Source organism: Pseudomonas sp. LPH60 (genome assembly GCF_030718165.1).
Classification (GTDB): domain Bacteria; phylum Pseudomonadota; class Gammaproteobacteria; order Pseudomonadales; family Pseudomonadaceae; genus Aquipseudomonas; species Aquipseudomonas danubii.
Genome location: NZ_JAVAJH010000007.1, coordinates 1 through 55,444 on the forward strand (window position 1 = coordinate 1; position 55,444 = coordinate 55,444).

At 64.7% G+C, this 55,444-nt stretch carries 52 protein-coding genes and 2 pseudogenes (1 of these 54 cut by a window edge); 24 read left to right on the forward strand and 30 right to left on the reverse strand.

Features of this window, described 5'->3' with window-relative positions; genetic code table 11:
• Window positions 1-191 precede the first annotated feature (191 nt).
• Window positions 192-710, reverse strand: coding sequence for an Hcp family type VI secretion system effector (locus Q8O96_RS23325; RefSeq protein ID WP_025129830.1), 519 nt, complete (start codon window positions 708-710; stop codon window positions 192-194).
• 499 nt (window positions 711-1,209) lie between these two features.
• On the opposite strand from Q8O96_RS23325, the gene Q8O96_RS23330 reads away from it, so the two are divergent.
• From Q8O96_RS23330 to Q8O96_RS23345, 4 genes are all read left to right on the forward strand, one after another.
• A complete protein-coding gene (locus tag Q8O96_RS23330) occupies window positions 1,210-1,596 on the forward strand; it encodes a DUF2946 domain-containing protein (protein WP_102864601.1) in 387 nt (128 codons plus the stop codon).
• Window positions 1,597-1,711: 115 nt separating this feature from the next.
• A complete protein-coding gene (locus Q8O96_RS23335) occupies window positions 1,712-3,880 on the forward strand; it encodes a TonB-dependent siderophore receptor (protein WP_102864961.1) in 2,169 nt (722 codons plus the stop codon).
• 53 nt (window positions 3,881-3,933) lie between these two features.
• Window positions 3,934-5,418 (forward strand): PepSY domain-containing protein, encoded by a 1,485-nt coding sequence (locus Q8O96_RS23340; RefSeq protein WP_250330021.1) that lies wholly within the window; start codon window positions 3,934-3,936, stop codon window positions 5,416-5,418.
• Between the two features lie 147 nt (window positions 5,419-5,565).
• Window positions 5,566-6,096 (forward strand): DUF3087 domain-containing protein, encoded by a 531-nt coding sequence (locus tag Q8O96_RS23345; RefSeq protein WP_102864603.1) that lies wholly within the window; start codon window positions 5,566-5,568, stop codon window positions 6,094-6,096.
• A gap of 27 nt (window positions 6,097-6,123) precedes the next feature.
• Here the strand turns inward: Q8O96_RS23345 and Q8O96_RS23350 are convergent, their stop codons facing one another.
• On the reverse strand, window positions 6,124-8,754 hold the full coding sequence (locus Q8O96_RS23350) for a hypothetical protein (RefSeq protein WP_305949499.1): 2,631 nt from the start codon (window positions 8,752-8,754) through the stop codon (window positions 6,124-6,126).
• A gap of 297 nt (window positions 8,755-9,051) precedes the next feature.
• On the opposite strand from Q8O96_RS23350, the gene Q8O96_RS23355 reads away from it, so the two are divergent.
• A complete protein-coding gene (locus Q8O96_RS23355; protein ID WP_102864605.1) occupies window positions 9,052-9,834 on the forward strand; it encodes a sulfite exporter TauE/SafE family protein in 783 nt (260 codons plus the stop codon).
• A gap of 121 nt (window positions 9,835-9,955) precedes the next feature.
• Window positions 9,956-12,403, forward strand: coding sequence for a PAS domain-containing sensor histidine kinase (locus Q8O96_RS23360; protein ID WP_115582423.1), 2,448 nt, complete (start codon window positions 9,956-9,958; stop codon window positions 12,401-12,403).
• Between the two features lie 16 nt (window positions 12,404-12,419).
• Here Q8O96_RS23360 and pcsA read toward each other — a convergent pair whose 3' ends face one another.
• Both pcsA and ampC read right to left on the reverse strand, forming a co-directional pair.
• Complete coding sequence (gene pcsA, locus Q8O96_RS23365) at window positions 12,420-13,142, reverse strand: phosphatidylcholine synthase (protein WP_102864606.1); 723 nt, start codon at window positions 13,140-13,142, stop codon at window positions 12,420-12,422.
• Window positions 13,143-13,462: 320 nt separating this feature from the next.
• Window positions 13,463-14,635: a class C beta-lactamase gene (gene ampC, locus Q8O96_RS23370; protein ID WP_115580549.1), complete on the reverse strand. Its 1,173-nt coding sequence runs from the start codon at window positions 14,633-14,635 to the stop codon at window positions 13,463-13,465.
• Between the two features lie 227 nt (window positions 14,636-14,862).
• On the opposite strand from ampC, the gene Q8O96_RS23375 reads away from it, so the two are divergent.
• The 3 genes from Q8O96_RS23375 (at window position 14,863) to Q8O96_RS23385 (ending at window position 17,355) form a co-directional block, all read left to right on the forward strand.
• Window positions 14,863-15,750 (forward strand): LysR substrate-binding domain-containing protein, encoded by an 888-nt coding sequence (locus Q8O96_RS23375; RefSeq protein ID WP_115580548.1) that lies wholly within the window; start codon window positions 14,863-14,865, stop codon window positions 15,748-15,750.
• Between the two features lie 148 nt (window positions 15,751-15,898).
• Window positions 15,899-16,717, forward strand: a complete 819-nt coding sequence (locus Q8O96_RS23380; RefSeq protein WP_305949500.1) for a helix-turn-helix domain-containing protein — start codon at window positions 15,899-15,901, stop codon at window positions 16,715-16,717.
• A 221-nt stretch (window positions 16,718-16,938) separates the two neighbouring features.
• On the forward strand, window positions 16,939-17,355 hold the full coding sequence (locus Q8O96_RS23385; RefSeq protein WP_305949501.1) for a hypothetical protein: 417 nt from the start codon (window positions 16,939-16,941) through the stop codon (window positions 17,353-17,355).
• Between the two features lie 17 nt (window positions 17,356-17,372).
• Here the strand turns inward: Q8O96_RS23385 and Q8O96_RS23390 are convergent, their stop codons facing one another.
• The 3 genes from Q8O96_RS23390 to Q8O96_RS23400 all read right to left on the reverse strand — a co-directional run bounded on the left by Q8O96_RS23390 (window position 17,373) and on the right by Q8O96_RS23400 (window position 18,966).
• A complete protein-coding gene (locus tag Q8O96_RS23390) occupies window positions 17,373-17,819 on the reverse strand; it encodes a GNAT family acetyltransferase (protein WP_305949502.1) in 447 nt (148 codons plus the stop codon).
• A gap of 57 nt (window positions 17,820-17,876) precedes the next feature.
• Complete coding sequence (locus tag Q8O96_RS23395; protein ID WP_060840237.1) at window positions 17,877-18,320, reverse strand: hypothetical protein; 444 nt, start codon at window positions 18,318-18,320, stop codon at window positions 17,877-17,879.
• Between the two features lie 70 nt (window positions 18,321-18,390).
• Window positions 18,391-18,966, reverse strand: coding sequence for a helix-turn-helix domain-containing protein (locus Q8O96_RS23400; RefSeq protein ID WP_102864612.1), 576 nt, complete (start codon window positions 18,964-18,966; stop codon window positions 18,391-18,393).
• A 125-nt stretch (window positions 18,967-19,091) separates the two neighbouring features.
• Between Q8O96_RS23400 and Q8O96_RS23405 the strand changes: the two genes are divergently transcribed.
• Window positions 19,092-19,244 (forward strand): hypothetical protein, encoded by a 153-nt coding sequence (locus tag Q8O96_RS23405; RefSeq protein WP_162884076.1) that lies wholly within the window; start codon window positions 19,092-19,094, stop codon window positions 19,242-19,244.
• A gap of 68 nt (window positions 19,245-19,312) precedes the next feature.
• Here the strand turns inward: Q8O96_RS23405 and Q8O96_RS23410 are convergent, their stop codons facing one another.
• Window positions 19,313-20,464: an MFS transporter gene (locus Q8O96_RS23410; protein ID WP_207166267.1), complete on the reverse strand. Its 1,152-nt coding sequence runs from the start codon at window positions 20,462-20,464 to the stop codon at window positions 19,313-19,315.
• Between the two features lie 232 nt (window positions 20,465-20,696).
• On the opposite strand from Q8O96_RS23410, the gene Q8O96_RS23415 reads away from it, so the two are divergent.
• Window positions 20,697-21,167, forward strand: a complete 471-nt coding sequence (locus Q8O96_RS23415) for an Lrp/AsnC family transcriptional regulator (RefSeq protein WP_305949503.1) — start codon at window positions 20,697-20,699, stop codon at window positions 21,165-21,167.
• Between the two features lie 3 nt (window positions 21,168-21,170).
• Here Q8O96_RS23415 and Q8O96_RS23420 read toward each other — a convergent pair whose 3' ends face one another.
• Window positions 21,171-22,061, reverse strand: a complete 891-nt coding sequence (locus Q8O96_RS23420; RefSeq protein WP_102864615.1) for a LysR family transcriptional regulator — start codon at window positions 22,059-22,061, stop codon at window positions 21,171-21,173.
• Between the two features lie 98 nt (window positions 22,062-22,159).
• On the opposite strand from Q8O96_RS23420, the gene Q8O96_RS23425 reads away from it, so the two are divergent.
• The 3 genes from Q8O96_RS23425 to Q8O96_RS23435 all read left to right on the forward strand — a co-directional run bounded on the left by Q8O96_RS23425 (window position 22,160) and on the right by Q8O96_RS23435 (window position 25,046).
• A complete protein-coding gene (locus tag Q8O96_RS23425; RefSeq protein ID WP_102864616.1) occupies window positions 22,160-23,158 on the forward strand; it encodes a cyclase family protein in 999 nt (332 codons plus the stop codon).
• Between the two features lie 120 nt (window positions 23,159-23,278).
• Complete coding sequence (locus tag Q8O96_RS23430) at window positions 23,279-24,274, forward strand: diaminopimelate epimerase (RefSeq protein WP_305949504.1); 996 nt, start codon at window positions 23,279-23,281, stop codon at window positions 24,272-24,274.
• A 112-nt stretch (window positions 24,275-24,386) separates the two neighbouring features.
• The gene (locus Q8O96_RS23435) at window positions 24,387-25,046 is read left to right on the forward strand and encodes a hypothetical protein (protein ID WP_305949505.1); all 660 of its coding nucleotides are present in this window, start codon (window positions 24,387-24,389) and stop codon (window positions 25,044-25,046) included.
• Window positions 25,047-25,058: 12 nt separating this feature from the next.
• On the opposite strand, the gene codA is transcribed toward Q8O96_RS23435, so the two are convergent.
• The 13 genes from codA to Q8O96_RS23500 all read right to left on the reverse strand — a co-directional run bounded on the left by codA (window position 25,059) and on the right by Q8O96_RS23500 (window position 38,083).
• Window positions 25,059-26,315, reverse strand: a complete 1,257-nt coding sequence (gene codA / locus Q8O96_RS23440) for a cytosine deaminase (RefSeq protein ID WP_102864619.1) — start codon at window positions 26,313-26,315, stop codon at window positions 25,059-25,061.
• 170 nt (window positions 26,316-26,485) lie between these two features.
• Window positions 26,486-27,757: a cytosine permease gene (gene codB, locus Q8O96_RS23445; protein ID WP_305949506.1), complete on the reverse strand. Its 1,272-nt coding sequence runs from the start codon at window positions 27,755-27,757 to the stop codon at window positions 26,486-26,488.
• A gap of 180 nt (window positions 27,758-27,937) precedes the next feature.
• Window positions 27,938-28,561 carry an NUDIX hydrolase gene (locus tag Q8O96_RS23450; RefSeq protein WP_129405806.1) on the reverse strand — a complete coding sequence of 208 codons (624 nt, stop codon included), beginning with the start codon at window positions 28,559-28,561 and terminating at the stop codon, window positions 27,938-27,940.
• A 101-nt stretch (window positions 28,562-28,662) separates the two neighbouring features.
• On the reverse strand, window positions 28,663-29,634 hold the full coding sequence (locus Q8O96_RS23455) for an oligopeptide/dipeptide ABC transporter ATP-binding protein (protein ID WP_305949507.1): 972 nt from the start codon (window positions 29,632-29,634) through the stop codon (window positions 28,663-28,665).
• On the reverse strand, window positions 29,631-30,626 hold the full coding sequence (locus Q8O96_RS23460; protein WP_305949508.1) for an ABC transporter ATP-binding protein: 996 nt from the start codon (window positions 30,624-30,626) through the stop codon (window positions 29,631-29,633). The genes Q8O96_RS23455 and Q8O96_RS23460 overlap by 4 nt, the downstream gene beginning before the upstream one ends.
• A complete protein-coding gene (gene ddpC, locus Q8O96_RS23465) occupies window positions 30,623-31,522 on the reverse strand; it encodes a D,D-dipeptide ABC transporter permease (RefSeq protein ID WP_102864622.1) in 900 nt (299 codons plus the stop codon). Before ddpC ends, Q8O96_RS23460 begins: the two co-directional genes overlap by 4 nt.
• A gap of 1 nt (window position 31,523) precedes the next feature.
• A complete protein-coding gene (locus tag Q8O96_RS23470; RefSeq protein WP_207166262.1) occupies window positions 31,524-32,540 on the reverse strand; it encodes an ABC transporter permease in 1,017 nt (338 codons plus the stop codon).
• 118 nt (window positions 32,541-32,658) lie between these two features.
• Window positions 32,659-34,236 (reverse strand): ABC transporter substrate-binding protein, encoded by a 1,578-nt coding sequence (locus Q8O96_RS23475; RefSeq protein ID WP_305949509.1) that lies wholly within the window; start codon window positions 34,234-34,236, stop codon window positions 32,659-32,661.
• Between the two features lie 149 nt (window positions 34,237-34,385).
• A complete protein-coding gene (gene ddpX / locus Q8O96_RS23480) occupies window positions 34,386-34,943 on the reverse strand; it encodes a D-alanyl-D-alanine dipeptidase (protein ID WP_305949510.1) in 558 nt (185 codons plus the stop codon).
• Window positions 34,944-34,975: 32 nt separating this feature from the next.
• On the reverse strand, window positions 34,976-35,836 hold the full coding sequence (locus Q8O96_RS23485) for a MurR/RpiR family transcriptional regulator (protein WP_250330036.1): 861 nt from the start codon (window positions 35,834-35,836) through the stop codon (window positions 34,976-34,978).
• Window positions 35,837-35,977: 141 nt separating this feature from the next.
• Window positions 35,978-36,484 (reverse strand): nucleoside 2-deoxyribosyltransferase, encoded by a 507-nt coding sequence (locus Q8O96_RS23490; RefSeq protein ID WP_305949511.1) that lies wholly within the window; start codon window positions 36,482-36,484, stop codon window positions 35,978-35,980.
• 34 nt (window positions 36,485-36,518) lie between these two features.
• Complete coding sequence (gene queD / locus Q8O96_RS23495) at window positions 36,519-36,875, reverse strand: 6-carboxytetrahydropterin synthase QueD (protein ID WP_011062303.1); 357 nt, start codon at window positions 36,873-36,875, stop codon at window positions 36,519-36,521.
• A 128-nt stretch (window positions 36,876-37,003) separates the two neighbouring features.
• The gene (locus Q8O96_RS23500) at window positions 37,004-38,083 is read right to left on the reverse strand and encodes a patatin-like phospholipase family protein (protein ID WP_305949512.1); all 1,080 of its coding nucleotides are present in this window, start codon (window positions 38,081-38,083) and stop codon (window positions 37,004-37,006) included.
• A gap of 161 nt (window positions 38,084-38,244) precedes the next feature.
• Between Q8O96_RS23500 and Q8O96_RS23505 the strand changes: the two genes are divergently transcribed.
• The 4 genes from Q8O96_RS23505 to Q8O96_RS23520 are packed head-to-tail and all read left to right on the forward strand — an operon-like array spanning window position 38,245 to window position 40,857.
• Window positions 38,245-38,565 carry a PepSY domain-containing protein gene (locus Q8O96_RS23505; RefSeq protein ID WP_305949513.1) on the forward strand — a complete coding sequence of 107 codons (321 nt, stop codon included), beginning with the start codon at window positions 38,245-38,247 and terminating at the stop codon, window positions 38,563-38,565.
• Window positions 38,565-38,879, forward strand: coding sequence for a PepSY domain-containing protein (locus Q8O96_RS23510; protein WP_102864629.1), 315 nt, complete (start codon window positions 38,565-38,567; stop codon window positions 38,877-38,879). Before Q8O96_RS23505 ends, Q8O96_RS23510 begins: the two co-directional genes overlap by 1 nt.
• Window positions 38,879-39,547 carry a response regulator transcription factor gene (locus tag Q8O96_RS23515; RefSeq protein ID WP_102864630.1) on the forward strand — a complete coding sequence of 223 codons (669 nt, stop codon included), beginning with the start codon at window positions 38,879-38,881 and terminating at the stop codon, window positions 39,545-39,547. Before Q8O96_RS23510 ends, Q8O96_RS23515 begins: the two co-directional genes overlap by 1 nt.
• Window positions 39,544-40,857 (forward strand): sensor histidine kinase, encoded by a 1,314-nt coding sequence (locus tag Q8O96_RS23520; protein ID WP_102864631.1) that lies wholly within the window; start codon window positions 39,544-39,546, stop codon window positions 40,855-40,857. Before Q8O96_RS23515 ends, Q8O96_RS23520 begins: the two co-directional genes overlap by 4 nt.
• Before the next feature lie 167 nt (window positions 40,858-41,024).
• Here the strand turns inward: Q8O96_RS23520 and Q8O96_RS31350 are convergent, their stop codons facing one another.
• Entirely contained in the window at window positions 41,025-41,780 is a 756-nt protein-coding gene (locus tag Q8O96_RS31350; protein WP_371826206.1) for a methyl-accepting chemotaxis protein, read from the reverse strand.
• A 102-nt stretch (window positions 41,781-41,882) separates the two neighbouring features.
• A pseudogene (locus Q8O96_RS31355) lies at window positions 41,883-43,436 on the reverse strand (HAMP domain-containing protein); the annotation flags it as partial.
• Window positions 43,437-43,518: 82 nt separating this feature from the next.
• On the opposite strand from Q8O96_RS31355, the gene Q8O96_RS23530 reads away from it, so the two are divergent.
• The 3 genes and pseudogenes from Q8O96_RS23530 (at window position 43,519) to Q8O96_RS31365 (ending at window position 46,690) form a co-directional block, all read left to right on the forward strand.
• Window positions 43,519-44,835, forward strand: coding sequence for a Na+/H+ antiporter family protein (locus Q8O96_RS23530; protein ID WP_162884150.1), 1,317 nt, complete (start codon window positions 43,519-43,521; stop codon window positions 44,833-44,835).
• Between the two features lie 265 nt (window positions 44,836-45,100).
• Window positions 45,101-45,832, forward strand: a pseudogene (locus Q8O96_RS31360) (cache domain-containing protein); the annotation flags it as partial.
• Window positions 45,833-45,934: 102 nt separating this feature from the next.
• The gene (locus Q8O96_RS31365) at window positions 45,935-46,690 is read left to right on the forward strand and encodes a methyl-accepting chemotaxis protein (protein ID WP_371826207.1); all 756 of its coding nucleotides are present in this window, start codon (window positions 45,935-45,937) and stop codon (window positions 46,688-46,690) included.
• Between the two features lie 48 nt (window positions 46,691-46,738).
• Here Q8O96_RS31365 and yegQ read toward each other — a convergent pair whose 3' ends face one another.
• Window positions 46,739-48,064, reverse strand: coding sequence for a tRNA 5-hydroxyuridine modification protein YegQ (gene yegQ / locus Q8O96_RS23540; protein WP_102864635.1), 1,326 nt, complete (start codon window positions 48,062-48,064; stop codon window positions 46,739-46,741).
• A 157-nt stretch (window positions 48,065-48,221) separates the two neighbouring features.
• Here yegQ and Q8O96_RS23545 point away from each other — a divergent pair, with 157 nt between their 5' ends.
• Entirely contained in the window at window positions 48,222-49,283 is a 1,062-nt protein-coding gene (locus Q8O96_RS23545; protein ID WP_305949514.1) for an AI-2E family transporter, read from the forward strand.
• Here the strand turns inward: Q8O96_RS23545 and Q8O96_RS23550 are convergent.
• The 3 genes from Q8O96_RS23550 to Q8O96_RS23560 all read right to left on the reverse strand — a co-directional run bounded on the left by Q8O96_RS23550 (window position 49,280) and on the right by Q8O96_RS23560 (window position 50,372).
• Window positions 49,280-49,462 (reverse strand): hypothetical protein, encoded by a 183-nt coding sequence (locus Q8O96_RS23550; RefSeq protein WP_102864637.1) that lies wholly within the window; start codon window positions 49,460-49,462, stop codon window positions 49,280-49,282. The genes Q8O96_RS23545 and Q8O96_RS23550 overlap by 4 nt on opposite strands.
• A gap of 108 nt (window positions 49,463-49,570) precedes the next feature.
• Window positions 49,571-49,765 (reverse strand): hypothetical protein, encoded by a 195-nt coding sequence (locus tag Q8O96_RS23555; protein ID WP_102864963.1) that lies wholly within the window; start codon window positions 49,763-49,765, stop codon window positions 49,571-49,573.
• A 247-nt stretch (window positions 49,766-50,012) separates the two neighbouring features.
• Window positions 50,013-50,372 carry a hypothetical protein gene (locus Q8O96_RS23560; RefSeq protein ID WP_102864638.1) on the reverse strand — a complete coding sequence of 120 codons (360 nt, stop codon included), beginning with the start codon at window positions 50,370-50,372 and terminating at the stop codon, window positions 50,013-50,015.
• Window positions 50,373-50,627: 255 nt separating this feature from the next.
• On the opposite strand from Q8O96_RS23560, the gene Q8O96_RS23565 reads away from it, so the two are divergent.
• Window positions 50,628-51,449, forward strand: coding sequence for a shikimate 5-dehydrogenase (locus Q8O96_RS23565; protein ID WP_250330039.1), 822 nt, complete (start codon window positions 50,628-50,630; stop codon window positions 51,447-51,449).
• 94 nt (window positions 51,450-51,543) lie between these two features.
• On the opposite strand, the gene Q8O96_RS23570 is transcribed toward Q8O96_RS23565, so the two are convergent.
• Both Q8O96_RS23570 and Q8O96_RS23575 read right to left on the reverse strand, forming a co-directional pair.
• Window positions 51,544-52,194 (reverse strand): YceH family protein, encoded by a 651-nt coding sequence (locus tag Q8O96_RS23570; RefSeq protein ID WP_102864640.1) that lies wholly within the window; start codon window positions 52,192-52,194, stop codon window positions 51,544-51,546.
• 221 nt (window positions 52,195-52,415) lie between these two features.
• Window positions 52,416-54,935 (reverse strand): alpha/beta hydrolase fold domain-containing protein, encoded by a 2,520-nt coding sequence (locus tag Q8O96_RS23575; RefSeq protein ID WP_305949515.1) that lies wholly within the window; start codon window positions 54,933-54,935, stop codon window positions 52,416-52,418.
• A gap of 177 nt (window positions 54,936-55,112) precedes the next feature.
• Here Q8O96_RS23575 and Q8O96_RS23580 point away from each other — a divergent pair, with 177 nt between their 5' ends.
• A protein-coding gene (locus Q8O96_RS23580; protein ID WP_305949516.1) for an AraC family transcriptional regulator crosses the window boundary here: on the forward strand, window positions 55,113-55,444 show its 5' portion. 697 nt of this gene lie beyond the right edge of the window; 332 of the gene's 1,029 nt are visible here — the first part of the coding sequence; the start codon lies at window positions 55,113-55,115; its stop codon lies off the right edge, out of view.

Here is a 55,444-nt window from a genome sequence, read left to right on the forward strand (position 1 = left end):
ACATCTCCACTTCGTGAAGTGCTCATCCCCCCTGACAGCACGAGCGATCAGGGAGTGTGCAGTCGGTGCTCGGTTTTCCCGAGACTCGTCCTATCCAACGGATGACCGGTGTGCCTCCTCAGGCGTGCCTGGGAGCGCAAAGCCCATCGGTCGGTGCGGCTGACCGATGGGGTGGCAAGGTGCCGCTGGGTTTAGCCGGCGACCGGGGTACGCCAGTCATCGGAGCCCGAAGTACCGGACACTTCATGGGTCCAGGTGATCTTGCGGTAGGTGAACTCGACGTCCTCCAGGTGGGTGAAGTGCGCGTTCGACGGGTCCTGGCAGTTGTGCATGTAGTCCTTGATGTCGACGATGATCGCGTCTTCCAGGGTGGTGGTGAAGTAATGCTCCTGGGTGCCGGCGGCGGAGGTGCGGAACCACTGGATTTCGATCTTGCTCAGACGCTCACCGGAGGTCAGGGCCGCGAGCAGCAGTGGTGAAGCCTTGTCGAAGACCTTGGTGATCTTCACCGGTTTGTGTACCCGCTGGCCGGTGGGCTGACCGGACTGCGGATCGCGGGGGATGATCACTTCATGGCTGAAGCCCTGGACCATGACTTGATCTTCGTGACCTTCCTGGTAGGTGTTGCCAACGGAGTCAGCGGTGAAGGCACCGGCGGTGATCAGACCTTGTTTGGTACCGGTGACGGACATGTACGCTGGGGTTGCCATTGTTGCTCTCCTTGCTTGGATATACGGAAAACCCGGAGGCCTGAATGGCCGGCCGGGCTCCAGGGACATCTCAAGAGTCATGCCAACTTGCCAATACCCCTTGCCAATCAATCACTTGATGGAAATCCAAGGTTTAACAGGCTGTTTCCAGCCTGAATTCCTATAGAAAGTGCGCAAGAAGTTGCGCAGTACTGCGCAACTTCTTGCGCACTCCTCTGTAGAGCCCTGAGCGTCATGCTTACAGCGATGTGCCCACAGGCTTACTCACATTCGAGTGCGCAACTTCTTGCGCATCAAGGCTAAAAGCCATCACGGGCATGGGCAGCATTGTTCCGCCCAGGCACGGGCTCACCTGGCGACTTTAGTTCTGGTCCGATCCTTCGCTCTTCGCGAGTCGGCTATAAAGCTCGCCACAACCTCACCGCAGGCGGGCCCATGAGATTTGCTCGCCATGCATAGGTGATTTTCCAGTGCGTTTTTCACTGTTAACCTTGCCGCCATGACCCATTCTTCCGCACATCGCCCTCACATTGCCTGGACGCTGTATTTCTGCGTGCTGTTCAACGTGTTCGTCTGCGGTCTGGGTCATGGACAGATGGCTGCACTGGAAATCACCGGCGTGGGTGGGCAGTTCTGTCACGCCCTGGGCGAATCTGCATCAACTCTGGATGACAGCTCCAGCGACAAGACTGGCCCCAGCACCATGGGGGCTTTTGTCTGCCCCCTGTGCTCGGCGGTGAGCCTGGGCCTGGGGCTGCTGTTCTGTCTGGCCTGGCTGCTGCTGGTACGGCACTCGGCGCGGGTCAAGGTCGAGCGGGGCAGCAAGGCGCCGCCGCGTTACTCCTGGCCGTCACTCAATCCTCGGGCTCCCCCACTGAGCGCCTAGCGCTGCTTCGCGATTGCCCTGGCGTCGCGTGTTTTTCATCTCCCGGTACTTAAGTCTGCGGTCGCGATGGCGACGGCGGCCGGGGTGTTTGATGATTTTTTTCGAGTCCGAGTCCATGAAGTTCCTGTATCGCTCCCCCAGTTGTGCGGCGCTGTGCTGTGCCCTGTCGTTCAATGCCCTGGCCGAGGGCACGCTGCAATTGCCGCAGACGCGCATCAGCGCCGATGAAGTGCAAGCCACTGGTCTGCAACTGGATACCCAGACCACCACCGGCTCGCGCCTGGGCCTGACCCCGCGGGAAACCCCGGCGTCGGTCAATGTGGTCAACCGCCAGCAGATTGAGCAGCGCGGCGCCGCCAACACCCAGGACATACTGGCCAGCGTGCCGGGGATGAACGCGGCGTCATCGCCGGGCATTCCGGGTTTCGTTTCCTATCGCGGTTTCTCCGGGCCGCAGATCACTCAGTTGTTCAACGGCATCAGCGTGCAATACGACTCCATCGCCGCCCGTCCCGTGGACAGCTGGATCTACGACCGGGTCGAGGCGGTCGGCGGGCCGTCGAGCTTTCTCTACGGCACTGGCGCGGTGGGCGGTTCCATCAACTACATCACCAAGCTGCCTTCGCGCACCGAGTCGTTCAATGAAGGGCGGGTCAGCTATGGCTCCTTCGACAGCCGAGAAACCTCCTTGGGTTTCAACCATGCGCTGAACGACGGCGCCGGGCCGCGCCACTACGCGCGTTTCGATGTCAGCCACACCACCAGCAACGGTTATGTCGACCGCGAGCAGCGCGATGCCTGGACCACGGCGTTTTCCCTGTTGACGGATTTCAACGACCAGCTGTCCCACACCCTGGCCTACGAGTACCAGAACGAAAGCGTCGACAGCCCTTACTGGGGCACGCCGGCGTTGAGCCCGCTGGGGGGCAAGATGGAGGTGGACAAGAGCCGGCGCTTCGAGAACTACAACGTCAGCGATGGTCGTTATGAACAGCGGGTGCAATGGCTGCGTTCGATCATCGACTATCAGGTCAATGACCGCACTTCCGTGCGCAACACCCTGTACCACTACAACGCCGATCGCGAATACCGCAACCTGGAAAACTACGCCTATAACAGTGACAACAGCCAGGTGGTGCGCTCTGGCATCCTGCTCCAGCGCCACGCCCAGGAACTCAACGGCAACCGTTTCGAACTGCTGCATCACAACAGTCTGTTCGGCCTCGACAGCCAGTGGTCGGCGGGTATCGATTACAGCCACAACGTGATGAGCAACTACCCGCGCTCGGTGTCGGGCTCGCTGCCTGGGGTCGATCCAGACGCTTTCGATCCGGGCAGCTTCTGGGACTTGCCGGGCATGCAGCGCGGCTTCGAGAAGAACCGCCGCAACCAGGTGGATACCTGGGCCCTGTTCCTGGAAAACCGCCTGCAACTGACCGATCGCCTGTCCCTGCTCAGCGGCCTGCGCCACGATCAGATCGACCTGCAAGTGACCAATTACCGCGCCGTCACCGAGGCCAATCCGGCGTTCTTCCAGCGTAAATACCGGCCCACCACCGGGCGCCTGGGGCTGGTCTATGAGTTGACCCCGGCGGCCAACGTCTACGTGCAATACAGCACCGCTGCCGATCCACCGGCAGGCATCCTGACCACCGCCAGCTACGGTCAGGTGCGCGACTTCGACCTCAGTACCGGCAATCAGTGGGAGATCGGCAGCAAGTTCGATTTCCTCGACGGCCGTGGTTCGGCGACCCTGGCCGCCTACCGCATCGAACGCAAGAACCTGTCCACCGCCGATCCGAGCAACCCCGGCAGCAGCCAGCCGGTGGGCCAGCAATCGTCCCGCGGGGTGGAGCTGGCGGGCTCGTTGCGGGTCACGCCCAAGCTGTTGGCCGAAGGCAACTTCGCTTATGTCGACGCCCAGTACGACGAGTTCTATGAAAACGTCGGCGGCCGGCCGGTGTCGCGCAAGGGCAACAGCCCCACCAATACCCCGGACAAGGTAGGCAACCTGTGGCTGAGCTACGACATTGCCCCGTCCTGGCAGGTGGGCGGCGATGCGCGCTACGTGTCGTCGATGTATGCCAATGCGGCCAACACCCGCTATGCGCCGGCCTACACGATCTTCGGCGCCTTTGTCGGCTACCAGCTCAATGCCGATACGCGGATCACCGGCCGGGTGCGCAACCTGACCGATCAGGTCTACGCCCGCACCACGGGGCAAACCCAGCTGTACCTGGGGGCGCCGCGGACCTTCGAGCTGGCGCTGCAAACGCGCTTTTAACCTGAGACAGCGGGGCGCCCGATGGCGCCCCGCGCATTTGCGAGCAGCCTGTGATGAAGCGTTACCTGTACCTCTGGCACCGCTGGCTGGGCATTGTTGCCTGCCTGTTCATGGCCCTGTGGTTTATCTCCGGGGTGGTGATGCTGTATGTCGGCTACCCCAAACTGACCCCCGCCGAACACTGGTCACGCTTGCCTGTGTTGCAACTGGGCGATGCACCCATTGACCTGAAGCAGGTGCTGCACGCTGCCGATCCCGAACTGGCGCCGTCAAGCATTCGCTTGACCACGGTGGCCGGCGCCCCGCGCTATATCCTCGAATACCCAGGACCGCGCAAGGTAGCGATCGAGGCCGATAGCGGCCTGCAAGCGCTGCCCACTGACCGGGTCGAGGCCCTGGCCGCGGCCCGGCAGTTTGCCCCCGGTGTGGCGGTGCGTGATCGCGGGACAGTGAATGGCGACATGTGGAGTCAATCCCGGGCCCTGGACGCCGACCGACCCTTGCTGCGGGTGGCCACCGCCGATGCCGAACGACGTCTGCTGTATGTCTCCGGCACGACGGGCGAGGTGGTGCGCGATGCCACGGCCACCGAGCGTGGCTGGAACTGGATCGGTGCCTGGCTGCACTGGCTGTACCCGCTGCGGGGCATCGGCATCGATGGCGCCTGGGGGCCGATCGTCACTTACCTGTCCCTGGCCGCGACCCTGATGGCCGTGCTCGGCCTGGCGGTGGGCGTGCTGCGCTGGCGCTTCAAACGCACCTATCGCAATGGTTCGCACTCGCCGTACCAGGGCTTTGCCCGCTGGCATCATGTGGGCGGCATGCTGTTCGGCGTGCTGCTGATTACCTGGATCTTCAGCGGCCTGATGTCGATGAACCCGTGGAAAATCTTCAGCAGCTCCCAGCCCCTGTCGGTGGCGGCCTATCAAGGCACACCGCTGCACGCTGCGGCCTTTCCCCTGAGCGCGGCCCAGGCCCTGCAGCGCTTTGCCGATGACGGCCTGCAGACCCGGGAACTGGAGTGGCGGATGATCGGCGGCAAGGGTTATGTGATCGGCTACGACGGTGCCGGCCGCACGCGGATTCTGGCCATGGACGATCAGCAGGTGCTGCGCCAGTTCAACCCCGACACCTTGCGCCAGGCGGCCTGGGCCATTCGCCCCGAGCGGCCGATGGTTGTCCAGCAATTGGCTGCCTACGATTTCTATTACTACGCCCGCGAGCCCCACAGCATGATGGGCCACTTGCAGCAGCGTCTGCCGGTGCTGCGGGTGCGCTTCGACGACCCGGCCCAGACCTGGCTGCACCTGGACCTGCACACCGGCGCCATCGTCGGGCAACTGGACCAGCCGCGCCGCGCCTCGCGCTGGCTGTTCGGCCTGCTGCACAGCTGGGACTGGCTGCCGCTGCTGGCCAACCGCCCCTTGTGGGACCTGTGGATGATCCTGTTCAGCGCCGCAGGCTTGCTGATCAGCGTCAGCGGTGTGGTGCTGGGCTGGCGCCGCCTGGGGCGTTCATTGCGTGGGCGTCGGCGTTGAGGCGGGGGAGGGCGCAATACCGCGACCTGGATCAGGGTTATGCAGTATTTCTGCCCTGCGCCGACGATTTAAGCCACCGCTCCCGGTCCCAGCGGTGATAATGCCCGCCTGCTCAATTCCCTACTGCTTCCGGAGCCCATCGCACCCATGTTCGTCATCACCCCGCAGGACCCTGAACTCTATCGCCGGCAAACCCGCCGCAGCACCCTGATCATCGCCCTGGTGTTCATCGCCCTGGCCATGCTGTTTTCCAGCGCTGCGGTGGCGGTGTTCGGCCAGCCCGGCGGCGATAACCTGGTGTGGAATGCCGGCGGCGTGTTCACCGGGCTGGTGATCAGCGCCGTGCTGTTGCGCACGGTGTTCTGGACCCAGCCGTGGATGGCCTCGGCGGTCTATGGCTGGCGCCTCAAGCGCAGCCTGATGCGGGTGACCAATGTCATGCATCAGGTCACCGCCGGGGTGGCGGCGGGCGATCCGGCGGCCCTCAAGCTGCTGCGCTTCTATCACCTGGGGTTGACCCAGATGCATCAGCTGGACGCCAACTCCAGTGCCCACGGACAGATGCTGGGTGAAGTGGAGCGCCATCTGGCGTTGCTGGCCGAGCAGGGCATCGACCCGCAGCAGGAGCGCCTGGAGGCGCAGTGGCTGGAAGCGGTCAAGGTGCACCAGCCGCGCTGAGGTTCAGGTTGATCCGCTGGCCCTTCCTCAAGGCTGCGGATCATCCAGGTAGCGCCACAAGGCCTCGGCCATTTCGTTGGACTGGCCACTGCGGCCAAACAGCTGCTGGCCGATATGCAGCCCCAGCTGGCGATAACTCTCGAACTGCGCCTCGTCGAAGAACTGATCCACCGTGCTCTGGTTGGGAAAGCCCGGGTTGGCCCGGGCGTAGTTGACGACGTCCGCTGTCAGCCCGGCGATCAGCCGCGGCTTGAGCACCAGGATCCGGCAGTGGGGCGTGGCCGCGATGTCCGCCTGGGTGTCGGGGCTATGGGCGTAGACGTTCAGCAGCAAGGCGCACTTGTGACTGTCGGCGCCCGGTGGCTGGCGAAACTCTTCCAGACTGCCGAACAGCCCCTTGAGTTGGGGATGGGCCAGTACCCCCGGGTCTTCGCGGATTTCCAGGGCCTGGTCGATGCGCGCCAGGCGCACCAGATTGGCCAGGTCGTCGAACTGGTAATCCGGGTCGCAGCCGCTGTCGCAGGTGACGATCAGTTCCACGCCGCGCCCCTCACGCAGCAACTCGTAGGTGGCGGTGTTTTCGAAATGCCCGCCGTCGGACAGGTACTGGTAGTCGCGTCGATGTCCATGAAACCGCGAGGTCAGCTCATAGAACAGGTAGGCCTGGGTGCCGAAGTAGGTCCAGGGCTTCAGGTCACGGGGCTTCCAGTGCTGTTGCCCGGGATCGAGGAAGTGGCTGGGCCACCAGATGCCCAGGCGTATGTTGGCCAGCCCCAGGATCAGCGACATGCCCAGGCTGTTGGCTCGCCCCAGGCCGGTGCTGAAGGCGGCGCCGGAGACGCCGATCCACTGGCCCAGGCTCAGGGGGCTCATGATTTCCGAGGCCGGGCCCTGGCTCAGGTCACGGCGGTAGGGCTTGCCATCGAGGGTGTAGCGTTCCGCCGGACCGTCGCTGGCGACGCTGCCTTCGGTTGAGGGGGCCCAGTTCGGCGCGATGCACAAAGGCTTGCCCTTGCGGTCGCGCTGCACCAGTTGCTCGGCGGGGTCCACCGTCAGGTTCATGGTGACGTTGATCAGGTGCACCGGCCCGGCACTGGGGGTGGCGTAGTACTGCTGCAGCGACAGGTCGTCGCTGGACATCGGCTCGGCCACGCTGAGGTAGGTGCGGCGCTGCTGTGGCGGGCCGTTGAAGCGCCGGCCATTGGACGCGCCGAGGTAGGCGCGGGTCAGCCGGGCGCTGTAGAAGGCCTGGAGCGACGAGGTGTTGAGAAAGCCGATGAAGCGCCCGCTGACGCAGACCAGCAAGGCGGTCACCAGGCTCAGGGCCAGCAGGCGCCAGGCAGCGGCAGCGCTGTAGCTGATGGCGCCAGCGTCATGGGCGACCCATTGCACCAGCAACGCCCAGCACAGGCACAGCAGGCTCATCAGCAGGCATCCGGCAACCAGCGCCAGGACATCCAGGGGCAGTTTGCGCATCCAGCCGGGCAGCGGCTTTTCATCCTTGAGCAGCACCAGGCGGCGCACCAGCCACATCAGCAGCGCCAGCAGCAGGGGCGTGGCCAGGGCCTGATAGTCCAGCAGGTAGCGATACAAGGCTTCGGCACCGGTCACCAGCAGGGCCAGGAAAGCCAGAATGGCCACTGCCGCCATGGCTCGCCCCAGGGCGCGGGTGATCTGCACCCGGTAGTTGCGCACGCAGTTGTTGCAGGTGCTGTCCTTGGCCGGGTCTCGGTGATCCGCCAGCCGGCGGACCAGCCGGTGGGTGATCAGCAGCGCGTTGCTGCCGACCAGGGCGGCCCCAAGGGCCAGGGTGCCCACCACCTGCCATTGGGCCACGTCATAGGCCAGGGCGCCGCCGATCCACAGGCCGGTGACGATCGCCAGCATGAAGCGCAAGGCCGGGTTGCCAAGGTTTGGCGGCTGGTCCAGATCGCCTTGGGGGATCACCAGCCAGTACGCCACGGCGCAAGGCAGGGCGAACAGCAGGGCGGCCATCAGCGGCCACAGCAGCAGGCTGGCCTGACTCAGCACCTGGAACAGGGTCAGCAGGCTGAGCATCAACAGGATCGGCATGCCGATCATGGCGTGCAGCGACAGCCAGTTGCGCCAGGTCATGGCCAGGGCATAGAGCATGTCGCCGGAGCCGGTGGGCGTCAGGTAGCGGCCGTTTTCCCGCAGCCAGGCACCCGGGCCCTGGCCCACGGGCTGCTGGGCGTAGTCGACGCCGGTGCTGATACGTCCCGGCGGCTCGAAGCGCAGCGCCTGGTAGGCATCGCGGGCGGCCTGGCCCACCGGGTCCTGGGGATCGGGCTCGCGCAGGCGTCCGGGAAGGAACAGGCTGGAGAAGAAGCTGCCGATATAGCCGCCGCCACTGACCGTGGACAGGTAGTCGATGCGTGACAGCAGACTGTGCTCGGTGGCGGTTTCAGGCGCGGGCTGGAGTGGGGCCGTGGAGGCCGTCGCCGGTGCCGGCGCCCGGGCCATGGCTTGCAGAACGCCGAGGCAGAAGGTGGCGCTGCGGATGCCGCCCCCGGACAACGCCAGGCCCCAGTTGCCACGCTGCGGCGTGCTGGGTCCGGGGGCTTGCTGGTGCAGGTTCAGGCGTCTGAAACGGATGCGCTGTTGCTCGATCTGGTAGAGGGTCGAGTCGGGTGTCATGGGCCTTCCTTGGAAAACGAAAGGGGCGGGACCTGAGTGAGCTCAGGATCGCTTGCCCCGGCGAGCGCCCAGCAGAATACCGGATGCGCAGGTTGCGGTGTATGTCACCGGCGGTTCAGGGAGGGCTGGATGGGTATGTGGCGGATGCAAGGGCGGCGGGCACTCGATGCGTCTGATGCATGGAAAAAATGGACCTGGTTATAACGTTAGATTTTATTCATATAAATGGACATAAGCTTTAGCCGCTATGCTGCCGCCAGTTTTTTACCTGGCCGTGTGATTTGTAGGGTTTTATTGATGGATGTGGGTAATTTCGGTTTTGTCATCGCAGGCCTGGTAGTGGGATTCATCGTGGGCATGACGGGGGTGGGCGGCGGCTCGCTGATGACCCCGATCCTGCTCTGGTTCGGCATCAACCCGGCCACCGCCGTGGGCACTGACTTGCTGTACGCCGCCATCACCAAGTCCGGTGGGGTGCTGGTGCATCAGAAGAACCGCAATATCGACTGGCGCATCACCGGCTGGCTGACCCTGGGCAGCGTGCCGGCGGTACTGGCGACCCTAGGGTTCTTGAACAACCTGGACTCCGATCCCCAAGCCTTGAACTCGGTGATCAAGCAAGGGCTGGGCTTCGTCCTGCTGCTCACGGCCCTGGCCATCGTCTTCAAGAAGAAGCTCATGGCCTTCGCCCAGCGCCACGGCAGCGACTATCAGCCAAGCCCCCGCGGTCTCAACGGCCTGACCGTGGTCACCGGGCTGATCCTCGGCACCATGGTCGCGCTGACCTCCATCGGCGCCGGCGCCCTGGGCACTGTGGCGCTGTTCATCCTCTATCCGTTCCTGGCCACCAAGCGCCTGGTGGGCACCGAAATCGCCCACGCCGTGCCCCTGACCCTGGTGGCCGGCCTGGGTCATGCCAGCATGGGCAACATGGACTGGCACCTGCTGGGGTTCCTGTTGATGGGCTCACTGCCGGGGATCTGGATCGGCAGCCACATGACCGGGCGGATCTCCGACGAGATCCTGCGCCCATGCCTGGCGGTCATGCTGTTCTCCATCGGCTACAAGCTGGCCTTCTGAGGCCCACAGCCGGGCCATGCTCGCCGTCACCTGCTAACTTCCGTGGATTCCAGGGGTCAGTTATCCTGCGCAGGCCCTTGATGGGCGGCGCAACCCCTTTTCCCCTTGTGTGATGCAGTCCATGACTATTTCCTCTGCTGATGGTGCCGCCCCCCAGACCTGGCGCGGCGGCGAGACCGGTGCCGCCATCCGCCAGTTCGACTGGTCGCAGACTTCGGTGGGCCCTCGGGAGCACTGGCCCAGCCTGCTGCACAGCACCTTGAGCCTGGTGCTCGAATCCCCTGAGAGCCTGTACCTGCTATGGGGGCCGCAGAAGCAGTTCTTCTTCAATGATGCCTATCGTCCGGTACTGGGGCCGCGCCTGGCCCATGCCCTGGGGCAGACCATCGAGACGCTCTGGGCCGATGCCTGGCCGGATGTGCAACCCATGGTCGAGCAGGCGTTCCGCGGCCAGTCCTGCCGTCATGAAGACCTGCCGGTGAACATGCAGCGCTATCCCGGAGAGGAACTGACCTGGTGGTCGTTTTCCATGAGCCCGATATTCGACGAGCGCCAGGAGCAGGTGCTGGGGGTGCTGTGTCACACCGTGGAAACCACCGCGCGGGTGCGCCTGGGGCTGCACGCCCGGCTCACCGAGTCGCGCCTGCGCGAGACCCGCGAGCTCAATACCCGGGTGCTGGCCAGCAGCAATGACTGCATCAAGGTGCTGGACCTCGATGGTCAGTTGTCGTTCATGAGCGAGGGTGGCCTGCGGGTCATGGAGGTCAGCGACTTCAATGCCATTGCCGGCTGCCCCTGGCCGGACTTCTGGCAGGGCCAGGGCAACCTTGACGCCCAGGCCGCCATCGCCGCTGCCCAGGCCGGGGAATCGGCGCGGTTCCAGGGCGCCGCCAACACCCTGGCCGGCAACGCCAAGTGGTGGGATGTGCAGGTCACGCCGATGCTCGATGAGGCCGGTCAGCCGGAGAAGATCCTCTGCATCTCCCGGGACATCACCGCCACCCGCGAGGCCGAGGAGCAGTTGCGCCGCCTCAACGAGTCCCTGGAACAGCGGGTCCAGGCGCGCACCCAGGAGCGCGACCGGATCTGGCAACTGTCCACCGACCTGATGCTGGTGGCGGATTTCAACGGGCGCATCGTTGCCGTGAACCCGGCCTGGACCCGACTGCTGGGCTGGCAGCGGCACGAACTCGAAGGCAGCAGCTTCTACGATTTCATCCACCCCCAGGACAGTGTGGCGGCGGTCAACGCCTGCACCGAACTGGCGCTGGGTCAGAGTTTTTCACGGGTGGAAAACCGCTTTCGGCACAAGGACGGCAGCTATCGCTGGGTGTCCTGGAGTGCCGTGCCCGACCCCCAGCACCTGCATGCCGTGGGGCGTGACATTCAGGCCGAGCGTGAAGCCGCGCAGGCGCTGCGCAAGACCGAAGACATCTTGCGCCAGGCACAGAAGATGGAGGCGGTGGGGCAACTGACGGGTGGGGTCGCCCACGACTTCAATAACCTGCTGACGGTGATCCGCTCGTCCACCGACCTGCTGCGGCGCAACCTCAGCGAGGAGCGCCGGCAGCTGTACATCGATGCGATTTCCGACACCGTGGACCGCGCCAGCAAGCTCACCGCCCAGCTCCTGGCCTATGCCCGCCAGCAGAACCTGCGCCCGGAAACCTTCGACGTCGGCGTCAGCGTGCAACTGCTGGCACAGATGATCAATCCGCTGATCGGCGCCTGCATCGAACTGCGTATCGAACTGCCGCAGCAAGCGTGCTGCATCCATGCCGACGCCGGCCAGTTCGATACCGCGCTGATCAACATGGCGGTCAATGCCCGGGACGCCATGCAGGGCGAGGGCCTGCTGGTGATTGCCGTGGAGCGGGTGGCGCAGATTCCCGCCAGCGCCAGCCAGGGCGCCCAGAACGGCGACTTTGTCGCGGTGTCCCTGACCGACACCGGTGCCGGCATCGACCCGCAGCAGATCGAGCGGATCTTCGAGCCCTTCTTCACCACCAAGGAGGTGGGCAAGGGCACTGGGCTGGGCCTGTCCCAGGTGTTCGGTTTTGCCAAGCAGTCTGGCGGTGGCCTGGTGGTCCACAGTCAGCCGGGGCAGGGCACGCGCTTTACCTTGTACCTGCCGCGCTCTGAAGCTGTGGTCAGCCCGGTAGCGGCCCCTTGCCCGGGGCCGCTGCAGGTGGATGGCCAGGGGGCCACGCTGCTGGTGGTCGAAGACAATCCCGAAGTGGGCGTGCTGCTGGCCCAGGCCTTGAACGAGCTGGGCTACCAGACCGAATGGGCCACCAGCGCTATCGAGGCACTGCGTCGCCTGAGCCAGGAGCCGGGGGTGTTCCAGGCGGTGTTTTCCGATGTGGTGATGCCCGGCATGAGCGGCATCGAGCTGGCCACCCGCATCCGCAGCGATTACCCCGGGCTGCCGGTGATCCTCACCAGCGGCTACAGCCCGGCCCTGGCCCAGGGCCAGACCCGGGAGTTCGTGTTCCTGCAGAAACCCTACTCGGTGGCGGCCCTGGCCCAGGCCTTGAGTGCCGCGATCGGCAACGACCCGCCGCTGTGATGCAGGCCGCCGCCGTCTATGGCTGGTGGCTGCCCTTCATCCACTCCTGGGCCGAGCGCCACAGGCAGATCCCCAGGAAATAGGCTGAAGCCGCCAGCCACAGGCCCATGATCGACGGGCTGTGCAAGGGGTGGCTGAGGATCAGCAGCGCGCCACTGAGCAGCCAGACGAAGGTCACGATGATGTTCAGCCCCATCCACTTGCGTACCCGGAACGGATGCAGGAATTGCACCCGAGTGGCGGTCAGCAGGGCCAGGGCGAAGATGCTCAGCAAGCTCAGCCAGGGGCCGGGCTCGATCAGGTAGAAGCACAGGGCGACCACGTTCCAGGCGGCGGGAAAACCCTGGAAGTAGTTGTCGTGGCTCTTCATGTTGACGTTGCAGAAGCACAGCAGCGACGACAGCAGGATCAGCGAGGTGGCCAGCAGTGCGCTGTACTCCGGCAGAGGAATGTAGCGGTAGATGAACAACGCCGGGATGAACACGTAGGTCAGGTAGTCGATCACCAGGTCGAGCACCGAACCGTCGATGTTGGGCAGCACCGAGCGGGTGTTGACCTTGCGCGCCAGGGAGCCGTCGACGCCATCCACCAGCAGCGCCACCCCCAGCCACAACAGGCAGGCCTTGGGCTGGTTTTCAAACAGTGCCAGGGTGGCGAGCAGGGCGCTGACCACTCCGGTGGCGGTGAAGCCATGGGCGCCCCAGGCTTTGATTCTGGCGATTTGCAGGGTCGATATCACGGGGCGTTTCTCCGGCGGCTGTGGTTCCCGGACGACCAGCGTTGTGCACGCGGCGGTGCTGGTCCAGGTTGCAGTTATCGACCGGAAAGCCTGGCAGAAGGTTCAGCGCCACCCCTGAATCAGGCTCGATGCGGGCCTTGCGGTCCTTGTCGCTATCCAGGAAGGCGGGCGTTGCACAGTTGGCCGAGGTCAACGGTCGAGGGGGATTTCCTGAGTCTAGGCGCCATGGCCGAAGCGACAAGAAAAACGCCACCTGGCGCTGAACACCGGTGGCGTTTTTTATTGGCTGCCCCGGGGGGGCGTGATGCTGTGCTGCTCGGTTACTTCGTTGCCTCCAGGGCACTGAGGAGCGCATGGGCGGCCTTGATCCGTTCCTCGTTGGGGTAGTTCTTGTTGGCCAGCAGGACAATGCCAATCTGTTGGCTCGGGACAAACAGCACGTAGGCGCCGAAGCCGCTGGTGGAACCGGTCTTGTTGTACAAGGCGTCGGCCTTGGGCGGTTGGGCCGGAGTCAGCCACTGCACCGGATGCGGTTCGAGGGCCATTGGCGTCGAGTTGCCTGCCAGCAGCCGTGCCAGGGGCACCGGGTAGGCGTAGCGCTCCCAGCCCAGGCCCTGGGTCATGTCGCCGACCCGGTAATAGCCGCTCTGGGTGCTGGCGATGGCTTTTTGCAGGGTGTCGTCCAACGGCTGCGGTTGCAGGTTATCGGCAACGAACTGCAGCAGGTCCGGGGCACTGGTCTTGACCCCGTAGGCCTCGGCATCCAGGGGGCCGGGGCTGACCCGGATCGGCTTGTTCTGCTTGTCATAGCCCTGGGCGTAGTGGGCCTGCTGGTCCTTGGGCACCTGGAGGTAGCTGTGCTTGAGCCCCAGTTTGGGGAACAGGCTCTTTTCCAGCAGTTGAGCGTACGGTTGGCCCAGGCTGCGGGCAGCGAGGTAGCCGAACAGGCCGATGCTGGGGTTGGAATACAGACGCTGGGTGCCCGGGCTGAAGGTGGGCTTCCAGGTGTTGTAGTAATCCAGGGTCTTGTCCTCGCCCTGGACGTCGTCGGGGAACTGCAGTGGCAGGCCACCGGCACTGTAGGTGCCCAACTGCAACAGGCTGATGCCGTCGAAGGCACTGCCGCGCAGGGCCGGCCAGTACTGGCTGGCGTGGTCCTCGAGGGCCAGCTTGCCGCTGGCCTGGGCGTAGCCGGCCAGGGTCGCGCTGAAGGTCTTGCTCACCGAACCCACTTCGAACAGGGTGTCGTTGTCCACCGGCTGTTGATTGTCCTTGGAGGCAAGGCCGTAGTTAAAGTAATGTCGCTTGCCGTTGGCGATGATCGCCACTGCCATGCCGGGAATGCCCTGCTGTTGCATCAGCGGACGGATGGTGGCATCCACGGTGGTTTTCAGACGGCTGTCCTGGGGGGGCTCGGCCAGGGCGTCGACGCTGCCGAGGAGCAATACGCAGGCGCTGATGATGCCTAATCCGGTTGAGGTTTTATGGCGCATGATGGGCTGTTTTCCATGGGTTCTGATTTTTTTTTGCCGCCTATTCCCAGCGGCTTTCCGGCTTCGGGGTTCTTTGCCCGAACCCCGGAGGCGCAGTGCTTGCGGAGTCTTTCCGGGAAGGGAGGACGTGGTCAGCGCTGCGCGAGCGAGGCCAATGTAGGCAGTCTGCGCAGGATCGGCAAACGACGATATTTCGCAGGAGCCATTAGAAAAACTAGGGAATGCCCATGCTCCGTCCACACCTGCCCTTGAACGCGCTGCGGGCTTTCGAAGCCTCGGCCCGTCATTTGAGTTTCACCCGCGCCGCCATCGAACTCTGTGTGACCCAGGCGGCGGTCAGCCATCAGGTCAAGAGCCTGGAGGCCCAGCTCAACGTCACCCTGTTCAAGCGCTTGCCCCGGGGGCTGATGCTGACCAGCGAAGGCGAGACCCTGCTGCCGGTGCTGCGTGAGTGCTTTGATCGCATCGCCCAGACCCTGGGGCGTTTCGAGGGCGGGCACTACCGCGAAGTGCTGACGGTGGGTGCCGTAGGCACCTTTGCCGTGGGCTGGCTGTTGCCGCGCCTGGGGGATTTCCAGGCGCGCTATCCCTTTGTCGACCTGCGCCTGAGCACCAACAACAACCGTGTCGACGTGGCCGCCGAAGGCCTGGACTACGCCATCCGTTTTGGCACGGGAGCCTGGCACGGCATCGAGGCCCTGGAGCTGTTGCAGGCGCCGCTGTCGGTCTTGTGCATACCGCAGATCGCCCACCAGTTGCACAGCCCGGCGGATCTGTTGGGCCAGACCCTGTTGCGCTCCTATCGCACCGATGAATGGCCGCAATGGTTCCAAGAGGCGGGACTGGGCGGCGGCAGTCCCTTGCCCCAGAGCATTGTCTTCGACTCCTCCCTGGGCATGCTCGAAGCGGCCCTGCAAGGACTGGGGGTGGCCCTGGCGCCGCCGTTGATGTTCGAGCGACAGTTGGCCAGCGGGGCGGTGGTCCAGCCGTTCGAGATCGGCATTGTCACCGGCAGCTACTGGCTGACCCGTTTGCAGTCGCGGGCGCAAACCCCGGCCATGAGCGCCTTCAAGGCCTGGCTGCTGGAGGCGGTGGCCGCAGGCCCTCATCAATAGCGCCAATGCCCCGGCGTCCAGAGCCGCTGGCCGGCGTGGCCAGTGGCTTGGCTCAGCCCCGTGGGCCCGGCACAATCCTCGACCTTGCAGGGCAGGCGCCGGCATCGTGCCGATGGCCGGCATGCCCCGGGAGTGTGGAGGAAGGTGGATGCCCGTCTTGAAACAGCAGGACCAGGACCAGGACCAGGACCCGGACGCGATTGCGCGTCCGGTATGTGCCCTGTGCATCTCGATGCAAGAAGAGCGCTGGGAACGGCCGTGGCACAGCCATCGCAAGGCCCAGTTGCTGTTTCCCGCGGGCGGTGTGCTCAGTTGCGAGAGCGCCGAGGGCCTGTGGCTGGCGCCGCCGCAGTGCGCGGTGTGGATTCCCAGCGCGATCGAGCATCGGGTCCAGGGGCTGGAGAACGCCCAGGGTTATTGCCTGTTGGTCGAGCCCGAGCACGCCCGGTCGTTGCCGCAGGCCTGCTGCACCCTGGTGATGTCGCCGCTGTTGCAGGAGTTGCTCAAGCGCTGTGCGCAACTGCCGTTCCTGTATGACCAGGACGGCGCCGCCGGGCGCCTGGTCGCGGTGACCCTGGATGAGCTGGCGGTCGCGCCCCGTGAGCAGATCCACCTGCCCATGCCCCGGCACGCACAGCTGCGGCGTCTGGCCCAGCAGATCCTTGAACAGCCGCAGCGGCGCCTGAGCCTTGGGCAATGGGGCGAGCAGATCGGCCTCAGCGAACGCAGCCTGAGCCGCTTGATCGTGGCCGAGACCGGCCTGAGTTTCGGTCGCTGGCAGCGCCAGTTGCACATCCTTCTGGGGCTCAAGCAATTGGGCCGGGGCGACTCGGTGGAGTGTGTGGCGCTGACCCTGGGCTATGACAGCGCCAGCGCCTTTATCCGCATGTTCAAGAAAACCGTGGGCCAGCCGCCGGGGCGGTTTTTTGCCGAGCGTCGGCAAGCCCTGGAAAACCACGCCCTGTAGCCGCTGCCGAGCCCGCGAGGCTGCGAAAAGGCCCGCAGGGCCTTGCCTGGCGATGCCTCGTCAAATTCAAGATCGCGGTGGCCGCCAGGTCAGAGTGCCGCCTGTGGCAGTGGCAATATCTGGCTGGATTGATCAATAACTTGTCGATCTCGGCTGATGCGGACAGTGCTTCCCGGGAAGATGATAAGCATTCTTGTTTTTCAGCTTCTGGAGGTGTTCCCATGTACTTCGATCATCAGCATTTTCCCCTGGTCTGGATGCGTCGCGCCGAAGGCGCAGGACAGCCGCTAGTCGACCCTTACCAGCAGTTGGAGGCGCTGACGCAGCGTGCCCAGGCTTTTGTCCTGATGAGCGATCTGATACCTGAGCCCGAGCAGCGCAACAGCGCTCAGGGCAAGGCGTTGCTCAAGCAGGGCTCGATGTGGACCAAGTGCAACAAGGCGGCGATCCGTCGCTGGATCAAGGCGATGATCGTCATCGCCCCGCAGCCGGAGAACCAGGCGCAGGTCGAGGCTTTTGCCAGGACCTATGAACAGTTCTGGGGCTACCCACTGCTGCACAGTGCCTCGCCGCTGGCCGCCGTCAGTCTGGCCCAGCAACTGCTGGCGCCGCCGCGCAGCAACCTGCACAACTGGTGAAGGCGGCGAGGTTGCCGTCAGCCTCTGCGGTGCTCGGGGAGGTTGGCGGTGATCACCTTGCCCATGCTGACCCGGGGTTCAATCTGATACCCCAGGGCCTGGTAGAAGCCCTGCACCGCGGCGTTGCTGCTGAGGATCTGCAGGTTGATCTTCAGGCAGCCGCGGGCGCCCAGGGCCTGCTCGCCATGGCGCACCAGGGCCCGGCCGGTGCCGAGCCGGCGCTGTTGCGGGTCCACCGCCAGGGAGTACAGCCAGCCACGGTGGCCGTCGTAGCCGGCCATTAAAGTGCCGATGACCTGAGCTTCGGCCAGTGCGACGAAGAACAGCCCGTCATCCACGGCGAGCTTGCGGTCGATGGCCAGCTCCGGGGCGTTGTGGGCGGTGTCGTAACCGAAGACACGCTCCCACAGTTCGATCACCGGCTGGCGGTGCTGGGTGTTGCGGTACTCGACGAGTTGGATCATGGCGTGGGCTCGATAAAGGGTTGAGCACCGGAGCGCGGGTATGGCCGGTGGCAGGTTTCAGTCCTGGTGGCCGGGCCAGGTTTCGGTGGGGAAATAGGCCTCCAGCCCAGGTTCCTTGTGGTCCACGCCATCCCGGGTCCAGTAGCAGCTCAAGCGCGAGTAGTTGTCCAGGTCGCCACGGACCAGGCAGGTGGCGCTGTGCCCGGGCTCGCTGAAGCGCAACACATCGGCCTCGGCCATGGTGGCCCGCTCCACCTTGCCGATGGCGGTGGTGGTCTTGCCGTTGATGGTCTTGACCAGGGTCAGGGCCTGGTTTTCATAGCGGATCACCGCGGTGCCGGAGTAGGTCGGGCCGCCGTCCGGCTCCTTGCCGATCAGCATGAACTGGCCGGGCACCATGCTGTAGTAGACGTGCGGCTCCTGGTCCTGCTTCGGCGCGGCCTGGGCCGCGAGGCTGGCCAGCAGCAGGCCGAGAAGGGGGGCGCGGGAGAAATGCGGCATCGGTGCTCACTCCTGTTGAGGCGGGGGGCCATGATTCCAGACTTGGCGTTGCAGATAAATGCCCGGGCGGCTAGCGGTGTTCGATCACCAGGATTGCCGTGGTGTCGGCTTCCAGAGCTTCAAACACATGCGGCTGGTCGGCGCTGTAGCGGAGGTAGTCGCCGGCATTCAGGCTGATCGGGTTGTCCGCCGGCCCGGCCAAGGCCCGTCCACGGGCAATCACCAGGTGTTCCACGGTGCCCGGCAAATGCGCCTTGGATTGCCGCGGCTGGCCGGGCTGGACGTTGAGGCGGTACAGATCGCGCTGCGCTCCGGGTGGGCAGTGGTCTAGCAGGGTCGCCGCATAATGGGCGTCCTCGGCGTGGGCGGTGGTGCCTTCATGGGCACGGATGACCTTCAACTGATCCGCCGGCTGTTCGAAAAAACGTGTGACCTGCAGGCCCATGGCCTGGGCCAGGGCCCACAGGGTCTCGATGCTCGGGTTGCCCATTCCGGCTTCCAGCTGGGACAGGGTGGACTTGGCCACGGCCGCCCGCTTGGCCAGTTCCGAGACGGAAAAACCGGCGTTCAGACGTTCGCGCTTGATGGCTATGGCCAGTTGGCCAATGGGTGAAAGGGTGCTTGCTTCGTTCGTTTTGTCGTTCATTTGTCTGTTAAATCATCCTTGTTTCCCTTGACGCAGAGAAAATGCGATGTTCATTATATTGGATAAATGTTCGATATAAAAACAAAAGGAGTTTCCCGGATGATTGTGCGGTACAGGGCAAACTCATGGGGCTGAGCCTGCGGTTGGTGGTGATTCCGTATCACGAGATCTGCCTGATGATGCATTGCCTGGCCCATCTGCAACTGTGTTTGGGGGATTGGCTGGTGGCTGGGCAGACCCACCTGTTCGTCGAATCACCCCGCTGGTACAGCCGCTAGCGCCGGGCACTGTACGGGGGCGGTCACGCAAGGGGATCAGCGCCGTTGGCGGGCGCTGGGGTGTGGCGTCAGACCTTGAGCACCTTGCCGCTGGCGGCCACTGCCAACAGCAGCACGGCGATCAGGCCGAACGCCATGCTCAGGCTGCTGCCATGGGCAACGAAACCGATCACCGCGGGGCCGGCAAGGATGCCGGCATAGCCCAGGGTGGTGATGGCCGGTACGGCGATGCTCTCCGGCATGACCTGCTGTTTGCCCACGGCGCTGTAGAGCACCGGCACGATGTTCGAGCAACCCGCGCCCACCAGGGCATAGCCCAGCAGCGCCGCTTCCCAGGCCGGGGCCAGGGTCGCCAGCAGCAGGCCGGCGGCGGCGGTGCTGCCGCCGATGACGATCACCCGGCGCGCACCCAGGCGATGGACGATGGCATCGCCGGTCAGGCGGCCCAGGGTCATGGTCAGGGCAAAGGCGGCGTAACCCAGGCCGGCGTAGGCCGCATCCAGGTCGCGCTCGGCGCTGAGAAACACTGCGCTCCAGTCCAGCACCGCGCCTTCGGCGAGGAACACCACAAAGCACAGGCAGCCAATGAACAGCACCACACCGTGGGGCACGGCAAAGGCCGGGCCCGAACTCTGGCTGCCGTAGGGCAGCATGTGCGGCGCGGCCTTGAGCAGGGCCACCAGCATCAGGGCAATCACCACCAGCGTTGCCCCCAGAGGCGACAGGCCCAGGCCCAGCAGGGCGCTGACGCCGGCGGCGCCGACAATCCCGCCGAGGCTGAACAGCCCGTGGAAGCCCGACATCATGGTCTTGCCGCTGGCGCGCTCGACGATCACCGCTTGCAGGTTGACCGTGGAATCCACACCACCCAGGCCGGCACCGAACAGGAACAGCGCCGCCATTAGCAGCGGGATCGAGCTCAGGGTCGCCAGCAGCGGCAGGGCCAGGCAGATCAGCAAGGTGCCACCGGCCATCACCCGGCGGCAGCCGAAGCGCCCGGCCAGGGCCCCGGCAATCGGCATCGCCAGGATCGAACCCACCCCCAGGCACAACAGCAGCAGGCCCAGGGTGGCTTCGTCGAGCCCGGCCCGGGCCTTGGCGTAGGGCACCAGCGGAGCCCAGGCGGCGATGCCGAAACCGGCGATGAAAAAGGCGATGCGGGTGGACATCTGTTCGAGGCGGCCGGGGGTGGCCTGCATGTGGGTGTTGCTGGCAGTCATAAAAATCCTTGGCGATGAAACTCGCTGCCGGCCACCTGATGCCCCCATGGCGTGATGGCGGCCGGGTCGGGGATTGTGACAAATCCAGCCAGTGAAGGTTGCAGTAATCGCCACGGCGCTGCGCCAGGGCCGGAAATAATAGTGCGCAAGCCGGCGCGTTGTTTCGCATAATCGGCCGCTTTGCGCAAAAACATTGCAGCGCGTGCCGTCCGCCCCCGGAGTTTTCCTGCCCATGAATGCCAGTCTCGACGCCTATGACCTGAAGTTGCTCGCCGAGCTGCAGCGTGACGCCAGCACCGCGCAAAGCGAGCTCGGGCTGCGGGTCAACCTGTCCACCGCCGCGGTCAACCGGCGGCTCAAGCGTCTCAGCGACGAGGGCGTGATCGAGCGCTACAGCGCCATCGTGGCTCCCGATGCCCTGGGGCACGAGCTGAGCATCATCGTCGAGGTGGAAGTGGAAAGTGAGCGCATCGACCAGATCGATGCGCTCAAGCGCAGTTTCCAGGCTTGTCCCCAGGTCCAGCAGTGCTACTACGTGGCCGGTGAATGCGACTTCGTGCTGATTTTCTGCGTGCGCAACATGGCCCAGTACACCCAGCTGACCCGCGAACTGTTCTTTGGCAATGACAACGTCAAGCGCTTCAAGACCCTGGTGGCGATGAACCGGGTCAAGGTCGGGCTCCAGGTGCCCACCGACGGTTGAGGCTCAAGGGGTCTGCAGCGCCTCCAGCAGAAAATCGATGAACACCCGGACTTTCTGTGACAGGTGGCGCTGGCTGGGGTACAGCGCGTAGATCTGGCGGCTGGGCAGGCGTTGTTCCGGTAACACGCGCAGCAGTTGGCCGCTGTCCAGGAGCGGTTGGGCGACAAAGCCGGGCAGGGCGCCGATGCCCAGGCCGGCCACCAGCATGTCGCCGAGCAGCAGGCTGTTGTCCACGGCAAAGTGCACCGGCAGCTCCAGCCGGGTCTGGCCTTCCGGGCCCTCCAGTTGCCAGCGCCCGGGGTGCTCCGCCAGCCGGTAGGCCAGGCAGCGGTGGCGATGCAGGTCGGCAATGGCGCTGGGCGTGCCCTGGGCCTGGAGATAGGCCGGCGCGGCACAGATCACCTGCTCAACCTGACCCAGGTGACGCGCGATCAAGGTCGAATCCTCCAGTTGCCGGCGAATCCGCAGGGACACGTCGAAGCCTTCGCCCACCACATCCAGCACCTGATCGTTGAGGGTCAGGTCCACCTGCAATTGCGGGTAGCGCTGCATGAAGGCCACCAGGATCGGCGACAGCACCTTGAGCCCGAAGGACAGCGGCGCATTGATCCGCAGGCGGCCACCGGGTTCGTGGCTGCCGGCCTGGGTGGCGCGCTCCAGGGCGTCCAGCTCATCGAGCAGATGACAGCATTCATTGAAGTAACTCTGCCCGGCTTCCGAGAGGCTCATGCGCCGGGTGGTGCGCAGGATCAGCAGGCTGCCCAGGCGCTCTTCCAGTTGCCGCACCTGCTTGCTGACGGCGGCGGTGGATTGCCCGAGATCGGCGGCGGCCTGGCTGAAGCTGGCCCGTTCCACCACCCGGCGAAAGGTGCGCATGGCCATCAGTACGTCCATATTGTTTCCCCTGGGTTGAATATCTATCCACGAATCGGCTGATTATCTCTGATTGATCCCTCAATACCATGGGCACTTCATTTCACAGGAGTGTTGTCATGGCTCATCACGCAATGTCCAAAATCCTTCCCGGGGTGCTCGCCCTGGCCCTTTTCAGCGGTAGTTGCAGTGCCGCCACTGCGGCCCGGGCCGAGGTGGGGATCAGCCCTTGGGGGCCCAAGGATGAGATCGGTCGCTTGAACCTGATCACCCCCGAGTCCCGGGCGGCGATCATGGCCCGGGTCAGCGGCGAGCAGGCCTACGACCTGGCCGTGGATTATTTTGTCGGCATGCCCAGCTGGCAGGCCGCTGGAGATCCGCCCTATCAGATGTGGATGACCCATACGCCCCACGGCAATGTGGTCGCCGATCCGATGCAGGTCGGCGAACCGATGAACCAGCACGTCAGTTACAGCGGTTCGGCGGTATCGATGTACGCCCATATGGGCACCCATATCGACGCCCTCAACCACTTTGGCCTCAACGGCAAGATCTGGAACGGCTACCGCGCCGATCAGCATCTGGGGGATCGGGGCTGGAACGTCACCGGGGCGGAAAAACTGCCGCCGATCATTGCCCGCGGAGTGCTGATCGATGTGGCTGCGGCCAAGGGGCTGGAACAGCTGGCGGACAGCTACCGGGTGACCCGCGCCGACCTGCAACAGGCCCTGGCCAAACAGAAGGTGGCGCTGGAGAAGGGCGACGTGGTGCTGATCCGCACCGGGCGCATGCGTGACTACGACAATGCCCAGCGCTATATGGCCAACCCGCCGGGGCTGAGCCTGGATGCGGCGAAGTTCCTGGTGGAAGAGGGCGGCGCCATGGTGGTGGGAGCGGACAACCTCAGCTTCGAAACCTTCCCTTCCGAGGTCGAGGGCAATTACCTGCCGTTGCACACTTACCTGCTGGCGATGCAGGGCGCGCCGATCCTGGAGCTGGTGAACCTGGAAGGCTTGTCCCGGGACAAGGTCTATCAGTTCGCCTTTATCGGTGCCTCACTCAAACTGCGGGGTGCCGACGCGGCGCCGATCCGGCCCATGGCCTTGCCCATTCGCTAGCCTGGCGGATGGTTGTTCTTCAGCAGCGCGCGGTGTCCACCCAGGCTTCTTGGTTCCCCTGGCCGAGCCGCTGGATTGTCCGTAATGTCAGCGGCTCGGTTTTTTTCTGGAGGCGGTGTGATGGCGGCGTTCTACGATGCCCGGGGCAATATCTATGGCGTGGTGTCGCCCGAGGCGCTGCGCAGCCTGGGCATTGCCTTGCCCGATACGGCGGCGCAGGCGGCCCTGGACCGGCGGCGGTGGGCTGTGCAGGCCATCGCCGCGCTGTGTGACTGGGCGCCGGGAGCTCGGCCGCAAGGGGCCAAGGCTCATCGCTGTGACGGCTTGTTGGTGGGGCCGTTCCAGGCCGGTGCGCCTTTCGATCTGCTGATCGTTAATACCGACGGCACCCTGGCCGAGCGCAGCGGCAATGGCCTGACGATTTTTTCCCAAGCCCTCACCGAACAAGGGCTGATGGCGGTCGAAGGCGAGACGCTATTGCGGGTGCATCATGACCAGCGCGGTGGCGACTCGCCGGTGATCACGGCGGTGGAGCCGGCGCGGGTGGCGGGGGTGTCGGGGTTCTGGCTGGATCTCGGGCAGCCGTGCTTCGGACCTGAGGCGGTGGCAGCTGATGGGGTGCAAAGCCTGACCTTCAATGGTTGCCAACTGAGCCGGGTCGCGCCCTTGCAAGCGTTGAATGCGCAGTGGCAGCACAGCCAGTTCGTGCGTATCGGCAATCCCCATTGCGTGACCCTGGTGGAGGCGGCCGATGCTTTGCCGAGCAACCCGCAGATGCTCGAACCGCCGCTGTTCGAGGGCCTGACCCGTATCGCGTTCGCCCGGCCCGTCGGCAACGGCCAGCCCTGTCCGGCCGGGGTCAACTTGCAATGGGCCATGCGCGCAGGTGAAGGGCGCATCGCGGCCCGGGTTTTCGAGCGTGGCGAAGGTCCCACCGCGTCGTCCGGCACCAGCGCCAGCGCTGTGGCTTGCGCGGCCTGGCGGGTGGGCTGGGTTCAGGCCGGACGGGTCGAAGTGCTGATGCCGGGCGGCACCGCGCCGTTGCTGTTGCAAGAGACCGATGGGGTGTTAACCCGGGTGAGCCTGTTTGGCACGGCGTGGGCCCTGGCTGACTGAGCAGGGCGCCGCCGTGGCGCTGGCCGGGTGCAAAACGGCTGGGGTTTATGTAGCGTGGCGGCAGTCGTGGCCTATCTCCCGATACCGCCCGCATTCATGGAAGGGATTCGACATGCAAAAAGGAATGCCCCGCCGCGCCTTGCTCAGAGGCTCGGTTATGGCTCTGGGGGCTTTAGTCGCTGGCAGCCTTGGCGGTTGCCTGACCAGCCAGCTGTACGAAAGCCGCGCCAGCAATGAGGTCTATACGGAAACCGTCAGCCAGTTCTACATCACGGCGGACGAGCAGAGCTTTGTCATCCTTGGCAAGAAGTACCACTACTTCGTGAGGGTCGATCCCGAGTTGCTCAAGGCCATCAAGTCGGATCTGCACGGAAAAATGCAGGCCGAGTTTTCGCAGATTCTCGTCAATGCGGGGCAGAACCTGGACGGTAACCTGCTCCTGAGAATTCCCGGGCTGGATCAGCTCGACGCCCAGCAGATCGAGGCAGCCGAGGCCTTGGGTTTCGTGGTGGCGAGGTCGCAGAACGCCCTGTTGCAGCGCTATGCCATTCGCGGCAGCCGCTTTAAGTCCAAGCGGGATATCAGCGCCTATCAGGCCAACCCGTTGAACAGCACCTACACCTTGCAGTTCTCGGCGTACCGGGAGAAGAGCAAGGTCGGCCAGGTGCTGTTGACGCCGGTGACCCTCACCGCAGACGGGGTGTTGACGATCCTCGCCCTGCCGCTGTTGCCGGTGGCGTTCATGGCGGCCCAGCCGTTTCGGGTCAAGTAAGCATCGCCACCGTCAGTCGCCGGCCAGTTGCACCTGGGCCATCTGCCGTTGCATCAGCACCTTGCCGTGGCGGATCGAATACAGCGGCAGGCCTTGGCTGCGGAGCATTTCGTAATCGCTGTCGGCCGAGAGGATCAGCAGGTTCGCCGGCCGACCTTCCTCAAGGCCGTAGCCTTCGCCCAGGGCCAGGGCCTTGGCGCTGTTGTCGGTGACCAGGTCCAGGGCGCTTTGCAGGTTGCTGTAGCCGAGCATGTGGCAGATGTGCAGGCCGGCTTCGAGCACCCGCAGGATGTTGCCGTTACCCAGGGGGTACCAGGGATCGACGATCGAGTCCTGGCCGAAGCAGACGTTCATCCCGGCATCCAGCAGCTCCTTGACCCGGGTCACGCCGCGGCGTTTCGGGAAGCTGTCGAAGCGCCCCTGCAGGTGGATGCTTTCGGTGGGGCAGGAGACAAAGCTGATGCCCGAGTGGCCCAGCAAGCGAAACAGCTTGGCGCAGTAGGCGTTGTCGTAGGAACCCATGGCGGTGGTGTGGCTGGCGCTGACCCGCGAACCCATGCCGCGGCTGCGGGCTTCTTCGGCCAGCACTTCGAGAAAGCGCGAGTGCGGGTCGTCGGTTTCGTCGCAGTGCACGTCCACCAGGCAGCCTGTGCGTTCGGCCAGGTCCATGAGGAATTTCACCGAGCTCACGCCCTGGTCGCGGGTGTATTCGAAATGGGGGATGCCGCCCACCACATCGGCGCCCAGGCGGATGGCTTCCTCCATCAGCTCGCGGCCATTGCGGAACGATTCGATGCCCTCTTGAGGGAAGGCAACGATCTGCAGGTCGATCAGGTGCGCGCTTTGCTCGCGCACTTCCAGCATGGCCTTGAGGGCGGTGAGGTCGGGATCGGTGACGTCGACGTGGGTGCGCACGTGCTGGATGCCGTGGGCGGCCAGGGAGCGGATGGTCTTGTGGGCGCGGGCGCGGGTGTCTTCGGCGGTGATGGTGGCTTTGCGTTCGCCCCAGCATTCAATGCCTTCGAACAGGGTGCCGCTCATGTTCCAGCGCGGCTCGCCGGCGGTGAGGGTGGCGTCCAGGTGAATGTGCGGTTCGACGAAGGGCGGCACCACCAGGTTGCCGCCGGCATCCAGGTGTTCGGGGCCGAAGGCCGGGACGGCGCCGGAGGTGTCGGCGCCTTGCAGGACAATGCGGGCGATGCGGCCGTTTTCCAGGTGCAGTTGGTACAGACCTTCACGGTGGCGCAGGCGGGCGTTGGTGATCAGCATCGGAGCAGTTCCTCGGGTCGGGCAATCAGTGGTTCAGCCGTCGGATCAGGGCAGGTCCTTGTCCCACGGTCGTTGGACGGCCCCCGGTCAGGCGTTAATGCGCGGTGCGGCAGGGGCAGGGTGTTGCGTGACCGGGCCATGATAGACCCGGAAGGTGCCGGGTGAGCAAATCAGGCCTGGATGTCGGCGGCCTGGGGGACGCGTGCGCCCAGCATTGCGCTCAACAGGATGTAGCTCAGGCCGGCAGCCGCGATGCCCACCAGCGGCGCGACCCAGGGCGAGCAGAAAGCCGCCAGGGTGCCCAGGCCATAGGCGCACAGCCCTGGCCAGTTCCAGGCCGGCAACTGGCTGTCGGCCAGACGCGGATAGCGGCCGCGCCAGCGATAGAAGAAGTCGGCCATGATCACCCCGCCAATCGGCGGAATCACCGTGCCCAGCAGCACCAGATAAGGCACCAGCAAGTCGTACATGCCGAGCATCGCCAGCAAGGTGCCGATCAGCGCGCCCACCAGGGTCACGGTCTTGCGCCGCTGGGTACGCAGCAGGTTGCAGCCGGCCACGGCGAAGTTGTAGATGGTGTTGTCCTGGGTGCTCCAGATGTTCAGCAGCAGCATGGCCATGGCCGCCATGGCGAAGCCTTGCAGCAGCAAGACTTCCACCACGTCCGGCTGCTGGTAGACGATGGCGCCGTAGGCACCGATCAGCACCATCAGGCCGTTGCCGATGAAGAAACCGATCAGGCTGGCGCTCACCGCCACCCGCGCTGAGCGGGAGAAACGGGTCCAGTTGGTGGCCTGGGTGGCGCCGCTGACAAAGGTGCCGAACACCAGGGTCAGGGCGGTGGACAGGTCCATGGTGGCGCTGGGGCTGAGGGCCAGCAGGCCGTCGAGACCGCCGACCTGGGTGGTCGCCACCGTCATCGACAGCACCAGCAGCAGACCCATGGCCGGCACCGCGATCCACGACAGGATCTCCAGGCCGCGATAACCGACATAGGCGGTGGCGCAAAAGGCCATGCCGAACAGCAGCATCAACCCCAGCACCGCGCCCTGATCCAGCTGGAAATACTTGCCCAGCACCACCGCCGCGGTGGCGGTGCCCCAGGCGTACCAGCCGACCTGGGTCAGGCCGAGGATCAGGTCGCTGAGCTTGCTGCCCCGTTCACCGAAGCACAAGCGCCCCATCAGCACCGTGTTCAGCCCGCTCTTGAAGGCGATGTAGCCCAGACTCGCGGCGTAGATCCCCAGCAGCAGGTTGCCGAGGACAATCACCATCAGCAGGGTGGTGAAGTCGAACGCCACCCCCAGCTTGCCGCCGGCGAACATGGTGGCGGTGAAGAAGGTGAAGCCCAGCAGCACCATGGCCATGGAGGCCAGGCCCTTGCGGGCGTGCGCTGGAACTTCGCTCAAGGGGTAGTCGTTGCCGGGTTCGTGCTGGGTCATGGGCCTGTCCCTGGTCGGAGTGATAGCCGGTTGTTGCAGCCAGCGTGCCAAGCGGCCTGACAACCGGGTGCTGCCCGGCAGGTATAGACGATCGCGGGCATTGAGCCACGAATGAGCGCCTGCGGCGGCACGAAAGCGGTGCAGGCAGCGTCATCTTGAGTCACGCCATGCCGCTGTGGATTAGTCGAACAGCACCTGGGTGGTCTTGCCTTGATGAAAGTCGAAAGCCTCCTGGATATCCCGTTCCACGGTGCGACCCTGGGACAGTGGCGGCAACTGGTCCGGGGCGAAGAACGCCGCGTCGCTGGTTTCGCTACCGGCCACCGGGGCCTCGGCGTCTTGCCGTTCACAGAGAAAGTACAGCTTGTAGAAGTCCCGGTGATCCGGCTTGTAGGGGCCCTTGGCCTTGTGCCGCAGGCCGTACAGCTGGCGCACCGAGACCTGGAGCCCGGCTTCCTCGTGGATTTCCTTGATGATGTTCTGCGCCGCCGACAGGCCCACATCGGCATAACCCCCGGGCAGGGCCCAGAGGCCGTCGTGCTGCTCGCGCACTAGCAGAATCTTGCCGTCCTCGATCAGCGCGCCGCGCACTTCGACCATCGGCGTCGAGTAGCGCTGGGCAAAGTCCGAGACCAGATCGGTGATGCGCTCCACGGGCACGTTGCCCAGTTGCGCGAGCATGTCGTGGGCGATGTCGGCGACTTCCTGGTAGCGCTCGCGGTCGTGCACGTCCTTGCAGAAGTGCAGGCCGGTGGAGGCGATGGCTTGCAAGCGTTTGGCGTGGGTCAGCCAGTGGCTTTCCATGGGTGGGGTTCCTGCGGCGTCAGAGAGAAGGCGCCTGTTTTAAGCCCTTGGCGCGTAGGGAGCAAGCACCACGCCGTGGCAGGCGGCGTGGTGCTCTTGGATTACCCCGCGAGATCCTGCAGATGGCAACGCACTTGCTGCGTCGCATTGCCCAGCAGCTGTTGCGGCTGTTCGCAACCCGGGCCGCGCCGGTTGCAGCGGTCGAAGAAGAAACAGCCGGCGGGCAGCTTGCGGTTGCCCGGCAGTTCGGTGGGCGCCGAAACCTGGCTGTCCGCCAGGGGCGCGCCGAGGCGTGGCACCGCATCCAGCAGCAGTTGGGTGTAGGGATGGCGCGGCCGCTCCAGCACCTGTTCGGCGCTGCCCAGTTCGACGATCTGCCCCAGGTACATCACTGCCACCCGGTCGGCCATGTGTCGCACCACCGAGACGTTGTGGGAGATCAGCACAAAGGTCAGGCCGCGACTGCGTTGCAGGTCCGCCAGCAGGTTGAGAATCTGCGCCTGCACCGAGATGTCCAGGGCCGAGGTCGGTTCGTCGAGGACGATGATGTCCGGGTTCGACGCCAGGGCCCGGGCAATGGCGATGCGCTGGCGCTGGCCGCCGGAGAACTGGTGTGGGTAGCGCTCCAGGTATTCGCCGCGAATGCCCACCTGCTGCGCCACCTTGGCGGCGATCTCGCGCATCTGCCCGGCCGGGGTGTTGCCCAGGGCGAACAGCGGCTCGGTGATGATCTTCCAGATCGGCAGGCGCGGGTCGAGGGACGACTGCGGGTCCTGGAACACGATCTGCACATGGCTGTGGCGTTCGCGGTCGCTGGCGTAGGCCCAGCGCAGGTCGCCGCTGCTGGGCTGGACCAGGCCCATCAGCAGCTGCGCCAGGGTGCTCTTGCCGCAGCCGGACTCGCCGACGATGCCCAGGGTTTCCCCGGGGCGCAGTTCCAGGTCGATGCCGTTCAGCGCGTGGGCAAAGGCCCGGGGCCGGCCCAGCCAGTCATTGCTCAGGGGGAAACGCACTTGCACGTCGTTGAGCCGCAGCAGCGGCGGGTTGCCGGTTTGCGAGGCGGTGGTAGTCATTGGGCGGACTCCGGGGCGGCCAGCCAGCAGGCGCTCTTGCGCTGCTCGCCGGCGTTGATCGAATGCAGCGGTGGCCGTTGGGCACATATCGCCATGGCCTGCGGGCAGCGCTCGCGGAAGGTGCAGCCAGCGGGCAGGTGGGCGAGGTTCGGCACCTGCCCGGGAATGGTCAGCAGTGGCGCGCCGGGGGCCACCTGCTCCGGCAGGCCGCTGAGCAGGCCGCGGGTGTAGGGATGCTGCGGATCGAGCATGACCTGGGCGGTGCTGCCTTGCTCGACCACGGCGCCGGTGTACATCACATAGACCCGGTCGCAGAACTGCGAAACCACCGCCATGTCATGGGTGATCAAGAGGATCGCGGTGCCCCGTTGCCGGGCCTTCTCGCGCAGCAACAGCAGCACCTGGCGCTGCACGGTGACGTCCAGGGCGGTGGTCGGTTCGTCGGCGATCAGCAGTTGCGGGTCGCAGGAGAACGCCAGGGCGATCATCACCCGCTGGCGCATGCCGCCGGACAGCTCGAACGGATAGGCCTGCAGCACCTGCTCGGGGTCGGCGATGTGCATGTCGCGCAGCAGGGCGATGGCCTTGGCCCGGGCCTGGTCCTGGCTCAGGCGCTGGTGATGGACGATCACGTCGAGCATCTGCCGGCCGATGCGCCGGGTCGGGTTGAGGGCGGTCATCGGCTCCTGGAAGATCATCGCCGCGTCGCGGCCACGGATCTGCAGTAGCTGTTTTTCCGGGGTGGCGAGCATGTCGCGGCCCAGCAGCGACAGGCTGCCGGAGGTGATGCGGTAACTGCGCTCGGGCAGCAGGCGCAGGCTGAGCATGGCGGTCACCGATTTGCCCGAGCCGGACTCGCCGACCACGCCGACGATCTCCCCCGGGTTGACGTGCAGCGACACGCCGTTGAGGGCCTGCACATTGCTGCGGTAGGCGGGGAATTCCAGGCTCAGGTTATCGATGTTGAGAACGGCGGATGAGCTCATGGTCATTTCCCCTGTTGCCGTGGGTCGAGCAGGTCACGGATGCCGTCACCCAGCAGGTTGAACCCGGTGGCGGTGAACAGGATCGCCAGCCCGGGAAAGGTCGAGTACCACCAGTTGTCGAGGATGAAGTTGCGCCCGGTGGCCACCATCGCCCCCCATTCGGCGGTGGGCTGCTGCGCGCCCAGGCCAATGAAGCCCAGGGCCGAGGCCATGAGGATGGCGCTGCCGATATCCAGGCTCAGTTGCACCAGCAATGGCGGCATGGCGTTGCGCCCCACGTGCCAGCTGACGATGTGCCAGCGCCCGGCGCCGTAGGTCTGGGCCGCCTTGACGTAGCCCATCTGGCGGATGCTCAGGGCCTGGCCCCGGGCCAGGCGCACGTAGAACGGAATGCGCACCAGGGTGATCGCCAGCATGGCGTTGAACAGGCTCGGGCCCAGGGCGGCGGCCAGGGCCATGATCAGCACCAGCGACGGCACCGAGAGCATGATGTCCATCAGGCGCATGATCAGGCTGTCGAAGCGCCCGCCGATGATCCCCGACAGGCAGCCCAAGAGGCCCCCGGCCAGGCACGAGGCGAAGGCCACGAACAGGCCCACGCCCACCGACTGGCGGCTGCCGTGGAGCACCCGGCTGAACAGGTCGCGGCCGACTTCGTCGGTGCCGAACCAGTGGGCGGCGCTGGGGGCGGCCAGGCGCTGGGCCAGGTTCAGGGCGTTGGGGTCGTGGCTCGACAGCCAGGGGGCGAAGGCCATGCACAGCAGCACCAGCAGGGTCATGCACAGCCCGGCGATGGTCAGCGGGCTTTGCCGCACGCGGTAGCCCAGGTAGGCCAGGCGCGCGCGCCAGCCGTTGGCCTGGGCCACGGGCAGCGGCAGGGGAATGTTCAAGGGAGCGGACATCTCAATTTACCTCGCCAATGCGCGGGTCGATCACCCGGTACAACAGGTCGATCGCCATGTTCAGCAGCACATAAATGAATGACACCAGGATGGCGAAGCCCATCACCGCCGGGAAATCCAGGGCCTGGATCGACTTCACCACGTAGGCGCCCATGCCCGGCCAGGCGAACACCGTCTCGGTCAGCACCGCACCGTACAGCAGGTCGCCCAGGGTCAGGCCGAGTACCGTCACCGAGGGGATCAGCGCATTGGGCAGGGCGTGGCGCAAAATCACTGCCCAGCGCGACAGGCCGTAGGCCCGGGCGGTGCGGATGTAGTCCTCGCCGAGCTGGTCGAGCATCGCCGAGCGGATCTGCCGCGCCACCACCCCGAGGTTGACGAAGCCCAGGGTCACCGCCGGCAGGATCAGGTGCTGCAGGGCATTGAGGAACAGTGGAATATCCCCGGCCAGCAGCGAGTCGATCAGGTAGAAGCCGCTGATGGTTGGCGGCGGCTCCAGGCCCTCGTCCAGGCGCCCGCTGCCGGGCAGCCAGCCCAGGTTGCCGTAGAACAGCAGGATCAGCCCCAAGCCCAGCCAGAACGCCGGGGTGGAAATCCCGGTGACCGCCAGGGTGCGGGCGATCTGATCGATAAAGCGGTTGTGATAGACCGCCGACAGCACCCCCAGCGGCACGCCCACCAGCACCGACAGCAGCAGGGCGGCCAGGGCCAGCTCCAGGGTGGCCGGGAAGAAGGTCTGCAGGTCTTCCAGCACCGGGCGGCTGGTGCGGATCGAGGTGCCCAGGTCGCCGTGCAGCAGGTCGAGCATGTAGCGCCCGTACTGCTGGTACAGCGGCAGGTCCAGGCCCAACTGGTGGCGGATGTTCTGCACGATGGCATCGCTGGCCCGGTCGCCGGCGATCAGCCGCGCCGGGTCACCGGGAATCAGGTGCGAGATGGTGAAGGTAATCAGCGAAACCCCGACCACGACCAGCAACAGGCCGAGCAGGCGTTTGCGCAACATATTCAGGAAGGCCATGAGGCAACCTCGTTAACGCTTGACGAACGGCGGGGGCAACAGCGGTGCCCCGCCGGGGACACGGCAACCCGGCACCGACCCGGTTCAGGGGCCGGCGACGGGGACTGCAGGCGCGGTCCTACTTGCTGATTTCAGCGATGTTGAACACCTGTTCCAGCATCGGATGGAACACGTAGCCCTTCACCGAATCGCGCATCGGCAGGCTGTAGTTCTTCTGGTACAGGTAGGCGTAGACGTTGTCCTTGAGGACGATCTTCTGCGCCTTCTGGTACAGCTCGATGCGCTTGGCGGTGTCGTTGGTGGCCGCCGCTTCGCGGATCAGGCTGTCCACTTCGGGGTTGCTGTAGAACGAGCGGTTGCCCGGCAAACCCTGCAGGCTGGAGTCGAACCAGAAGTTCATGAACATGTAGGGGTCGGCGAAGTCCGGGCTCCAGGAGCCGATGGCCACGTCGTAGTCACCCTTGCCGACCCGTTCACGCATGGTGGCGTTGGCCAGCTTCTCCATCTTCAGGTTGATGCCCAGGGGCGCCAGGCCCGCTTGCAGGGTCAGGCCGATGGACTCCCAGTTGGCGTCCTTGTCCGAGTACAGGTAGGTCAGGTTGCTGATCTTCTGCGGGGCCTTGGCCAGGCTGGCCTTGGCGCCGTCGAGGTTTTGCTGCATCAGCGGCAGGCTCGGGTCGTGGGACCACATGCCGTCGGGGATCGGCCCGTTCATCAGCTTGGCCTGGCCCTTGAGGATGCCGTCGACGATGCCTTTGTAGTCGATGGCCTGGACCAGTGCCTGGCGCGCCTCGACGTTGTTCAGGGGCGCACGCTGGTTGTTCAGGTACAGGTAGTTGACCCGCAGCGAGGGGAAGGTCTGGATCACCACCCCGGACTTGCCGGCCAGGGTGCCGAGCTGGTCTTCGGGCATGTCCTCGATGATGTCCAGGTCGCCGCGCTCCAGTTGCAGGCGGCGCACCGAGGCTTCGCTGATGATCTTGATCACCACCTTGTTCAGGCTCGGCTTGGGGCCTGCGTAGTAGCTGTTGGGCTCCAGCGTCAGCGACTGGCCCTTCTGCCAGTTGCTCAGGCGGAAGGCCCCGGAGCCGGCGGTGTGGGTCGACAGGTAGGCGTTGACGTCTTCGCCCTTGTTGGCCACGTCCGGGTTGATGATGCCGCCACCGTTGTGGGCCAGGGTGTAGAGGAAGGGCGCGTAAGGCTTCTTCAGGGTGAAGCGCACGGTCAGCGGGTCGACCACGGCCACGCTCATGTCATCCGGGAAGGCCCCGGACGGGCCTTGCTTGAGCTGCATCAGGCGCTCGAAGGAGAACTTCACCGCCGCGGCGTCCACCGGCTTGCCGTCGTCGAACTTGTTGCCGGGCTTGAGCTTGAAGTCCCAGGTCAGGTTGTCGGCGGAGGTGCTCCAGCTCTCGGCCAGGTCGCCCTGGACTTCGGTGCTGCCCTTGCCGTTCTCGACCTTGTAGGTCACCAGCTTCTGGTAGGCCGGGTAGGTCACGGCCCAGTCGTTGTTGTCGATGGTCACGGCCGGGTCGAGGGTCTGCGGGTCGGCGGCCTTGCCGATCATCAGGGTGTCCTTGGGCGCGGCGGCGCTGGCCGCCTGCCAGGCGCCCAGGCTCAGGGCGGCGCACAGCAGCGACAGGGCGACACGGGTGGACAGACGCACATCAGGGTTATTGCGCAGATTGGGGGTCATGCCGGTTTCCTTGATCATTCGATGTTGGGAAGTTCGTCAGGTTTTTTATAGAAGCTATAACCGGGCAGTTGTTGCTGAAGCGGTGTTGCAGTACGACCGGCTTGGGGCAGTTAGCTGCCTGTTGTTGTGGCCGGTTGGGGAACGGGAGATCAGTGTTCGAAGGGCTGGTCGTGCTCCTGGATCAGGGGGAAGTCCTCGGCGTTGGGCAGCTCGTAGTGCCACCACTCGGTGGGGATCGCCTCGAAGCCGGCGCTGAGCATGATCCCCAGCAGCAGCAGGCGATTGCGCTGCACCTGGGGCGGCAGGTCGCGGTAGAACTGGTGCGACTTGGGCTCCATGGCATCGAAGGCGGTGCCCATGTCCAGGGGCTCGCCAGATTCATCCACCAGGGTCAGGTCCACGGCCACGCCGCGGGTGTGGTGCGAGCCCAGGCGCGGATCGCGCACGTAGTCCGGGTTGGGCAGGGCCTGCCACAGCAGTTGCTGGGCGTAGGCCGGGCGATAGGCGTCGTAGATGCGCAGGCCCAGGCCGGCCATGCGCGCCAGCTGGCTGGCCTTGTACAGGCAGGCCGCGGCGTCCTTGTGCAGCAGGCAGCGGGCGTTGCGGTAGATCACCTGGCCGGCCAGGTTGTCGGCGCTGGCGTAGACCAGGTCGATTTCCAGTTGGTGGCGCTGGGCGTCGATTTCGACAAGGGGGCTGTTGTTCACTCACTCACTCCATCTTGGGGCACGCTTGAAGGTCAGGATTCGAACTGGCCGAAGGCTTCCTGCAACGCTCGGTTCTTCGCCAGGCGCTCATCCAGGCGCTCGCCATAGCCCTCGGCCACCGCGGACACCATCAGGTTGAACAGGCAGGTCAGCGGCGCCAGGGAATCCCAGAACTGGCCGACATCGGTTTTCAGTTGCAGCAGGTCCAGCGGGTAGTCCCGAGCCCAGGGGCATTGCAGGTCGGTGACCAGGGCCAGGGGCAGGTCGTTGGCGTTGGCTACTTCGCAGAAGGTCTGGGTGACGGCGGAGTAGGCGCGAAAGTCGGAAATGATCGCGTAGGGCTTGGCGAAGCCCGAGTTCAGGGTTTCCGCGTAGATGCCCGACAGGCCGTCGACGTAATAGACCTTGGGCCGGATGTATTCCAGGTGGCTGTGGAAGGCGTTGAGGATGCCCCGGGTCGACTGGATGCCGATGATGAACACCGCGTCGGCCTCGACGATCTGCCGCACGATGTCGGCGAACACCTGGCTGCGGGCCAGGCCGTAGACGTGCTGGATGGCCTCGATCTCGCGATGCATCGAGCGCTCCAGGGCGTCGTCCTGATGGGCTTCGCTGCGAAAGGCGCCGAGCCGGTCGGTGATCAGCCAGGAGGCCGGGGCATCGCCGCGCAGGCCTTGCTTGACGTCATCCAGGTTGCGGTAGCCCAACGAGCGCAGGAAGCGCCCCACGGAAATCCCCGTGGTGCCGGCTTGCTGGGCGATGCTGTCGGCGGTTTCGAAAGGCAACTGCTGGAGGTTGGCCAACAGGTAGGTGGCGATGCGCTTGCCGGTGGGCGTCAGGCTTGCAAACTGCTGTTCCAGGGTGATTTGGAAACTGTTCTTGTCCATGACCATCTCGCAAGGCGTTCGCGGGAAATGTTATTGAAGTTTCATTTTTGTAATTCGTGTTAGAAACATAACATCGGCCTTCGCGACAAAACAAGGCTTTTGTCCGACGGGGTCGTTTTCGGCAGAAAGTGACGCTGCTGGTTATCTTCAGTGGACCGCAGGGGCTGCGTTCAACCAGTGCCCGAGGTCACGGATGGCTGTTTCCACACAGCTGCTACGACCGCTCCAGGTGCAGGCCAGCATCAGGTTGCGCGGCAGGTTGAAATCTTCAACCGCAAAGCCCTGGGCATCGCGGCCCTGGGCGTCGTGGGGTACTTGCTGGCGCAGGGTCGCGGGGCCGCTGAAGTAGGCCCACACCGGCTTGCCCAGGGCGATGGCCGCGCCCACTTCGAAGGCGGTGCCGGAATCCGGCTCCAGGCCGCGAAAGTCGTTGAGGTTGGCCAGCAGGGCGTCGCAGGCGCGGATCATGGCCAGGTTCTGCTGGCAGATCCACTGCGCGGTGGCTTCTGGCGAGAGGTTCTGCGGGGCCTGGTTATCCAGGGGGAACAGACCGTGCAGGCCCTGGGCGCTGCACAGTTGCTTGAGGTATTGGCCATGGGCCACGGCATCGCGGCGAAACACATCGAAACCGGCGAGGTAGATACGTGGGCTCATGGGCAGCTTCCTTGCGACCTGTAGATGGCTCGGCTTACTCGCCGCGGTAGATGCAGCCGCTGGTGCAGGTTTCGTGGATGCGAATCGCCGAAAGCTCCGGCAGCAGCGGCTTGAGTTCGTTCCAGATCCACTTGGCCAGGACTTCGCTGGTGGGGTTTTCCAGGCCGGGGATGTCGTTCAGGTAGTTGTGGTCCAGGCGCTCGTAGAGCGGCTTGAAGATGGCCTTGATTTCCGAGAAGTCGCGAATCCAGCCGGTGTGCGCGTCGACCTCGCCGCTGAGGTGGATTGCCACCTTGAACGAGTGGCCATGCAGGCGGCCGCACTTGTGGCCCTCGGGCACGAAAGGCAGGCGATGGGCGGATTCGAAGGTAAATTCTTTGAAGATTTCCACAGTGTCGGTCAGCTCTGTCAGGTGGCGTCGCCCGCGGGCGAGTTGAGGCAGGCGGCGAGTTTATCAGCTTGGCTCCCGGGCTGCGGAAAAACCCTGACTAAAGGGTCAGTGCGCGGCCTGGGGCAGCCTCACAGGCTTTGCAGGCGTTCGCCCAGGCGGTTCTGCGCCGCCAGTTCGAGGAACTCGTCGCCCAGGCGCCGGCTTTCGTCCATGGCGTTGCGCCAGTATTTCTGCCGGCCGGCGTCATCGCCCATGAAGCGCTTGAAGTCGTTGCGGTCCGGCAGCTTGCCGTAGGGCAGGCGCGCCAGGTATTCCTTCGACGGCGCCAGCAGCAGGACGTCGCGCAGGCGCTCCGGGCTGGCCCGGCGCCAGGGCAGGGTCTTGTCGAACCAGCCGGGAATCACCCGGTCGGTGAAGTGCGGGTAGAGCACGATGTCGCTGCCGCTGTAGGGCAGGTCCAGGTGGTAGTCCAGCAGGCCGCCGTCGCGGAAGGTGCCGGCCCCGGCGCCGGGCAGTTCGCGCACGCCCTGCATGACCATGGGGATCGAGCCCGAGGCCAGCAGCGCCTGGCGCAGGTTGCTGCGATCCAGAGGCACGAAGCGCGAAGGGAAGTCTTCCAGGGCGTGCAGCGGCGGTGCCAGGCGCGGGTCATGCAGCACCAGGCGTTCGAAGTGCCGGGACAGGCGCGCGCGGCCGCGCAGGTTGTCGGCGATCACCGAAGACAGGCCCAGGCCGAGGCGCCCGCGGTGATCGTCTGCCAGCAGGCCGTGGCTTTTGACCACCATGATGTTCAGTCGGTAGTGAGGGTTGTCGAGGATCGACGCATCGCGGCCATCGAGCAGGTCGTCGAGCATGCGCTGCGAACTGTGGCTGATCTGCGCCATGGTCACGCCCTTGGCGAAACTCTGGGCGTTGTACAGCTGGCCCAGGCGACGGATGCCTTCGGCGGCGTCCGGCAGGCAGGCGCTGGCGAAGCGCCAGGAACCCACCGAGGCACCGATCAGCGAGCGTTCGCGGGGCACCGCCGGCAGCCATTCGCCGAACAGCGCCAGGTCCAGGCCCTGAATGCCCAGGGCCTTGGGCCCGCCGGCAGCGCCCGGCAAGGTGCCGACTTCACCGGCGTGCAGGCCTTGGCGGCGGATGCGGGCCAGGGCGCGAGGGCCGGCCTTGAGGGTCAGGGCGGGAAACTTGATATGGATGGCGGTCATACCGGGCTCACTCTTGAATCAGCCGCCGAGTATAGAGAACCCGGGCGCTTCGGGCCGAGTGAAACTTGTGTCAGGGCCATGATGGCGATTCAGTTTCAATTAAGTTGCCTTGGGTATCGTCGGCGCCATCGGCCTTTGGCCACTGACCTTGGAGACCTGCCATGAAAACCCTGACCGCGCTGTTCAGCGCCAGCCTGATTGCTCTGACCACCAGCCTGGCCGCCAGCCTGGCCCATGCCCGCGACTTGGGCCCGGACGAAGCCCTGCGGCTGCGCGACGCTGGTACCATTGTGTCCTTTGAAAAACTCAATGCCACGGCCCTGTCCCGGCATTCTGGGGCGAGCATCAGTGAAACCGAGCTGGAAGAGGAGTACGGCAAGTACATCTACCAGGTTGAACTGCGCGACCCGCAAGGGCTGGAGTGGGACCTGGAGCTGGACGCCGTGACCGGCCAGGTACTCAAGGATCATCAGGACACTTAATGAACTCGACAATGCGCGCCGGCAGCCGGGTGGCCCTGGCGCTGTTGCTATTCTGCTCCCTGGCCGTGGCCCGCGATCTGGACCAGGACGAGGCCCTGCGCCTGCGCCAGCGGGGGGTGATCCTGCCCCTGGAGCAACTCCTGCAGCAAGCCATGGACCGCTATCCTGGCGCCAAGTTGCTGGAAGCCGAACTGGAAGAAAAACATGATGTGTACATTTATGAGGTTGAGCTGTTGACCCTGGACGGCGTGGTCCGTGAGCTGGACCTGGATGCCGCCACTGGGCGCCTGTTGAAAGATGAGGAAGACGACTGATGCGCCTGCTTGTGGTGGAAGATCACGTATCCCTGGCCGATGAACTGCTGGAGGGCTTGAAACTCCAGGGCTACGCGGTGGACTGGCTGGCCGACGGCCGCGATGCCCTGTACCAGGGTGCCAGTGAGCCCTATGACCTGATCATTCTCGACCTTGGCCTGCCCGGGGTCCCGGGGCTTGAGGTGCTGCGTCAATGGCGCGCCGGTGGTCTGGCGACCCCGGTGCTGATTCTCACCGCCCGCGGCTCCTGGGCCGAGCGCATTGAGGGCCTGAAGGCTGGCGCCGACGATTACCTGAGCAAGCCTTTTCACCCCGAGGAGTTGCACTTGCGGGTGCAGGCGCTGTTGCGTCGCTCCCACGGCCAGGCCAATCAGCAGACCTTGCAGGCCGCCGGGCTGCACCTGGATGAAGGCCGCCAATGCGTGGTCCGTGATGGCCAGGACGTGTTGCTGACCGCCGCGGAATTTCGTCTGTTGCGCTACTTCATGCTGCACCCGCAGCAGATCCTGTCCAAAAGCCATCTGGCCGAGCACCTGTACGACGGTGAAACCGAACGCGATTCCAATGTCCTTGAAGTCCACGTCAATCACCTGCGGCGCAAGTTGGGGCGCAGCGTGATCGAAACCCGCCGCGGCCAGGGCTACCTGTTCGGCGGGAGTGATTCGTGAGGTCGATCCAGCGGCGCCTGAGTCTGGGCCTGATCACGGTGATGCTGGTGGTCGGTCTGGTATTGGCGCAGACCAGCCTCTGGCTGTTTGAGGTGGGCCTGCAGCGTTACCTGGAGGCGGGACTTCAGGAAGACAGCGAAAGCCTGCTGCTGGCGTTGGTCCGGGGCCCGCAAGGTTTGCAACTGGACGAGCGTCGCCTGTCGCCTGCCTATCAACGGCCCTTTTCCGGGCATTACTTCCGTATCGATTTCGCTGATGTGCATTGGCGTTCTCGTTCCCTGTGGGATCAGGAGCTGCCGCAGCTGGAGCGCGCCGGCCTGCAAAGCGACCTGCAATTGGGGCCGGAAGGTCAGCAGCTACTGGTGCTGCGCAGCGACTACAAGCGCCTCGGGCAATCGATTTCCATCAGCGTGGCCCAGGATTACACCCCGGTGCGCGAGAGCTTCCAGCGCATGCGTCAGGTCGGTCTTGGCCTGGGGCTGGCCGGGTTGCTGCTGATTCTGCTGCTGCAGCGGATTACCGTGCGCCGGGCCTTGCGTCCCCTGGAGACCGCACGGGAGCAGATCGCCCAGTTGCAGCAGGGCCAGCGCTCGCAGTTGGACGCCCAGGTGCCGGTTGAACTGGAACCGCTGGTGGCGCAGATCAACCATTTGCTGGCCCACACCGAAGACAGCCTGAACCGCTCGCGCAACGCCCTGGGCAACCTTGGCCACGCCTTGAAAACCCCTCTGGCGGTACTCCTGAGTCTGGCTTCGGGGCCCAAGCTCGAGGGTCACCCCGAGGTGCGCAGGGTGCTGCTGGAGCAATTGCAGCAAGTACAGCAACGCCTCAATCGCGAACTCAACCGCGCGCGGCTGGCGGGGGATGCACTGCCTGGGGTGCTGTTCGAATGCGATGCCGAACTGCCGGGCTTGCTGGCGACCTTGAACATGATCCATGGCGAGCACCTGGACTTGAGTTACCAGGCGCCACCGGGGCTGCGCTTGCCCTGGGACCGGGAAGACCTGCTGGAGCTGTTGGGCAATCTGCTGGACAACGCCTGCAAATGGGCCGATGCCCAGGTGCGCCTGAGCGTCGAGGAGCGGCCGCAGGGCTTTTGCCTGCGGGTGGAGGACGACGGCCCGGGCATTCCCGAAGCGCGGCGTAACGAGGTGTTCAGCCGCGGCGCACGGCTGGATGAACAAACCGATGGCCACGGACTGGGCCTGGGCATCGTGCGCGACATAGTCGACGCCTGCGGCGGCCGCCTGAACCTGGGGGACAGCGAGTGGGGCGGCTTGCGGGTGGAGGTCGAGCTGCCCAAGCGCTGAACTTGCCTGGCGCTCGACCGCCGAACCCTGGCGGCCTCTGGATCTTGGCGGCTCTGCGTGCCGTTCGCAGCCTGCGGCAGCGGCTACAGCATCCGGTTTGGTGCCGGTGTAGCCGCTGCCGAGCCATGGCGAGGCTGCGACAAGGCCCGAAGGGCCTTTGGACAGGGTCAGACGCGGAACTGGTCCATCAGGCTCTGTTGCTGGTTGGCCAGGCTGTTGAGGGACTGGCTGACCCGCGCCGATTCATTGGCCTGTTCCGACAGCGACTCGGTGACATCGCGAATGGTCGCCACGTTGCTGTTGATCTCTTCGGCCACCGCGCTCTGCTGTTCGGCGGCGCTGGCGATCTGCAGGTTCATGTCGCTGATCACCGTCACCGCATCGCCGATCTGGCGCAGGGCGGTGACCGCCTGACCGACTTGTTCGACGCTGCCCTGGGCCTGGCGATGGCTGTTGTTCATGGACCCCACCACATCCCGGGTGCCGGTTTGCAGTTGCTCGATCACTTGGCGGGTTTCTTCCACCGATTCCTGGGTGCGCTGGGCCAGGTTGCGCACCTCGTCGGCGACCACCGCAAAACCGCGCCCGGCCTCTCCGGCGCGGGCCGCTTCGATGGCAGCGTTGAGGGCCAGCAGGTTGGTCTGCTCGGCAATCGAGCGGATCACTTCCAGTACCGTGCCGATCTGTTCGCTGTTGGCGGCCAGGCCTTCGACCTGGGTCATGGCGGCGCTCATGTCGGCGGCCAGTTGGTCGATGCTGCGGGTGGTGCGGTCGATCACGGTCAGGCCCTGTTGCGTGGCCTGGTCGGCATCCCGCGCCGCCTGGGCCGCCTGGGCCGCGCTGCGGGCCACGTCCTGGGCGGTGGCGCTCATCTCGTGGGAGGCGGTGGCCACCTGATCCACCTGGCGATATTGCTGTTCCATGCCGGCGCTGGTCTGGGTGGCGATGGCCGATGACTGGTCGGCAGTGCCGCGGGCGTCCTGCACCGAGCGTTTCACTTCGGCAATGATCGGCTGCAGCTTGTCGAGGAAACGGTTGAACCAGCCGGCCAGTTGCCCCAGCTCGTCCTTGTTGTTGTACGCCAGGCGCCGGGTCAGGTCGCCTTCACCGCTGGCAATGTCTTCGAGCATGTGCGCCACGCCGAGAATCGGCCGGGTCACGCTGCGCGCCATCAGCCACACCAGCAGCAGGCCCACCACGGCAGCCAGCAGGCCCAGGCCCAGCTCCATCAGGGTGCCGCTGTTGTTGCTGGCGTCCAGTTCGCTTTTCAAGGCTTCGGCCGGACCCACCAGGACCTTTTCCGGCACATCCAGCAGCACGCCCCAGGGCTTGCCGCCAGGGATCGGGGTGAAGGGGGCGAGGACCTTGAGTTTCTGCTGGCTGTGCAGGCTGTGGGTCTGGGTGCTATCGGCCAGTTGGCGGATCAGTTCGGCGCCGTTGACGCTGTCGACACTGTCCAGGCGCTGGCTGAGCTTGCTGGCATCCGCGCTATAGCCGGCCAGCAGGCCTGCGGGGCTGAGGATACTGACGCTGGTCTGGCCCGCGTAGAGCTTCTGGCTGGCATCGCGGCTGATGGCCTGCAGGCTGTTGAGGTTGATGTCCACCGACAGCGAGGCGATGACTTTGCCGTTGACCAGCAGTGGGAAGACGATACTGGTCATCAGCACCTTCTGGCCGTCGATGTCATAGAAGTAGGGCTCGATCACGCAGGGCTTGAGGGTGCTGCGCGGGCAGGTGAACCAGGCATTGGCCGGTTGGCCGCTGGGTCCGCTGCGGGTGTCGCTCATGTCGCTTTCCGGCAACGCCATGGAGGTCAGCTGGCCCGGGGTGGGTTGGGACCAGTACAGGGCGAAGCGGCCTTTTTCGTTGCTGCCCAATTCGCTCTGGCCGCTGAACAACTCGTCCTTGCCATCCAGGGCGTTGGCTTCGAACACCAGAGACAGGCCCAGCAGCTCGGGGTTGGCCTGCAGCGCCGACTTGACCTGGCGGGTCAGGTCTTCACGCAGGTCGAAGGCGTCGAGGAAACGTTTCTCGGCCTGTTCCCGCAGGAACAGCACCTGGCGGGAAAAGCCGTGGCCGTATTGATAGGCGTCCATGAACTGTTGGCGAATGCCCAGTGCCTGGACTTCACCCTGGGCTTCGATCCGCGCCTGGGCTGCTTCGTTGAGCATCTCCATGCTCGACGCTTTCACCAGCTCGGAGCTGTGCTCCATGCGATACAGCGAAAGCCCCACCAACAGCGACACGATGCCCAACAGGCAGAGTCCGGCCAGCAGGGTGATCTTCCATTGGATGGAAAGTTGTCTGAGCGACATGGAGGCGTCCTTTATTCGATAAATATCTGAGACTTTGCACTGTAACGGCCGACGAACGGCGTTCTTTAAACGCTTGTTCGAAATAAGCCGTGAGGCTCTGGGGCTGCGGTGCAGCCCGTCGGGAACGCGCGCCCTCGCCACGGCTACGGGGGGGGCTTGGGTGCTTCGCGCGCAAGCTTGCTCCTGCGGGCGGCGGGGTGCGGGTTTTGACAAGCTGGTTGCGCTGCTGCAAAGTGCGCGCCCTCTAATAAGAACCTCTTTCATCTCGATGTCGGCAGCCCGCTGCCTTCCGGTCGGTCACAGGCTTTTGCGCCTTTTTTAGCGGCGCAGTAATGAGGTAACGATGATTAACGCAGTAATTGCCGCGGTTGGCGTGATGCTGGTGCTCAGCCTGTCCCGCGTGCATGTAGTGATCGCCCTGATCATTGGTGCCCTGGTGGGCGGCTTGACGGGTGGCCTGGGGATCGAGGCTACCCTCAAGGCGTTCAACAGTGGTTTGGGTGGCGGTGCCACCGTGGCCCTGTCCTACGCCTTGCTCGGCGCCTTCGCCGTGGCCATCGCCAAGTCCGGCCTGGCCCATGCCCTGGCGGACAAGATCCTGATATTGGTGGATCGCCAGGACGCCCACGGCGGCGGCCAGGTCAAATGGCTGCTGATCGGCCTGTTGTGGGTGGTGGCGATTGCTTCGCAGAACATTCTGCCGATCCACATTGCCTTCATCCCACTGCTGGTGCCGCCGCTGCTCTATGTACTGACCAAGTTGCAACTGGACCGGCGGTTGATCGCCTGCGTCATCACCTTCGGCCTGATCACCCCCTACATGTTCTTGCCGGTGGGCTTCGGCAACATCTTCCTCAATGAGATCCTCCTGGCCAACGTGGCCCGCAGCGGGGTGGATATCAGCCATATCAATGTCACCCACGCCATGGGCATTCCCGCCCTGGGCATGCTCTGCGGCCTGCTGCTTGCGTTCTTCAGCTACCGCAAGAAGCGCGTGTACAACCTGGATCGGATCGAGAAAGTCGAGCAGGTGGCGGTGCAGTACAACCCGCGGACCCTGCTGGTGGCGGGGGCGGCGATCGTCGCTGCGTTCGTGATCCAGTTGCTGCTGGACTCGATGATTATCGGGGCTTTGTGCGGCTTCCTGATGTTCTCGGTGTCGGGCATCGTGCGCTGGCGCGAGACTGACGAGCTGTTCACCGAAGGCATGAAGATGATGGCCATGATCGGCTTCATCATGATCGCCGCCTCCGGGTTCGCCGAAGTGATGAAGGCCACCGGCGAGGTCAATTCCCTGGTGCAAGCCTCGGCGGCGTGGATCGGCCACAGCAAGGGCGTGGGGGCCTTGCTGATGTTGCTGGTGGGGCTGTTGGTGACCATGGGCATCGGTTCGTCGTTTTCCACGGTGCCGATCCTGGCCGCGATCTTCGTGCCCTTGTGCGTGCAGCTGGGTTTCAGCCCGTTGGCGATCGTTTGCATCGTGGGCACCGCCGGGGCGCTGGGTGACGCGGGCTCGCCGGCCTCGGATTCGACCCTGGGCCCGACCTCGGGGCTGAACATCGACGGTCAGCACCATCATATCTGGGACACCGTGGTCCCGACCTTCCTGCATTACAACCTGCCGCTGCTGGCCTTTGGCTGGGTCGCGGCCATGGTCCTCTGATTCCATCCCTCTCTATGCCGGAGCCGGCTTGCCGGTGAAGGCGTCCTTCAAGGCGCTGCAGGGTCTGCCGGCCCTCTAACCGGCAGGCCCGCTCCTGTGAGGTCGGGCTCAACTTTTGTTTTGGTGTGCCGTTAACGGCTTATCACACCAATAAAAAACCAAGAGTGAGCCCACTATGCGCTTGAGCCTGAAGGCCAAAGTCCTGTCCCTGGCGGTACTCCCGGTACTGCTGTTCGCGCTGGTGATCAGCCTGAGCACGGTGTTCATGTTGCGCCAGCAGGCCCAGAAAGAGGTTGAGGAAACCCGTAGTCGTCTGCTGGGCGAGGCCAAGACCACGCTGCAGAGCTATGTCGAAGTCGCCCTGAACACGATCAAGCCCCTGTATGACGCGGCGGCGCCCGGGGATCAGGCGGCCCGGGCCGAGGTGGTCAAGCTGCTGTCCAACATCACTTACGGCAAGGACGGCTACTTCTTCGGCTACGACTCCGAAACCGTCCGCCTGTTCAAGGGCAACAGCCCGGACGGCGTGGGCAAGAGTTTCAAGGACAATCGCGACCCCAACGGCGTTTATGTCAACCGCGAGCTGGTGCGCGTGGGCAAGGACGGCAGCCATTACGTGCAATACAGCTCGACCCAGCCGGGCAGCGACGTGCTGGTGCCCAAGCTGGGTTACACCGAGTACCTGCCCAAGTGGGACATGGTGCTGGGCACCTCGGTCAATCTCGACGGCATCGACGCCCAGGTGGCGGCGGTCCAGGACAGCGTCAACCAACGCATGGAAGGCATGGTCCTGAGCATCCTCGGGATCGCCGCGGTGGTGCTGCTGGTGATTGCGGCCCTGGGCCTGCTGGTGGCCAACACCATGCTGCGGCCGCTGAACCTGATGAAGGCCAACTTGGATGACATCGCCGCCGGCGAAGGCGACCTGACCCGGCGTCTGGCGATCACCAGCCAGGACGAACTGGGAGAACTGGCCGGTTCGTTCAACCGTTTTGTCGACAAGATCCACGGTCTGGTGCGCCAGATCACCGAGATGACCGGGCAGCTCACCGAGCTGGTGACCCAGGTTTCGGATCAGGCCCAGCGTTCGGAACAGGCCATGGAGCGTCAGCGTCACGAGACCGATCAGGTGGCCACGGCGATCAATGAAATGTCTTCGGCTGCCCAGGAAGTGGCGCGCAGTGCCCAGGGGGCGGCGGTGGCGGCGCAACAGACCGATGAGGAAGGCCAGGCGGCCAAGCGCGTGGTGGATGGCAGCATTCAGCAGATCCATGCCCTGGTCAGCGATATTCGCAACAGCGGCACTTCCCTGGACAGCTTGCAGCAGGACGTGACGTCGATCGTCAGCGTGTTGGATGTGATCCGCTCCATCGCCGAGCAGACCAACCTGCTGGCACTGAACGCGGCCATTGAGGCGGCCCGGGCCGGGGAGGCCGGGCGCGGTTTCGCGGTGGTCGCCGATGAAGTGCGGGCCCTGGCCAGCCGTACCCAGCAAAGCACCCAGGAAATCCAGGGCATGATCGATCGCCTGCAGCAGGGCACCCGGGTGGCGGTGGACGCCATGCGCCGCTCCAGCGACGCCGGCGATGGCACCTCGGTGAAAGCCAACGAGGCCGGTGCCTCGCTGGACACCATGGCCCAGCTGATTGGCACCATCAATTCGATGAACGCGCAGATTGCCAGTGCCGCCGAAGAGCAGACCGCAGTGGCCGAGGAGATCAACCGCAGCGTGCATCAGATTGCCGTGGCGGTGGACAGCGTGGCCGATGAAACCCAGCGCGGGGCCCAGACGTCACGCAGCCTGGCGGACCTGGGGCAGCGCCTGGGTCGGTTGGTGGGGCAGTTCCGGATCTGATGTTGTGCTCAGCCAGCCGCCCGGGGCGGCTGGCAAGAGCGCTGCGCTTCAGGCGCTGATGTCGCGCATCAACAGACCAAAGCGCAGGTCCACCTGATCGGGGATCGGCAGGTACACGGTGTGGCCATCCCCCGGGGCGACTTCGATGGCTTGGCCCTTGGCGTTCTGCAGTTCGTGCAGATCGAAATGGAAGTTGCCCTTGGGGGTCATCAGTTCCATGTGATCGCCCAGGGCGAAACGGTTCTTCACCTTCACTTCTGCCAGACGGTCACGGCGTTCGCCGGTGAGTTCGCCGACGAACTGCTGGCGTTCCGACACCGAGCTGCCGTTCTGGTAGTTCTGGTACTCGTCATGTACATGGCGCCGCAGGAAGCCTTCGGTGTAGCCGCGCTGGGCCAGGGATTCCAGATCGTTCATCAGGCTGCGGTCGAACTCGCGCCCGGCCGCCGCGTCGTCGATGGCCCGGCGGTACACCTGGGTGGTGCGCGCGCAGTAGAAGTGGGATTTGGTCCGGCCCTCGATCTTCAGCGAGTGCACGCCCATGCGGGTCAGGCGCTCCACGTGCTGCACCGCCCGCAGGTCCTTGGCATTCATGATGTAGGTGCCGTGCTCGTCCTCGAAGGCCGGCATCAGCTCGTCCGGGCGATTGGCTTCCTGGAGCAGGAACACCTGGTCGGTGGGTGCCCCCAGGCCAAGGGTCGGCTCCGGCTGGAAGGTCTGGACGATGTCCCCGAGGTTGTTCTCGGTGGCTGCTTCGGCCTTGTATTTCCAGCGGCAGGCGTTGGTACAGGTACCCTGGTTGGCGTCGCGCTTGTTCATGTAGCCCGAGAGCAGGCAGCGTCCGGAATAGGCCATGCACAGGGCGCCGTGGACGAAGACTTCCAGCTCCATGGCCGGCACTTTCTGGCGGATTTCCTCGATTTCTTCCAGGGACAGTTCCCGGGACAGGATGATCCGGGTCAGCCCTTGCAGTTGCCAGAATTCGACGCTGGCCCAGTTCACCGTGTTGGCCTGCACCGAGAGGTGGATCGGCATGGCCGGGAAGTGCCGGCGCACCAGCATGATCAGCCCCGGGTCGGACATGATCAGCGCATCCGGGGCCATCTCGATGACAGGCTCCAGGTCCTTGAGAAAGGTCTTGAGCTTGGCGTTGTGCGGGGCGATGTTGACCACCACGTAGAAACGCTTGCCCTGGGCCTGGGCCTCGCGGATACCGAGGGCCAGGTTGGCGTGGTCGAATTCGTTGTTGCGCACCCGCAGGCTGTAGCGCGGTTGGCCGGCGTACACCGCATCGGCGCCGTAGGCGAAGGCGTAGCGCATGTTTTTCAGGGTGCCGGCGGGGGCCAGGAGTTCGGGCTTGGCGAGGAGCGTCATGGGGCTGTCGGTCGCAAAAGGTCGCGAGGGTAAGCCAGTGCTGGCGGGCATTCATTGATCTGGATCTATGTCTGATGCAGAAAAAACGCACTCGGCATCACGGCTGCGGACTAACCTCAGGACGCCGTGATGGGGCGTTGACTGATCTGGATCGGACATGAATCAAAACAACCTGCAAAACAAAAGCCTGCTGCTGTTACTGGTCCTGGTGACGGTGGCGTTCATCTGGATTTTGCTGCCGTTCTACGGAGCACTGTTCTGGGCGGTGATCCTGGGCATCGTCTTTGCTCCCTTGCAGCGCCGTCTGCAATTGAAGTTCGGCTGGCCGCGCAATCTCACGGCCTTGTGCACCCTGCTGATCTGCCTGGTGATCGCCATCTTGCCGGTGATCATCACCAGTGTGTTGCTGGTCCAGGAAGGGGCCGAGCTGTACAAGAAGATCGAAAGCGGTCAGTTGGACATCGCCGGCTACCTGGCCCAGTTCAAGCACAGCCTGCCACCCTACTTTCAGCACCTGCTGGATCGCTTGGGCCTTGGCGAGCTCAAGGGCTTGCAGGAGAAGACGGTCAAGAGCGCGATGCAGGGCAGTCAGTACCTGGCGACCCAGGCGTTCAGCTTCGGTCAGGGCACCTTCGAGTTCGTGGTGAGCTTCTTCATCATGCTCTACCTGCTGTTCTTCTTTTTGCGTGATGGCGCCGAACTGGCGCGCAAGATCCGCACCGCCGTGCCCCTGGCCGAGTACCAGAAACTCCGGCTGCAACTGAAGTTCAATCGGGTGGTAAGGGCTACGGTCAAGGGCAATGTGCTGGTGGCGGTGACCCAGGGCGCCCTGGGTGGAATGATCTTCTGGTTCCTGGATATTCCCAGTGCCTTGTTGTGGGCGGTGCTGATGGCATTTCTGTCATTGCTGCCGGCGGTGGGGGCGGGGATTGTCTGGGGGCCGGTGGCGGCGTACTTCCTGATCAGCGGAGCGATCTGGCAAGGGGTAGTGCTGGGGGTGTTCGGGGTGTTCGTGATCGGCCTGGTGGACAACCTGCTGCGGCCCATCCTGGTGGGCAAGGACACCAAGATGCCGGACTACCTGATTCTGATCTCGACCCTGGGCGGGCTGGCGATCTTCGGCCTCAACGGGTTTGTCATCGGGCCCTTGATCGCCGCGCTGTTCATGTCCAGTTGGGCGCTGTTCGTCGAAACCCGGCCTCGAGTGCAGTTGCCTTAGCAGTGGACCCTGTGCAGATCGAGTTGCCTGGACAGGGCCTGGGCGGCGGGCAGGGAGGTCAGCGGGCCGCTGACGGCTTCGCCGTCGCGTACCAGGTACCAGCAGGCCAGCAAGCCCAGTTGCCTGAGCGACGCGGGGACGGCACTGCCGATAACGGACATGATCTGAACCTTGGGCATGACAACCTCCTCGATTGGCGAGGAGTTACCTTACAAAGCCTCAAGTGCTACGAAAAATCACCCAGTCTGATAGTGGACATTGATGCCGGTGCTAGCGGCTGCGGTCGTTCAGTCCACCACCTGATCGAGCATGTGCAGCACTTCCTGCTCATTGAGCAGGCCCTTGCGCACCAGATTCTGGGCCAGCAGCGAGAGAAACTTGGCGCAGCGATGGCCTTCCAGATGCTTGAGTTCGGTCAGGGCGTCGTACACCCGGCTGGAGGTGCAGAGGCCTTCGACGCGGTGGGGGTTTTGCGTGGGCATGGGGTCGTCCTTGTTGTTATGGGCCTGTGGCGAGCGGACTGGGTCGATCTTGCAGTCCTTGAATGACACAAACATGACAGTCCCGCGTTGCTCAGGGCCGTCGTGGGATCAGCGCACTATTCCCGGATTTGCAGGCAAATACTGTTCCAGTCGCGACATTGTTCGGGATTATTCAGACATCCGGGTGATGGCAAAATGCAACAGGCCCCGCTTCGAGGGCGGGGCCTGTGGCTGTTTCAGTGGACGGTTACCAGCGGCCGGGACGTGGGCCGTAGTAGTAATGAGGGTGGCCGTAGTAGCCCCGTGGCGGACCGTAGTACACCGGCGCCGGGCGGTAGTAGACCGGTTGTTGGACATAGACCGGTGCTGGCTGGTAGTAGACCGGCGGTGGTGGCGCGGCATACACCGGCTGGGGTTGCACATACACCGGCGCCTGCTGCACGTAGACCGGACGATCCTGGTTGGCGATCACCGAGCCCACAACGGCTGCACCGACAACTGCGCCCAGCGCTGCGGGGCCGGCCCAGCCACCACCGTGGGCCGATGCCTGGCCGGCGACAGCCAGTGCACCTATGAGCAGGGCAATCTTGGGGATTTTGGAAATCATGGTTGGTCCTCGGTTCAACCCCTGCGTTTATGGTCTGCACCAGACTCAAGAACTGACGCGGGGATACTGCTAAGACAGCGGTTTCTGGAAAATCTGCACAGCCGCTGAGTAAATATTGTGTAAGGTCTGTACCGGCCTCTTTACCGTCATCCCTGGGCGCTGCTGGGGCCTGCAAACCAGCGCCGATATGATCAGGCACAAGGGGCTTGGCTGACCAAGCCCGTCTATCCGAAAGTGCCCAGCGAGGAGATGAATATGCAAATGAACCCCAACAAAGACACCCAGTTGTGCATGTCGCTGTCCGGGCGTCCGGGGAACTTCGGCCTGCGTTTTCACAATCATCTGTATGAGCAGTTGGGGCTCAATTTCTACTACAAGGCCTTCAGCAGTCAGGACCTGCCTGGTGCGGTGCGGGGGATACGTGCGTTGGGGATTCGCGGCTGCGGCGTGTCCATGCCGTTCAAGGAGGACTGCATCGCCCTGGTGGATGAGCTGGATGCCTCGGCCAGGGCCATTGCTTCGATCAACACCATCGTCAATACCGACGGTCACCTGAAGGCCTACAACACCGATTACATTGCCGTGGCCCAGTTGCTGGCCGAGCACGACGTGCCACGGGAATCGACCTTCGCCCTGCGTGGCAGCGGCGGCATGGCCAAGGCGGTGGCCAGTGCCTTGCGTGATGGCGGTTATGCCCAGGGCGTGATCGTCGCGCGCAATGAAGTCACCGGGCGCGCCCTGGCCAGTGCCTTGGGATATGAGTGGCAGGCGGAGTTGGGCAGCCTGCGGCCGCAGATGCTGATCAACGTGACCCCGATCGGCATGAGCGGTGGCCCGCAAGCGCAGCAGCTGGCGTTCGAGGCCGAGGCGATTGCTGCGGCGGACCGGGTGTTCGATGTGGTGGCCGTGCCGTCGGAGACACCGTTGATCCTGCGGGCCAGGGCCGAAGGCAAGCAGGTCATCACCGGGCTGGAGGTGATTGCGATTCAGGCCCTGGAGCAGTTTGTGCTGTATACCGGCGTGCGCCCGAGCGAGGAGCAGTTCCGCCAGGCCGTGGCCTTCGCCCGGGCCCTGTAGCCGCTGACGCAGGCTGCGACAAGGTTTGGGCGTCTGCCAGGGCGTCGCCCCTTTTTTGGGGGGCGATCGCAGTTTTCGGCAGCGGCTACGGGAGTCAGCCTTCGAGTTGGGCCAGACGTTCTTCCAGGGCGGCAATCCGCGCTTCCAGTTCTTCGATGCGCTCCACTGAAACCGCGCCGCCGGCGCTGCGCTCCACCGGGTTGCCGCGGGCGGCGAGGATCGCTTCGATATCCGCCGGGTCGCCCAGGGCGTGGGTGTAGCGGTCCTCGCGCTGGCCGGCCTGACGCGGGATGTGCAGGGCCAGGCCCCGGGCGATCAGGCGTTCGAGCTGGTGCAGGACTTGCTCGCTGTCTTCGAAATCGTGCATGCGCCCGCTGCGGGTCAGCAGTTCGTTGACCGTCTGCGGACCGCGCAGAAACATCAGGCCGCACAGGATCAACTGCGCCGGCACCAGTTCCAGGGCCTTGTCCAGGCGCTGCTCCCAGCGGTCGGCGCGGCTGCCCATGACCAACCGAGTGAAGCCCCGTGCCTCAAGGGCGCGCAGGCTCTGGCCGACCTGGCCCTGGGTCAGGTTCATCACCGGTTCGCGGCTGGTTTTCTGATTGCAGGCGATCACCAGGGCATTGAGGGTCAGGGGATAGGTTTCCGGGCTGGTGGCCTGCTTTTCGATCAACGAACCCAGAACGCGGATGTCGGTACTGCTCAGGCGCAGTGCTTCGCTGGGGGTGTCGTGCTCGTTGCTCATAAGTGCTGGTCCCTTGGTCACTGATGGATGAGGTCGTGGAAAACCCGGTGCATGGCGCGCTAAGGCGGTCTTGAGTTTTCCGTGGCCGAGTCGGCCTTCTTCGAGGGGCTCTGTTTTACCTTCACAAGCCGGTTCTGGCCATCAGAACTTGGTGGGGCGGGGATCGGGTTGCGGCGTTCAAGCAAGGCAAGGCCGCCGCGCAGTCGGCGCGGCGGCAGGTTTCAGCTGGATTGCGCAGCTTGTGCCGGTTCGGCTGCGGCCCGCGGCGTGGACGGCGCTGGGGGACTGGCGGCGGGTTCCAGGCACCGCTGGGCAAACCGGGCGATGCTGCGCAGGGCGTTCCTGGCAGAGCGCAGATAGAAGGCCTGCAACTGGAAGACATGCCAGCGCCCGTCGTGAATTTCCAGCTGGCAGGGCACGCCGGACGCCCGTGCCCGTTCGGCCAGGCGGATGGAGTCGGACAGCAGCAGTTCCTGGTCGCCGACCTGGATCAGCATCGGCGGCAGGCCGCGCAGGTCCGCTTCCAGAGGGCGATGTGAAAGCGTCTGCGCAGGGACGGCGTAGGCCTTGAGGGCCTGTTCCAGCCAGTCGCGGCGGATCATCGGGTCGACGGCGGATCGGGATTGAAGGCTGTCAGCGCCCAGGTCGGGATCGGTAACCGGCGAGAGCAGTATCAGCCCGGCCGCGAACGGCTCGCCGCGTTGCTTCAAGGTCAGCGCCAGTGCCAGCGCCAGGGCGCCCCCGGCAGAGTCACCGGCAATCAGCAGCTGTTGCGCCGGGCAGCCCTGGGCACGGATGGCGTCATAACAGGCCAGGCAGTCGTCCAGCGCGGCCGGGTAGGGATGCTCCGGTGCCAGTCGGTAGTCGGGCGCCCAGACGCGGCAGCCAGTCTCCCTGGCCAGGCGGCTGGTGACGCTGTAGTGGGTGTCCGGGTTGCCCAGGCAGAAGGCGCCGCCGTGCAGGTAGAGGATGACCGCGTTCGAGGTCCGGGCCTTGGGCTCGACGCACTGCGCCGCCGACTGACCCAGGCTCGTGCGCTTGCGGATTACGCCCAGGCCACCGGGCATCAGCCAGGAGAGGGCGTTGACGAGCTTGCGCTGGCTCACCAGTTGCCGCGGCGGGCCGATCAGGGGCCTGAAACTGGCTCTCAGGAAAAGCCGCAAGAAAGCCGCGTTGCACCGTTCCAGCCAATCCCCGGGTGGGGCCACTCGCTGTCCATCGCTGGGCGAAAACGGCGCCTCCAGGGGGCTGGCAAATCGGTAGGCGGACAGTCCGCCATAGCGGGTCAGCCATCTGTAGCTCCAGGTGAAACCGGGCCAGTTGGTGCTGTTGTGCCCCTGTGCGTCGACATACCAGCTCTGGCAGCCGCTCCACACCGAGGTGGCCAGGCGGCGCTGGATGCGCCACTGAAAACGCTGGTAGGGCGACTCGTCCACCTCCAGAGTTTTCGCCGCGCTTTTGAGCAGCGCCCGGCGGGCCTTGATCACGTGGGATATCTGGCTTTCCAGCATGTGGATGATGGAGTTGTGGCCCAGGTTGGTGTTGGGGCCGTAGAGCATGAAGAAGTTGGGGAAGCCGGGCACGCTGAGCCCCAGGTAGGCTGCCGCGCCATGTTGCCAGGCCTGGTTCAGGTCGACCCCGCCGCGGCCGCTGATGCGCATCGGCGAAAGGAATTCGGTGGCGGCGAAGCCGGTGCCATAGATGATGGCGTCCACCGGGTGCTGCTGGCCGTCGAGGGTTGTGATGCCGTGCTCGGTAATGCGCTCGATGCCCTGGGTCAACAGCTCGACATGGGGGCTGGCGAAGGTTTTCAGGTAGTCGTTGGACAGCAGGATGCGTTTGCAGCCGATGGGATAGTCCGGGGTCATGCGCTGGCGCAGTTCGGGGTTGGGCACCGAGGCATTCAGCAGCTTGTGAAAAGGAATACCGACCACCCATTGGGTCAGGCTCTTGAGGCGGGTAAAGCCCAGGGCCCGGGATTCGAAATGCAGGTAGTAGGCGGCGCGCACCAGTTTGGCCCATAGCGGATGGCGGGCGAATCGCTGCTTTTCCTCCGGGCGGTAGGCGCGGTCGGCCTTGGGCATGATGTAGGCCGGGGAGCGCTGGAAGACCTTGAGCGCGGCCACCTGATCGGCGATCTGCGGAACGAACTGGATGGCCGAGGCGCCAGTGCCGATCACCGCCACCCGCTTGTTGGCCAGAGGGTAGTGATGGTCCCAGGCTGCGGAATGGAATACATGCCCCTGGAAACTGTCCAGGCCCGGCAGATTGGGCAGGGCGGGGCGGCTCAGTTGGCCAGTGGCGCTGATCAGCAGGCGGCTGAAGTGCTCCTGGCCATCGCGGCAGATGACCTGCCAGCAACTGCTGGCTTCATCGAACCGGGCGTGGCGCACTTCGCTGCCAAAGTGGATGTGGCGCAGCAGGTCGTAGCGCTGGGCGCAATGCTGCAGGTAACCGTGGATCTCTGCCTGGGGGGCGAACACCCGGGACCAGTTCGGGTTGGGCTCGAAGGAAAACGAGTACAGGTGCGAAGGCACGTCGCAGGCGGCGCCGGGGTAGGTGTTGTCGCGCCAGACGCCACCGACGTCCTGGCCTTTCTCAAGAAGGATGAACTGATCGACCCCGGCCTTGCGCAGGGCGATGGCCATGCCCAGGCCGCCGAAGCCGCTGCCGATGATCAGGGCCTCAAGGGGCGCGGTTGGGCTGGAGGGTGGGGTGCAGGCAGGTGCTGATTGGGGCATGACGACCTCGTTGTTATTGTTGTGCGGCACTGGGTTGATCCTCCCGAGGCCACGTCCTTGTTTCTGTGGTGCAGCCCCGATCAGTGAAGCATGCAGGGAATAAAGTGCAGGCCCCATGCTGTAACGGGACAAGTGCTTTAGTATTTGGGCCAAATCAGCGGTTCATGAGTCCGGCCCATGAGTATCCAGACCTACACCCGAGGACCTTCCAGCGCCTTGCTGCTGGTGAGCTTCGGCCGCGAAAAGGGCTTGCCAGTGTCGAGTTTGCTGGCCGGTTCGGGGTTGTCCCTGGAGCAGTTGCAGGACCCCAACAGCCTGTTGACGGCGGCTCAGGAACTGCAACTGGTGAGCAATCTGCTGGGTTTGCTGGGCAATCCCCGGGGCTTGGGTTACGTCGTGGGCGCGCGCTATCACTTCTCCAGCTACGGCCTGTTTGGCTATGGCCTGATCAGCAGTACGACCGCGGCGGATGCCTTGAACCTGGCCTTGCGCTTCTTACCCCTGACTTA

Coding starts and splice junctions, on each gene's coding strand:
- Q8O96_RS31365 (WP_371826207.1), top strand. CDS start 45,935: ATGGAGCGTCAGCGTCACGAGACCGATCAGGTGGCCACGGCGATCAAT.
- Q8O96_RS23335 (WP_102864961.1), top strand. CDS start 1,712: ATGAAGTTCCTGTATCGCTCCCCCAGTTGTGCGGCGCTGTGCTGTGCC.
- Q8O96_RS23415 (WP_305949503.1), top strand. CDS start 20,697: ATGAATGCCAGTCTCGACGCCTATGACCTGAAGTTGCTCGCCGAGCTG.
- Q8O96_RS23560 (WP_102864638.1), bottom strand. CDS start 50,372: ATGATTTCCAAAATCCCCAAGATTGCCCTGCTCATAGGTGCACTGGCT.
- Q8O96_RS23345 (WP_102864603.1), top strand. CDS start 5,566: ATGTTCGTCATCACCCCGCAGGACCCTGAACTCTATCGCCGGCAAACC.
- Q8O96_RS23420 (WP_102864615.1), bottom strand. CDS start 22,061: ATGGACGTACTGATGGCCATGCGCACCTTTCGCCGGGTGGTGGAACGG.
- Q8O96_RS23545 (WP_305949514.1), top strand. CDS start 48,222: ATGAATCAAAACAACCTGCAAAACAAAAGCCTGCTGCTGTTACTGGTC.
- Q8O96_RS23435 (WP_305949505.1), top strand. CDS start 24,387: ATGCAAAAAGGAATGCCCCGCCGCGCCTTGCTCAGAGGCTCGGTTATG.
- Q8O96_RS23375 (WP_115580548.1), top strand. CDS start 14,863: ATGCTCCGTCCACACCTGCCCTTGAACGCGCTGCGGGCTTTCGAAGCC.
- Q8O96_RS23355 (WP_102864605.1), top strand. CDS start 9,052: ATGGATGTGGGTAATTTCGGTTTTGTCATCGCAGGCCTGGTAGTGGGA.
- Q8O96_RS23510 (WP_102864629.1), top strand. CDS start 38,565: ATGAACTCGACAATGCGCGCCGGCAGCCGGGTGGCCCTGGCGCTGTTG.
- ampC (WP_115580549.1), bottom strand. CDS start 14,635: ATGCGCCATAAAACCTCAACCGGATTAGGCATCATCAGCGCCTGCGTA.
- Q8O96_RS23330 (WP_102864601.1), top strand. CDS start 1,210: ATGACCCATTCTTCCGCACATCGCCCTCACATTGCCTGGACGCTGTAT.
- Q8O96_RS23395 (WP_060840237.1), bottom strand. CDS start 18,320: ATGCCGCATTTCTCCCGCGCCCCCCTTCTCGGCCTGCTGCTGGCCAGC.
- Q8O96_RS31350 (WP_371826206.1), bottom strand. CDS start 41,780: ATGGAACAGCAATATCGCCAGGTGGATCAGGTGGCCACCGCCTCCCAC.
- Q8O96_RS23380 (WP_305949500.1), top strand. CDS start 15,899: ATGCCCGTCTTGAAACAGCAGGACCAGGACCAGGACCAGGACCCGGAC.
- Q8O96_RS23405 (WP_162884076.1), top strand. CDS start 19,092: ATGGGGCTGAGCCTGCGGTTGGTGGTGATTCCGTATCACGAGATCTGC.
- Q8O96_RS23385 (WP_305949501.1), top strand. CDS start 16,939: ATGTACTTCGATCATCAGCATTTTCCCCTGGTCTGGATGCGTCGCGCC.
- Q8O96_RS23410 (WP_207166267.1), bottom strand. CDS start 20,464: ATGACTGCCAGCAACACCCACATGCAGGCCACCCCCGGCCGCCTCGAA.
- Q8O96_RS23550 (WP_102864637.1), bottom strand. CDS start 49,462: ATGCCCAAGGTTCAGATCATGTCCGTTATCGGCAGTGCCGTCCCCGCG.
- Q8O96_RS23500 (WP_305949512.1), bottom strand. CDS start 38,083: ATGACCGCCATCCATATCAAGTTTCCCGCCCTGACCCTCAAGGCCGGC.
- ddpC (WP_102864622.1), bottom strand. CDS start 31,522: ATGTCCGCTCCCTTGAACATTCCCCTGCCGCTGCCCGTGGCCCAGGCC.
- Q8O96_RS23555 (WP_102864963.1), bottom strand. CDS start 49,765: ATGCCCACGCAAAACCCCCACCGCGTCGAAGGCCTCTGCACCTCCAGC.
- Q8O96_RS23505 (WP_305949513.1), top strand. CDS start 38,245: ATGAAAACCCTGACCGCGCTGTTCAGCGCCAGCCTGATTGCTCTGACC.
- Q8O96_RS23490 (WP_305949511.1), bottom strand. CDS start 36,484: ATGAGCCCACGTATCTACCTCGCCGGTTTCGATGTGTTTCGCCGCGAT.
- Q8O96_RS23425 (WP_102864616.1), top strand. CDS start 22,160: ATGGCTCATCACGCAATGTCCAAAATCCTTCCCGGGGTGCTCGCCCTG.
- Q8O96_RS23340 (WP_250330021.1), top strand. CDS start 3,934: ATGAAGCGTTACCTGTACCTCTGGCACCGCTGGCTGGGCATTGTTGCC.
- Q8O96_RS23450 (WP_129405806.1), bottom strand. CDS start 28,561: ATGGAAAGCCACTGGCTGACCCACGCCAAACGCTTGCAAGCCATCGCC.
- Q8O96_RS23470 (WP_207166262.1), bottom strand. CDS start 32,540: ATGGCCTTCCTGAATATGTTGCGCAAACGCCTGCTCGGCCTGTTGCTG.
- codA (WP_102864619.1), bottom strand. CDS start 26,315: ATGCTGATCACCAACGCCCGCCTGCGCCACCGTGAAGGTCTGTACCAA.
- Q8O96_RS23350 (WP_305949499.1), bottom strand. CDS start 8,754: ATGACACCCGACTCGACCCTCTACCAGATCGAGCAACAGCGCATCCGT.
- Q8O96_RS23475 (WP_305949509.1), bottom strand. CDS start 34,236: ATGACCCCCAATCTGCGCAATAACCCTGATGTGCGTCTGTCCACCCGT.
- Q8O96_RS23515 (WP_102864630.1), top strand. CDS start 38,879: ATGCGCCTGCTTGTGGTGGAAGATCACGTATCCCTGGCCGATGAACTG.
- Q8O96_RS23570 (WP_102864640.1), bottom strand. CDS start 52,194: ATGAGCAACGAGCACGACACCCCCAGCGAAGCACTGCGCCTGAGCAGT.
- Q8O96_RS23430 (WP_305949504.1), top strand. CDS start 23,279: ATGGCGGCGTTCTACGATGCCCGGGGCAATATCTATGGCGTGGTGTCG.
- Q8O96_RS23400 (WP_102864612.1), bottom strand. CDS start 18,966: ATGAACGACAAAACGAACGAAGCAAGCACCCTTTCACCCATTGGCCAA.
- Q8O96_RS23390 (WP_305949502.1), bottom strand. CDS start 17,819: ATGATCCAACTCGTCGAGTACCGCAACACCCAGCACCGCCAGCCGGTG.
- codB (WP_305949506.1), bottom strand. CDS start 27,757: ATGACCCAGCACGAACCCGGCAACGACTACCCCTTGAGCGAAGTTCCA.
- yegQ (WP_102864635.1), bottom strand. CDS start 48,064: ATGACGCTCCTCGCCAAGCCCGAACTCCTGGCCCCCGCCGGCACCCTG.
- Q8O96_RS23575 (WP_305949515.1), bottom strand. CDS start 54,935: ATGCCCCAATCAGCACCTGCCTGCACCCCACCCTCCAGCCCAACCGCG.
- Q8O96_RS23565 (WP_250330039.1), top strand. CDS start 50,628: ATGCAAATGAACCCCAACAAAGACACCCAGTTGTGCATGTCGCTGTCC.
- Q8O96_RS23455 (WP_305949507.1), bottom strand. CDS start 29,634: ATGACTACCACCGCCTCGCAAACCGGCAACCCGCCGCTGCTGCGGCTC.
- Q8O96_RS23460 (WP_305949508.1), bottom strand. CDS start 30,626: ATGACCATGAGCTCATCCGCCGTTCTCAACATCGATAACCTGAGCCTG.
- Q8O96_RS23360 (WP_115582423.1), top strand. CDS start 9,956: ATGACTATTTCCTCTGCTGATGGTGCCGCCCCCCAGACCTGGCGCGGC.
- Q8O96_RS23485 (WP_250330036.1), bottom strand. CDS start 35,836: ATGGTCATGGACAAGAACAGTTTCCAAATCACCCTGGAACAGCAGTTT.
- Q8O96_RS23325 (WP_025129830.1), bottom strand. CDS start 710: ATGGCAACCCCAGCGTACATGTCCGTCACCGGTACCAAACAAGGTCTG.